This window comes from Myxococcus sp. CA040A (genome assembly GCF_013336725.1).
Classification (GTDB): Bacteria; Myxococcota; Myxococcia; order Myxococcales; family Myxococcaceae; genus Myxococcus; species Myxococcus llanfairpwllgwyngyllgogerychwyrndrobwllllantysiliogogogochensis.
Genome location: NZ_JABUMR010000003.1, coordinates 803,771 through 861,441, shown reverse-complemented (window position 1 = coordinate 861,441; position 57,671 = coordinate 803,771). Strand labels below are relative to the sequence as shown.

The 57,671-nt window shown below is 69.9% G+C and carries 41 protein-coding genes and 2 riboswitches (2 of these 43 running past the window's edge); of the genes, 16 read left to right on the top strand and 25 right to left on the bottom strand.

The features are described 5' to 3' along the window. The 16 genes from HUA75_RS15620 to HUA75_RS15545 all read right to left on the bottom strand — a co-directional run. Positions 1-51 carry the 5' end (the start) of a spermidine synthase gene (locus HUA75_RS15620; RefSeq protein WP_174486840.1) on the bottom strand. The gene continues 2,379 nt to the left of window position 1, outside the view, so only the first 51 of its 2,430 coding nucleotides appear in the window; it begins with the start codon at positions 49-51; its stop codon lies beyond the left edge, outside the window. 19 nt (positions 52-70) lie between these two features. After that, positions 71-1,762 carry a carbon starvation protein A gene (locus tag HUA75_RS15615; RefSeq protein WP_174454235.1) on the bottom strand — a complete coding sequence of 564 codons (1,692 nt, stop codon included), beginning with the start codon at positions 1,760-1,762 and terminating at the stop codon, positions 71-73. 75 nt (positions 1,763-1,837) lie between these two features. Beyond that, entirely contained in the window at positions 1,838-5,110 is a 3,273-nt protein-coding gene (locus tag HUA75_RS15610; RefSeq protein WP_174486839.1) for a serine/threonine-protein kinase, read from the bottom strand. Between the two features lie 83 nt (positions 5,111-5,193). Continuing rightward, positions 5,194-6,876: an FHA domain-containing protein gene (locus HUA75_RS15605; RefSeq protein ID WP_141649394.1), complete on the bottom strand. Its 1,683-nt coding sequence runs from the start codon at positions 6,874-6,876 to the stop codon at positions 5,194-5,196. 161 nt (positions 6,877-7,037) lie between these two features. Beyond that, the gene (locus tag HUA75_RS15600) at positions 7,038-7,529 is read right to left on the bottom strand and encodes a ubiquinol-cytochrome c reductase iron-sulfur subunit (RefSeq protein WP_174454232.1); all 492 of its coding nucleotides are present in this window, start codon (positions 7,527-7,529) and stop codon (positions 7,038-7,040) included. After that, positions 7,526-8,248 (bottom strand): cell surface protein, encoded by a 723-nt coding sequence (locus HUA75_RS15595; RefSeq protein WP_174486838.1) that lies wholly within the window; start codon positions 8,246-8,248, stop codon positions 7,526-7,528. The genes HUA75_RS15600 and HUA75_RS15595 overlap by 4 nt, the downstream gene beginning before the upstream one ends. 8 nt (positions 8,249-8,256) lie before the next feature. Continuing rightward, entirely contained in the window at positions 8,257-9,705 is a 1,449-nt protein-coding gene (locus HUA75_RS15590) for a hypothetical protein (protein ID WP_254627576.1), read from the bottom strand. 147 nt (positions 9,706-9,852) lie between these two features. After that, positions 9,853-10,067, bottom strand: a riboswitch (cobalamin riboswitch). A gap of 20 nt (positions 10,068-10,087) precedes the next feature. Then, complete coding sequence (locus HUA75_RS15585) at positions 10,088-11,701, bottom strand: MXAN_6577-like cysteine-rich protein (RefSeq protein ID WP_174486837.1); 1,614 nt, start codon at positions 11,699-11,701, stop codon at positions 10,088-10,090. Next, entirely contained in the window at positions 11,676-13,691 is a 2,016-nt protein-coding gene (locus tag HUA75_RS15580; RefSeq protein WP_174486836.1) for a TonB-dependent siderophore receptor, read from the bottom strand. The genes HUA75_RS15585 and HUA75_RS15580 overlap by 26 nt, the downstream gene beginning before the upstream one ends. Before the next feature lie 58 nt (positions 13,692-13,749). Then, a riboswitch (cobalamin riboswitch) is annotated at positions 13,750-13,997 on the bottom strand. 6 nt (positions 13,998-14,003) lie between these two features. Continuing rightward, positions 14,004-14,528 (bottom strand): FHA domain-containing protein, encoded by a 525-nt coding sequence (locus HUA75_RS15575; protein ID WP_141648015.1) that lies wholly within the window; start codon positions 14,526-14,528, stop codon positions 14,004-14,006. Between the two features lie 157 nt (positions 14,529-14,685). Beyond that, positions 14,686-15,957, bottom strand: coding sequence for a hypothetical protein (locus tag HUA75_RS15570; protein WP_174486835.1), 1,272 nt, complete (start codon positions 15,955-15,957; stop codon positions 14,686-14,688). Next, positions 15,954-16,940, bottom strand: a complete 987-nt coding sequence (locus tag HUA75_RS15565) for a tol-pal system YbgF family protein (RefSeq protein WP_174486834.1) — start codon at positions 16,938-16,940, stop codon at positions 15,954-15,956. The genes HUA75_RS15570 and HUA75_RS15565 overlap by 4 nt, the downstream gene beginning before the upstream one ends. Beyond that, the gene (locus HUA75_RS15560) at positions 16,937-17,533 is read right to left on the bottom strand and encodes an RNA polymerase sigma factor (protein WP_174454381.1); all 597 of its coding nucleotides are present in this window, start codon (positions 17,531-17,533) and stop codon (positions 16,937-16,939) included. The genes HUA75_RS15565 and HUA75_RS15560 overlap by 4 nt, the downstream gene beginning before the upstream one ends. Before the next feature lie 44 nt (positions 17,534-17,577). Further along, positions 17,578-18,684 (bottom strand): hypothetical protein, encoded by a 1,107-nt coding sequence (locus HUA75_RS15555; RefSeq protein WP_174486833.1) that lies wholly within the window; start codon positions 18,682-18,684, stop codon positions 17,578-17,580. Positions 18,685-18,862: 178 nt separating this feature from the next. Next, a complete protein-coding gene (locus HUA75_RS15550; protein WP_174486832.1) occupies positions 18,863-20,122 on the bottom strand; it encodes a dipeptidase in 1,260 nt (419 codons plus the stop codon). A gap of 82 nt (positions 20,123-20,204) precedes the next feature. Beyond that, entirely contained in the window at positions 20,205-21,101 is an 897-nt protein-coding gene (locus HUA75_RS15545; RefSeq protein ID WP_174486831.1) for an MBL fold metallo-hydrolase, read from the bottom strand. Between the two features lie 564 nt (positions 21,102-21,665). On the opposite strand from HUA75_RS15545, the gene HUA75_RS15540 reads away from it, so the two are divergent. The 8 genes from HUA75_RS15540 (at position 21,666) to HUA75_RS15505 (ending at position 31,479) form a co-directional block, all read left to right on the top strand. After that, the gene (locus HUA75_RS15540; RefSeq protein WP_163863983.1) at positions 21,666-21,914 is read left to right on the top strand and encodes a hypothetical protein; all 249 of its coding nucleotides are present in this window, start codon (positions 21,666-21,668) and stop codon (positions 21,912-21,914) included. Continuing rightward, positions 21,911-22,264, top strand: a complete 354-nt coding sequence (locus tag HUA75_RS15535) for a helix-hairpin-helix domain-containing protein (RefSeq protein ID WP_141649416.1) — start codon at positions 21,911-21,913, stop codon at positions 22,262-22,264. Before HUA75_RS15540 ends, HUA75_RS15535 begins: the two co-directional genes overlap by 4 nt. A gap of 169 nt (positions 22,265-22,433) precedes the next feature. Then, positions 22,434-24,146, top strand: a complete 1,713-nt coding sequence (locus HUA75_RS15530; protein ID WP_174486830.1) for a dipeptidase — start codon at positions 22,434-22,436, stop codon at positions 24,144-24,146. 312 nt (positions 24,147-24,458) lie between these two features. Continuing rightward, positions 24,459-25,001: a MarR family winged helix-turn-helix transcriptional regulator gene (locus HUA75_RS15525; RefSeq protein WP_141649414.1), complete on the top strand. Its 543-nt coding sequence runs from the start codon at positions 24,459-24,461 to the stop codon at positions 24,999-25,001. A gap of 660 nt (positions 25,002-25,661) precedes the next feature. Continuing rightward, a complete protein-coding gene (locus tag HUA75_RS15520; protein WP_174486829.1) occupies positions 25,662-28,805 on the top strand; it encodes a DUF4175 family protein in 3,144 nt (1,047 codons plus the stop codon). A gap of 11 nt (positions 28,806-28,816) precedes the next feature. Further along, positions 28,817-30,571, top strand: coding sequence for a peptidase MA family metallohydrolase (locus HUA75_RS15515; protein ID WP_141649291.1), 1,755 nt, complete (start codon positions 28,817-28,819; stop codon positions 30,569-30,571). A 134-nt stretch (positions 30,572-30,705) separates the two neighbouring features. Further along, complete coding sequence (locus HUA75_RS15510) at positions 30,706-31,149, top strand: DUF1622 domain-containing protein (RefSeq protein ID WP_174486828.1); 444 nt, start codon at positions 30,706-30,708, stop codon at positions 31,147-31,149. A 51-nt stretch (positions 31,150-31,200) separates the two neighbouring features. Next, positions 31,201-31,479 (top strand): hypothetical protein, encoded by a 279-nt coding sequence (locus HUA75_RS15505; protein WP_141649158.1) that lies wholly within the window; start codon positions 31,201-31,203, stop codon positions 31,477-31,479. Between the two features lie 54 nt (positions 31,480-31,533). On the opposite strand, the gene HUA75_RS15500 is transcribed toward HUA75_RS15505, so the two are convergent. Continuing rightward, the gene (locus tag HUA75_RS15500) at positions 31,534-33,567 is read right to left on the bottom strand and encodes a S9 family peptidase (RefSeq protein WP_174486827.1); all 2,034 of its coding nucleotides are present in this window, start codon (positions 33,565-33,567) and stop codon (positions 31,534-31,536) included. A 157-nt stretch (positions 33,568-33,724) separates the two neighbouring features. On the opposite strand from HUA75_RS15500, the gene HUA75_RS15495 reads away from it, so the two are divergent. Then, positions 33,725-34,345, top strand: coding sequence for a DsbA family protein (locus tag HUA75_RS15495; RefSeq protein ID WP_141649156.1), 621 nt, complete (start codon positions 33,725-33,727; stop codon positions 34,343-34,345). A gap of 12 nt (positions 34,346-34,357) precedes the next feature. Here the strand turns inward: HUA75_RS15495 and fliB are convergent, their stop codons facing one another. From fliB to HUA75_RS15480, 3 genes are read right to left on the bottom strand one after another with little or no spacing between them, the layout of a single operon-like run. Then, a complete protein-coding gene (gene fliB, locus HUA75_RS15490) occupies positions 34,358-35,632 on the bottom strand; it encodes a flagellin lysine-N-methylase (protein ID WP_174486826.1) in 1,275 nt (424 codons plus the stop codon). Positions 35,633-35,645: 13 nt separating this feature from the next. Continuing rightward, complete coding sequence (locus HUA75_RS15485; protein WP_174454219.1) at positions 35,646-35,858, bottom strand: ClpX C4-type zinc finger protein; 213 nt, start codon at positions 35,856-35,858, stop codon at positions 35,646-35,648. Between the two features lie 33 nt (positions 35,859-35,891). Then, positions 35,892-39,251, bottom strand: coding sequence for a TIGR02266 family protein (locus HUA75_RS15480; protein ID WP_174486825.1), 3,360 nt, complete (start codon positions 39,249-39,251; stop codon positions 35,892-35,894). A gap of 142 nt (positions 39,252-39,393) precedes the next feature. Between HUA75_RS15480 and HUA75_RS15475 the strand changes: the two genes are divergently transcribed. After that, positions 39,394-40,560, top strand: coding sequence for a hypothetical protein (locus HUA75_RS15475; RefSeq protein WP_174486824.1), 1,167 nt, complete (start codon positions 39,394-39,396; stop codon positions 40,558-40,560). Here the strand turns inward: HUA75_RS15475 and HUA75_RS15470 are convergent. Beyond that, positions 40,529-41,050 (bottom strand): RNA polymerase sigma factor, encoded by a 522-nt coding sequence (locus tag HUA75_RS15470; RefSeq protein ID WP_174454216.1) that lies wholly within the window; start codon positions 41,048-41,050, stop codon positions 40,529-40,531. The genes HUA75_RS15475 and HUA75_RS15470 overlap by 32 nt on opposite strands. A 390-nt stretch (positions 41,051-41,440) precedes the next feature. On the opposite strand from HUA75_RS15470, the gene HUA75_RS15465 reads away from it, so the two are divergent. From HUA75_RS15465 to HUA75_RS47930, 3 genes are all read left to right on the top strand, one after another. Beyond that, the gene (locus tag HUA75_RS15465; protein ID WP_217446081.1) at positions 41,441-45,604 is read left to right on the top strand and encodes a MopE-related protein; all 4,164 of its coding nucleotides are present in this window, start codon (positions 41,441-41,443) and stop codon (positions 45,602-45,604) included. Positions 45,605-45,873: 269 nt separating this feature from the next. Further along, complete coding sequence (locus HUA75_RS15460) at positions 45,874-46,227, top strand: hypothetical protein (protein ID WP_174486821.1); 354 nt, start codon at positions 45,874-45,876, stop codon at positions 46,225-46,227. After that, positions 46,131-46,346, top strand: coding sequence for a hypothetical protein (locus tag HUA75_RS47930; protein ID WP_174486820.1), 216 nt, complete (start codon positions 46,131-46,133; stop codon positions 46,344-46,346). Before HUA75_RS15460 ends, HUA75_RS47930 begins: the two co-directional genes overlap by 97 nt. 93 nt (positions 46,347-46,439) lie before the next feature. Here HUA75_RS47930 and HUA75_RS15450 read toward each other — a convergent pair whose 3' ends face one another. From HUA75_RS15450 to HUA75_RS47530, 3 genes are all read right to left on the bottom strand, one after another. Then, positions 46,440-46,994: a hypothetical protein gene (locus HUA75_RS15450; protein WP_174486819.1), complete on the bottom strand. Its 555-nt coding sequence runs from the start codon at positions 46,992-46,994 to the stop codon at positions 46,440-46,442. 123 nt (positions 46,995-47,117) lie between these two features. Next, positions 47,118-48,572 carry a metallophosphoesterase gene (locus HUA75_RS15445; RefSeq protein WP_174486818.1) on the bottom strand — a complete coding sequence of 485 codons (1,455 nt, stop codon included), beginning with the start codon at positions 48,570-48,572 and terminating at the stop codon, positions 47,118-47,120. Positions 48,573-48,860: 288 nt separating this feature from the next. Beyond that, positions 48,861-50,234: a hypothetical protein gene (locus HUA75_RS47530; RefSeq protein WP_174486817.1), complete on the bottom strand. Its 1,374-nt coding sequence runs from the start codon at positions 50,232-50,234 to the stop codon at positions 48,861-48,863. 279 nt (positions 50,235-50,513) lie between these two features. Here HUA75_RS47530 and HUA75_RS15435 point away from each other — a divergent pair, with 279 nt between their 5' ends. From HUA75_RS15435 to HUA75_RS15425, 3 genes are read left to right on the top strand one after another with little or no spacing between them, the layout of a single operon-like run. Then, entirely contained in the window at positions 50,514-51,542 is a 1,029-nt protein-coding gene (locus HUA75_RS15435; RefSeq protein ID WP_141641671.1) for a MoxR family ATPase, read from the top strand. 6 nt (positions 51,543-51,548) lie between these two features. Next, the gene (locus HUA75_RS15430) at positions 51,549-52,427 is read left to right on the top strand and encodes a DUF58 domain-containing protein (RefSeq protein ID WP_141641670.1); all 879 of its coding nucleotides are present in this window, start codon (positions 51,549-51,551) and stop codon (positions 52,425-52,427) included. Next, positions 52,424-54,526 carry a BatA domain-containing protein gene (locus HUA75_RS15425; RefSeq protein ID WP_141641669.1) on the top strand — a complete coding sequence of 701 codons (2,103 nt, stop codon included), beginning with the start codon at positions 52,424-52,426 and terminating at the stop codon, positions 54,524-54,526. The genes HUA75_RS15430 and HUA75_RS15425 overlap by 4 nt, the downstream gene beginning before the upstream one ends. Before the next feature lie 250 nt (positions 54,527-54,776). Here HUA75_RS15425 and HUA75_RS15420 read toward each other — a convergent pair whose 3' ends face one another. Further along, on the bottom strand, positions 54,777-57,671 hold the 3' portion of the coding sequence (locus tag HUA75_RS15420; RefSeq protein WP_174486816.1) for a non-ribosomal peptide synthetase. It continues 1,653 nt past the right edge of the window; only the last 2,895 of its 4,548 coding nucleotides appear in the window; the start codon falls outside the window, past its right edge — the gene reads right to left on this strand; its stop codon occupies positions 54,777-54,779.

Below are 57,671 nucleotides of genomic sequence, written 5' to 3'. Positions count from 1 at the left end.
ACCAAACAGAAGGAAGGCACTGGTGAAGATGGCGACGGCGTAGCGGAGCATGGCGAACCTGGAGGCTGAATCAGACCGCGGGCGCGGTGGCCGGAGGTGCTCGCCGGGAGCGCAGCGCACGCGCCCCCGCGGTGAAGAGAGACAGGGCCAACGCCAGCAACACCACCGCCACCACCCCGTTCACCCGGGAGACGGCGGAGCTGGCCGGCTGCAGCGCCTCGCGCACCAGGAGCACCAGGCTGGTGAGCGTCACGGCCCCCACGAACAACATGGGCACCAGCGCGTACACATACGGCCGGCTCGTGCTCTTGAGCCACACACAGACGCCCAGCAGGGACAGCGAGGCGAGCAACTGATTGGACGTGCCGAACAACGTCCAGAACGAGCGCCACGCCCCCGTGCCCGCCAGCAGCACGAAGGCCAGCGGCACCCCACACGTCACCGCCGTGGCCACCATCGCCGACACCCGCCCCTTCCGCCCCGTCAACTCCTGGAGGATGTAGCGCCCCAGCCGCGTGGACACATCCAGCGTGTCGAACACGAACGTGGAGAAGGCCATGGCGCCGAACGTCGTGGCGAAGACGAGGTGCTCCTTGCCCAGCACCGTGACGAGTAGGCGTCCCAGCCCCGCGCCGTACACCGCGCCCGGCGCCTTGCCCGTCAGCTCCCCCTTCGTGGCAATCATCACCGTCGCCAGCGCGATGACCGCCACGAAGCCCTCCAGCAACATCGCCCCGTAGCCCACCGGCTTGCAGTGCGGCTCCTTGTCTATCTGCTTCGACGTGGTGCCCGAGCACACCAGCCCGTGGAACCCCGAACACGCCCCGCAGGCGATGGTGACGAAGAGGAAGGGAAACAGCGCGCCTCCCGCCCCCGGCACGTTGAAGCCCGCGAAGGCCGGCTGCTGAATCGACAGCTCCCCGCTCAGCCCACCGTAGAAGATGCCCACCACGCCCACCGCCAGCGCCGCGTAGAGCACGAAGCCGCCCAGATAACCGCGCGGCTGCAGGAGCACCCACACCGGCGTGAGCGACGCGACGAAGCAGTACGCGAGGATGAGCGCCGCCCAGCCCCGCGCATCCAGCACCAGCAGCGTGGAGAAGCGCGTGCCCAGGTACACGACCCCCAGCGTCGCCGGCACGAAGATGAGCGTCTGCAGCCACAGCGGCGGCTTCAGGTACCGGTCCACCAACCCCATCACCACCGCCAGCGCCAGGTATGCAATCGACGCGAAGGCCACCGCGCCGCCCGGGTTGAAGCGGAAGGTGAGCCCCTCCAGCTCCGCGTCGCCGCTGACAAACGTCGCGGCCGTGGCGTCCGTGAAGGCGACGATGACGTAGACGAGCGCCACCCAGATGAAGGCCAGCATCGCCAACCCCGCCGTTGCCCCCAGGTGGGTGCGCACCACCTCCGCGATGGAGACGGCCCCGTGGCGCACGCTGGCCACCAGCGTGGCGAAGTCATGCATCGCCCCGATGAACACCGCGCCCACCGCAATCCACAACAGCGCCGGCAACCAGCCGAACTGCTGCGCCGCGAGGATGGGGCCCGCGATGGGACCCGCCGCGGCAATCGCGCTGAAGTGCTGACCCAACAGGTAGAAGGGCTTCGTCGGCACGAAGTCCACGCCGTCGTTCTTCGCGTGCGCGGGCGTCTGGGCCTCACCGTCCAACCGGAACTGCCGGGCGATGAAGCCACCGTAGAAACGATAGCCGAGGGCCAGCACCACCAGGAACACGCCGGCAATCAGGGGGAGGCTCATCCCTGAAGGCTTTCCCGCCCGGGACTTCCGGTCAACTCCATGACTCCTGGACGCTCGGGGAACGAATCAGCGTCCTCACTGCCCCACTTTGTCCAGCTGTCGCTGCGCGGCCTTCTTGAGCCGCTTCACCTTCCCGAGGAGCTCGGGGTCCACCTCTCCCTCGGAGGCCTCCACCAGTTCCTTCAGGTCGTCCCGCTGCTGGCACAGGAAGCCCAGGTCGTCGCAGGAGCGGAACTCCTGGAGCGTCTTGAACACCGCAACGGACTCCTTCCACTCCTTCTTGAGCTCGGCCTGGGACTTGTTCGTGCTGCCGGAGATGATTCGCACGCGCGGGGCCGCCGCGCGCTTCGGAGGGGCGGACTTCGGGGGCGCGGACTTCGGGGGGCTGTTCAGCGGGGCCAGGAGCAGGTCCTCGGACAGCTTTTCGTCCGACGGCTTCGGAGGAGGCGCGGGGGGGGTGTCGACAGCGGCCTGTGGGCTGTTCACGGCGGCCACGTCACCCGTGGGTGGAGGCGCCGAGGCCCCTTCGCCCGGCGCGGCCTCTGGAAGCGCGGGCTCCCCGCGCGCCACGGCGCTCTCGGAGGGCAGCGGCGGGGTCCGCTCGATGGGCCTGGAAGGCGGCGGGCCCTCCAGGACCTGGGTGAGCCCCAGTTGCTGCGTCAGGCGCCTGCGCAGCACGGGGTCCAGGGTGAGCGCGGCGGCTCCCGCCAGCAGCGCACCCAGTCCGCCCAGCACCACCACCCACGCCACGACGGACCTGCGCTGGGAGCGCCTGGGGATGGTCGTCCGACGGGTGTCCTCTCCCGGGCGGCGCGCGGCGGGCTGCGCATTCGGACGGACGGGCACCGCCGTGCGGCGCGTCTCGTCATGCGAGGGCATGGACACGCGCACGTCCACGTCCTCCTCCTCGTCCTCGACAGGCGCGGGCGCCGGGGCGGGCGCCGGGCGGATGACGGAGGCGGACCCCGTGCGCCGGCCTGAGACGGGCGCCATGCCAGGAGACGAGGGGCGAACGCGGCGTGAGCCTGTCTTCGGACGCGACGGGCCGGACCTCTCCTCCTGCTCCCGCGCGGCGCCTTCCGCGTCGCGAAGGAAGCTCTCGTCCAGCACCACGCGAGGCTGGGTGTCCTCATGAAGGCCGGCGGCGGCACGGGGCTGCGTGTCGGCCGCGCGAGGCCCCCGAGGGTCCGTGTCCGCGTCGCGAGGTCCACGCGGCTGCGTGTCGTCGGAGCGCTCCCCGCGCGGCGGCCGGGACGCGCGCGGATTCGTGTCCATCTCCTCCACCCGCGCCGCCTGCTCGTCGTGCCCCATCTGCTCGGGCGTGAGCACCGGCAGCTCGGCGCTCTCCGGCTCGGAGCCCGTGTCCGAGACGACCACGCCCGGCTCGGCACTTCTAGAGGGAGGCACACCGCCCGGGTTCGTGCGCACCGGGATGGAGATGGCCGGCATCACCATCGCTCCCGAGCGCGTCGGGGCGCTCGGAGGCGGCGAGGAGAACGGTCCGCTCGTCGCGGAGACAGCGGGCATCACCAACGCCCCCGAGCGCGCGGGAGCCCCGGTCGGAGGCGAGCCCGCGGGAGCGCTCAGCGCCTGCCGCTGCGGCATCACCGCGGAGGCAGGAGGCACCGGCGCGGCGGGCGGCGGCTGGGACGCGGGAGGCGGAAACCCACCGGGACGAAGACCCGACGCGGGCACCGGGGGCCGGGACATCGGCGCGCCGGGACGAGGCTCGCCCCCCATCACGCGCAGCGGCTCCGCGCGGGGCTCCGTCGGCTCCACCGGCCACGGAGAGGGCTCCGAGTCGGCGGGGCCGACCACGGCGCCAATGGGCAGCAACTCCAGCTCCGTGGGCCGCATGTCCGGACGCGCGGGCATCGGGGGCGGCGGCGCGGGCGGGGACCAGGGGGCGGGTGGAATGGCCTCCGGCGGCACGGTGGCCAGCGGCACCTCCCGCGTCTGTGAGGGCGGGCGCATCACGGGAGCAACGGCGGGCGGCGGCGTGGGAGGAGGACGGTTGAAGGCCTCCGGCTCCACCTCCACCGAGGGCGACGTGTCCGGATTCAGCCGGCTCGCCCGGGCGCGGGCCTCTTCCTCCAAGGCCTCCAGCGGGAAGGCGGGCCGCGTGGCCTCGTCCATGGGAATGCCCGGACGCGTCTCGCCGTCATTCACCGGCCCGCCGGCCTCGCGGCTGCGCGGCGTGGGGTGGAAGGAGAGCGCCTCCACCGGGCCATCCAACCGGATGGTCTTCGCGGGGAGGATGGCCCCCGCCGGCAGCGTCGCGCGGGGCGCGGTGCCGCCGTCGTCCTGCTCCTGCGCCGCGGCCCGTGGCTCGGGGACACCTCCGCGCGGCACGTCCTTGAGGCTGGCCAACAGGCGCCGCTCGGACTGGAAGTCCGCCGTGAAGAGCTCCCGCATGAAGCGGCTGACGCTCTCCGGGCCCGCGCTGGCGTCAATCTCCATCAGGCACGTCTGCAGCCGGCCACGGAACTCCTCCGCCGTCTGGAAGCGCTGCGTGGGGTCCACCTCCAACGCCTTGGCCACCAGCGCCGTCACCGAGCGCGGTGTGAGCGGCTCCACGTCGTCCAGGGGGGCGACCTTGGGGTTGGCCACCACGGACATCAGCTCGCCGGGGTGGATGCCGTCGAAGGGGTTCTTGCCGGCGATGAGCTCGTAGAGCGTGAGGCCCACCGCGTACAAGTCACTGCGACGGTCCACCGGCTGGTGCCGCGCCTGCTCCGGGGACATGTAGAGGAACTTGCCCAGGATGATGCTCGGGTTCGTCTTCGCCGCGGACAGCCGGCTCTTGGCGAGCCCGAAGTCGACGACCTTCACCTCCCCCTCGTAGGAGATGAGGATGTTCTGCGGAGAGATGTCCCGGTGGACCAGCTTCAGGTCCTCGCCGTCGTCATCCTTCTTGCGGTGCGCATAGGCGAGCGCGTCCAGCACCCGGCCCATGATGTAGAGGATGAAGGTGAGCGGCAGCGGCACCTGCCTGTCCCGCACCCGAGCGGCCACCTTGCGCAGGTCCTTGCCGTCCACGTACTCGAGGGCCATGTAGGCCTCGCCCTCGTGCAGCCCCATGTCCAGCACCTGGGCGATGGAGCCGTGGCTCAGCCGGACCAGGGTGCGCGCCTCGCCCACGAAGCGCTCGACGAAGTCGCTGTCCTCCGCGAGCTGCGGGAGGATTTTCTTGATGACGCACAGCTTCTCGAAGCCCTGCGCGCCCTCCAAGCGGGCGAGATAGATCTCTCCCATGCCGCCCGTCGCCAGATGGGACAGGAGGGTGTACCGGCCAAAGGGCTGGGGCCGGAACGGACGCAGCCGGGCGGAAGGGTTATGGGCGTTCATGGAGGCGGGGGTCCACCACTCGGGCCCCATTGAACCCCGTCCAGGGCCACGGCATCAACCCGTCAACCTGCCGCGAGGGGTTTTCACCGCAGTCCCGGGTTGGTGAGCGTGCCGACATCCTCGTCGAGCACCTCGAAGACGGCCACCTTCTCCCGGGGGGCGCGCACCATCCGCTCCCCCAGGGGCATCACATCGAAGCGGGCCCCCACGGAGGCCAGCATCTTGCCGGTCATCAGCACCTGGCCGGGGTTGCCCGTGGCGGCCAGCCATCCGGCCACGGCCATGCCCTCGCCCACCGCCGTATAGTCCGAGCGCACCTCGTTGCCGATCATCCCCACCAGCGCGCGCGTGGTGTGCAGGGCCAGCCGCAGCTCGCAGCGCTCGTCCAGGGGACGGCGGCTCATGGCCCGCTCCCAGTCCGCGCGCAGGGACAGGGCGGCGCGCACGGCCCGCACGGAGTCCTCGCCCTTGACGTAGGGCACGCCAAACAGCGCCCGCATGGAGTCGCCCTGGAAGCCCTCCACCGTGGCCTCGAAGCTGAACACGATGCCGGTGGCCCGCGAGTGGAATTCGTTGAGCAACTGGGTGGCCTTGGCCGCGCCGATGCGCGGAGCCAGCGCGCCAAAGCCCACCAGCTCCACGTGCAGCACGGTGAGGGTGCGCTCCTCCAGCCCCGGCAGCCGTCCCCCCTGACGCAGGGCCTCCGACGCGCGGCGCTCCGCGATATCCGGCGGGTGGAAGCGCTCCAGCATCCGGCGCATCCGCTCCAGCGTGGCGCCGCCCTCCTTCGGGGAGAACTTCTGCACGCCCGTGGCCACCAGGTGCGCCACCGCCGAGCACGCATCCAGCATCGGCTCCAGCCCATCCCCCTTCGCGGAGGTGTTGACGTAGAGCACGCCCGCGTACGGGGGCTCGGCGCCAATGGGGATGCACAGCACGCTGTCCACGCCGTAGAGGATGACGCTCTCGCGGGCGGCGAAGCGGCGGTCGTCGCGCACGTCACCCACGGCGAGCGCGCGGCCCTGCTTCAGCGCCTCGTCGACGATGGCGTCGGACACGGGCACCTCGCCCTTGGCCAGCTTGCCCCGGTGACGCACCGCCGCCGGCACCAGCGCGCCCGTGGGGTGCTTGAGCAGCACGACGGCCGTCGTGGCGTCCGTGCGCTCCAGCAGCCGGTCCATCGTCATGTCCAGGAAGGTGGACAGCGTGGTGGCGGTGGAGAGCGCCTCCGCGGTGCGGAACATCAGCACCAGCGTCTCCTGGCCGACGCGGGGACTGGCGGGCGCAATCGGCGTGGACGCGCTGCTGAAGTCCTCGAAGGGCATGGGCCCCACGTTGTCCAACAGGCGCAGCACGTCCGCGTCCCGCACGCTCTTGGCCAGCAGCACGGAGGGGCCCACGTCCTGCCCATGGCCGAAGCGCACGACGCCGCCCGCGCCCAGGTCCACCATCTCCGTGGCCGCGTTCTCCACCGTGTTGGGCTGGCGGACCGCGAGCGTGTTCTCGCCCAGCGCGACGGTGTCCCCAGGGGACAGCTGTCGTGAGCCCTGCAAGGGCGCGCCGTTGACGCGGCTGCCGTTACGGCTGCCCAGGTCCTCGATGCGGAGGATGTCCGCCTCGACGTACAGGCGCGCGTGACGGCGCGAAACGAGGTCGCCACCCAGGACGATATCGTTCTCGTCCGCGCGGCCGAGGCTCGTCACGCCCTCGGGCAAATCGTAGGACGTATCGAAGTAGCCGGGCCCGTTGATGATGATCTGCCACATCGAATGCCCGACATTACACGACTCTCCCGTCTCATGAGAGAAGGAGACACCGCTTCGAGAGGGGGGACAGGAGTGACCCGGACTGCCGGCGCAAGTGCTTCGCGCCGCGTCAAGACTGACAGTGCTCCGGGCGACTCGCAAGTGCCCGCCAGGGCGAGTCCTCAGCGCGGCCGGTGGATGAAGACGGACTGTCCGTGGCGCACCGCGGTGAAGGCCGTCAGCGCTCTTTGGGCGGGGCCTTGAAGCACCGCGCCATCCAGCGCGAAGCGGGAGCCGTGACAGGGACACTCCATGACGCCCTCGGCCGGGAGCCAGTCCACGGCGCAGTCCCCGTGCGTGCAGATGCGCCACAGCGCCACGAAGCAGCCGGGCCGCGTGTGCACGAGCACCACGTCCAGGAGCGCTTCGGGCACGCGCACCTCGGCGTGGCCTCCTGGTGACTGCAGCGCCGGGTGGTCCGCGAGCCGCACTTCCACCCAGCCCTCTTCGGCCGTGCCCGGCACCGGCGCCCCGGGACAGGCGGCGCCGTCGGGCGGGAGGTCCAGGACGATGGCCTCCCGCCACTCCCCGCCGCACCCCACCCCCAGCGCGGCCAGGGCACAGCCACCCTGGGCCAGCGTGAGGAGCGCGGCGCGGCGGTCCAGCTTCGTCATGGCGCGGCCGTGAGCGACACGCCGTTCACCACGGCGACGCCGTCCAAATCGAACCCGGCGGACGTGCCGGCGGAGCCGCTGGTGCCGGAGTCCTGGATGCGCACGTAGCGCGCCCGGCTCAGGCCCACGGTGGCCAGGTCGAACCCGTCTCCGCCCGCGACAGCGGGGTCCGTGGCGCTGATGCCGGCGGCGGGGTTGGCCGTCACGGGACGTACGCCCGCGCAGCCCGGGTAGTTGTTCGCCGCGTCCGAGGGGGCGCAGGGGAACTCGAACCACTGCACGCCATCGTCGCTCACGGACACCTTCGCCCGCTCGGTGAAGGCGCGAGGGCCTCCGGCGATGAGGAAGGCGTTCTCGAAGACGAGCAGGTCCACGCCCGGCCCGTCCATCACCGCGAGGTCCGTGAAGCGAAGGGTGATGGAGCCCGACTTGCCCAGCGAGAGGACGTCGAGCGAGCCGCTGTCCAACCCCGAGCCCACCGGCGGGCCCAGGACGATGGACGGGAAGCGGTCCTGTCCGAAGCCCGCGCCGGGGCCCGGAAGGAACTCGACGACCTCGTCCGCGTACGGGTCCGCGGGCACGGCGACACTCGCGTCTTCAGGCGAGCCCGGGTCCCCCGGCCCCGCGTCCTCCGAGGGCGAGGACGGGTCCTCACCACCGCAGGCCGACAGGCTCAGGAGCAGCGCGAGCGCCGCTCCCCGCCGTTGCGGCCAGGACACGCGGCGACTCACGGGGCCACCTGGAGGCGGACCAGTCGCTGGCCGTTCTTGTCGGCGACGCCCACCAGCACGTCCGAGCCAAGCGGCTCCAGCATCGTGACGGTGGTGCACTGGTCCACGTAGTCGAGCACGGCGGCGCGCGCGCCCACCGTGACAGTGTCGCTCCCCGTGCTGGTGGACAGCGCGAAGCGGGACACATCCGTGCTCACGAAGCTGAAGTTCTCGTCATACCCGCCGCGGTTGACGACGACACCCGCGCCGAAGGAGGACGCGCTGTCGAAGTCGCTGCCCACCTCGATGGGCGACTGGCTGCCCAGCTCCAGCGGCGTCCCGCTGGTGATGGCCTGGGCGACGACCGACGGCGCCACGCCGTAGATGACGTTGACGAAGTCGCCGTTGAAGAAGCCCAGCGCCGCGACGCCGTTGTCCGCCACGGCGGTGAAGCCGCTGGCGACCACGCCTTCGGCCGGGAAGTTGGCCACGCGCACCGTGCCCAGGGGATTCGCGGACGTCACCACGCCGTAGATGCCGAGCCCCGTGGGCAGGGTGCCCAGGCCGCCACCGTTGATGAGCACCGCGCTCGTGTCCCCGTTCGAGAAGGCCGCCGCGGAGTAGTTCTTCGGCGCGGTGAGGAAGGACGACGAGGCCGGCGTGGCGATGTCGTAGAGCGAGAGGGAGCCCGGAGACCCGGAGGCACCCGTGGTGTAGCCGGTGAAGACGCGCTGCCCGTCGTTGATGAGGTAGCCGCCCGCGTAGACCGCGACGCTGCCAGCGCGGTCCTCCGGGGTGACGACGTCATAGAGCTTGGTGGGGGACAGCTGGAGGTCGGGCCACGTGCCCATCGAATACAGCGCGGCGTCCTTGCCGCCCCCCTGCACCGCGTAGAACGAGTACGTCGGACCCGGCGACGAGCCCAGGGCGGAGATGCCATCCGGCAGCGGGGCCGTCTCGGTGGCGACGAAGCCCGCCTGGAGCTGGAGCGTGCCCAGCTTCGCGTCGTGCGGCGTCGTCTCACAGGTGACAGGGCCGGCGTCCGGCGTACCCGCATCCGGCGTGGGGTCCACGGGGCCGGCGTCCGGCGTGCCCGAGTCCACGGGGCCCGCGTCCGGCGTGGGGTCCACCGGGCCTGAATCCGGCGTGCCCGAGTCCACGGGACCGGCGTCCGGCGTGCCCGAGTCCACCGGACCTGAATCCGGCGTGCCCGAGTCCACGGGACCCGCGTCCGGCGTGCCCGCGTCAGGCACCGGGGGCTGGCCAATCGGCTCCGTCTCGCACTTCTCGTCGATGCAGACCCACTGCTGGCCCGCGGGGGGCTCGCCGTTGTCGGCGCGGCAGTCGAATGTGTCCACGCACTCGGGGTTGCAACCCGTGCCGAGCAGCGCCACCGCGAAGGTGGTCACTGCCAGCGAAACAGACTTCGTCCAGGGAGCTACGCGCTTCCAGTCAGCGGTCTTCATCTGCGTCCTCAGTCCCTCTCCGCCCCCACGGGCGGGTGGGCATCCAGGAGGACGCGGTCGAAGGCGGGCCCGGGCACACCCACGTGCACGGAAGAAAGGCTGACGCCTCCGCCGCCTCCCCTCGGAGGCCTCGGTGATGTCCGTGCCCGAAGGGCACGGGTCCTTGGCAGGTTTTCGGACTCGCAGGCGCGGATGCCCCGGGGGCACCCACCTAGTGGCCGTCGCTTCCCAGCCCCATGGAGGGACCAGTGCTTCGTGACGGCGGTCGTTCCTGCACACCGCTGCGGGGCAGTCCCGGATTCACACCGGGTTCCCTAGAGCCGCCGTGTTTCCACGTCAGCACCGAGGACGCCGGCGGGGATATGGCGGGTGACCGGCATTGTCAATGGAGCGCGGTGACGTCGATGGCATTGGACACGGGGCGACGCGGGTCCAACGGGCACGCCTCCAGCGCGGGGCCCTTCGCCTCGGGCGTGGAGTAGCCACGACGCTCGGTGAGGCGGCCATCCCCCACCTCCACCACAAAGACGCGGCCGGCGTTGGTATCCGCCAGGTACACCGCGCCCTTCGCCACCGCGAAGCGACTGGCCACGGAGAGCACACACCCGGGCGCGCCCGGCTGACAGCCAGGGTTGAGCGCGTAGGAGGCCACGACGGTGTCGTCCTTTACCAGTACCAGGCCCGTGGAGCGCACGGACGTCGCGATGTAGCCATTCTCCGGGTCATAGAGCGCCTCGCCGATACAGGCGACCACCAGTTGGTCTCCCACCGCTTCCACGTAGCCCGCGTTGAGGCAGCGCTCCGCGCCCAGGTCGATGGCGCTCACCGCGCCGGTGGAAGGGTCGATTCGCGCGAGCATGCCCGGCCCGTTGGGACGGTAGTCATTGGCGGGATTCAGATTGGTGAGCGCCACGTATACGGCGGAGCGCGTCGCCGTCACCGAGTACGGCAGCGGCATCACCGGGCCTCCGCCAAAGGGCTTCAGGTCCAGTCCCGTGAGCGACAGCGTGTCCACCTTGCGCGGCTGCTCGGGGTTGGAGATGTCCACCCGCGCCACGGCGTTGCCGTGCTGGAAGCCGGAGCTCGCGGTGCCGAACAGCGGAATGAAGAGCGTATCGCCGAAGCGCGCGAGCGCCTGCGGACTGGTGTTCGCGCCCAGGTTCACCTGGCCCACCGTGCGCAGGCCCAGACCGTTGCCCTGCGCCGGGCCCTCGCGCTTGAGCACCTGGAGCGTGTTGTTCACCGAGTCGACGACGTACACGTAGGGCGGGTCCACGAGGATGTCGTTGGGCGAGCCGGACACCACGCCCAGCGAGTCCTCCTCGACGAGGGTCCCCAGGTTGCCTCCCGCCGCCTGGAGCAGCTTGCCGTTCGTCATGTCCGCCGCGAGCACGAAGCCGTCCCATGACGCGAGCGACTGCACACCCGCGCCGAACTCGCGCCGGGGCCCGAGCTGGTCCGTCCCCGCCTGGATGCCCACGAGCTGTCCGTTCGTGAAGCACGCCGTCACCACGTCGTATGCGCACCGTCCCGAGTGACACGACTGCACGTCCGGACACGCGACGCCGCACGCGCCGCAGTTCAGCACGTCCGTCCGCGCATCCACGCACGCGCCGCCGCAGCGCAGCAGCCCCTCCGAGCAACCTTCGCGACACGCGCCCGCCTCGCACACCTGACCTGTGGCGCAGGCCGTGCCGCAGGCACCGCAGTGGGCCACGTCCGTCGCGGTGTCGACACAGGCGCCGTCACAGGACTCGGTGCCAGCGCGACAGCCGCAGACGCTGTCCTGACAGACTTCGCCCGTGGAGCAGGTGTTGCCACAAGCGCCGCAGTGGGCGGTGTCGCCGCGCAGGTCCACGCAGGTGCCCTCGCAGACCGTGAGGCCGGCGGTGCACACCACGCCTTCATCCGGGCAGCCGGTGAGCACGAGGGCCAGGAGAGAGACTGACAGCAACGCCAGCGGCGTGGACTCAAGGGGACGGGGCGCGCGGGGCATGGGAGTCCTCGGAGGAGGGAGGCGACGGGGGGTTCGGCTCGAGCGACACCGCGAGGGTCGCGTAGGCCGCGCGCCCTGGCAGTGGGAAGCCGGTGAAGTCCTGGGCCCGCGAGTCGAGGAGGTTCTTCACCTCGACCGACAGGGTGACGTCCGGAGCGTGCAGGAAGGTGCTGGAGGCGCCCACGCTCCACAGGGTGCGTGACGGCAGGCCGCGCGTGCCGGTGCGGTTGACGAGCTGCGAGGCCTGGTACAGCACCTCCGTGCGGGCGTTGAGCCAGTCGGGCCCGGCGCGCACGCGGCCCACCCACTTGTGGCGAGGGCGGTAGGGCAGGTCCTGATTGTAGAAGCGTGGGTCGCCCAGGCGGTTCTGCGTGCGCAGCCACGTGTAGCTGCCGCTGGCGGACAGCCAGGAGAAGGGCCGGGCATCGCCCTCCAGCTCCACGCCCCACACTCGGGCGGCGTCGAAGTTGTAGGGCCGCGCCATCATCGGGGGATACAGCTCGTAGGCGATGAGGTTCTCGTACAACGCCGCGAAGCCGCCCGCCGTCGCGCTCCAACGGGGCGCACCCGAGACACGCTCTTCGGAGTCCCAGACCAGGGCCGCGTCCGCGTACAGGGCGCGCTCGGGCTTCAAGCCGGGGTTGGGCAGGAGCGTGCCCTGGCGGATGTACAGCTCCAGGAACGAGGGCGCGCGGTGGGACTGGCCCGCGTTGGCGCGCAGCCCGAAACCACCGCCAAGGGACACCGCCGCGCCGAGCTTCGGAGAGAAGAGCCAGTAGGGCCCCACGCGCTCCAGCCGCAACGAAGGCACCACCTCCAGCACGCCGCCGAACAGGGCCCACTCGTCCATGACCATGACGCTTCCGCGCCACCAGCCCGCGGACTGCGCGCCCCGGGCCTCGGTGACCTGCTCGCCGGAGGAAGCCACGGTGGTGGTCAGCGTGTGAGCGCCGCCCAGCGGAGTACGCCCCTCCAGTTCGACACCGCCGACGAGGTGGCGCTGCGGGCCTCCCGCGCCGAGGAGGCCGCCCGTGACCTCCAGGCCATCGCGTCGAAAGAAGCCTCGCGCGCTGCCTTGCGTGCCCGTGCCACCGAGCGCTCCCGACCAGCGCACCCCGAGCGAGAGCCGGTCCAGGTCCTGTCGCCCGGCGGACTGGGGATTCTGCACCGTGCCGGGAATGGCACGGTCCTCCAGGGCCAGCTCGGAGAGCACATCCAGACGCGAGCCTCCGGGCAGTCGACGTCGGTAGCGCAGCAGCACGCCGCCGCCCTTCGCGTCGTTGCGGGCACGGGCCTCGGCGGTGACGGGGTTGTCGTCCACCGCTGGCAGCTCGTCGAGTTCGTAGGCGAAGTCTCCATCCGAGCGCCCCGCATGGAGCAGCACCAGTCCATGTCCGTCGAGCAGCGGGCCCGTCACCGCGACGTGTCCCAGCGCCGTGTTCCAGCTTCCGTAGGTGACCTCACCACTGCCGCGCGTGTGCGAGGAGGGCGCGCGCGTGACGATGTTCACCGCACCGCCCAGGCCTCCCGAGCCATAGCGGGCGCCCGCGCCACCGCGCAGCACCTCGAAGCGCTCCACCAGCGCGGCGGGAACCTGGGACAGGTCCGCCATGCCGCCCGCGCCGTTGAGAGGGATTCCATCGAGGAACACCAGCACGCCGTTCGACGCGGCGCCTCGGACGACGAGGCTCTTGCTCTGGCCATAGCCCCCCGAGTCCTGCACCGCGAGGCCCACCGAGCCGACGAGCAGCTCCGCCGTGTCGCGCGCTTCACCCGCGTGAGCGGTGGCATCGATGACGGTGATGGCGCCCGTCGGGTCCCTGCGCTCGGGCGAGTCCGGCGGTGGCGGCGACTTGCCGCGAACCACGGTGGAGCGCGCACGGGAGCTGTCCGGCTCCGCGGCGGCATCGTCCGGCACCTGGGCGCGGACTTCGACAGGGAGGCTGAGCGCCAGGCACACCAGGTGCCCGACAAGGAAGGTGCGCCGCATGCTCCGCCTTCCGCTCTCTCCATCGAAGAGAGAAGGCCGTCCGCACGTGTCGCCACGCGACACGTTCGCACCCCTGGGCAGGTCTCCTGGCTGATGGGCTCCGGCCTCAGGCGCACGGCGCGTCTGGCTGGAAGGGGGCTTCCGCCTTCCCCCGGAGCGCCTCAAGGCCGCTGCCGAAGTGGCGACTGTCCGAAGTCCCCGGCCCTGTCCTCAGGGCTGCCCAATCACAGTGGCGGGACCGCACCGGATTCGCACCGGCTTCCCTCTTGAAAGCCCGACATGGGCACCCAAGGGCGCACCCCTTCTAGGGGGTCACCTCCGTCGCGTCAAGCGCACCCGGGACAGCGCGGCACACGAGCGCACGTACTGCTCGAAAGCACTCGCTTGGAGGAACACCACCTCCGCGCCACCCAGTCGCAACGACGCGCGGCTGAACAGCGGCGAGGAGCGCCCCGGCACTATCAACACGCCTTCCTGATACGTGCCGCCGTGGCTCTCCAGGTCCGTCACGCTCCACACCTCCGTGTGCGGCTCCGGACGAAACCGCGCGTGCTGACGCGACACAGTGGGTTCGGGCAGGACGATGTCGCACTCGGGGCTGCGTCCCACCGTCACCTCGGGACCACTTCCCCGAAGGCGCGGCCGCAGCTCGAACACGACGGGCTCCACGACACGCGAGGGCGATGGGCCCATCAAGGTCGGCGCATCCACCGGAGACACCGGGCGCGGGCGACTCGGCATCGAGTCCCACACCAGCACGGGCCACCCGACATCGCGCAGCAGCGCCTCGCGGTCCTCCCGGAGCTGAGCCATCAGCGCGGACAAACGGTGGAGCACGAGGGTCCTCCAGGCCGGAAGGAAGGTGCGCTCACTAACCTGTGCACGCCCCTTCCGTCTGTCCACCCCCACACGTCCACGAGGACGCCTTCGCGGGGGGAACCTCGAGGGTCGCACACGCGACCCCATCGCCAGCCCCAGTGAAACAATCCGGGCCTCACTTCTCGGGGCCGCAAGCGCTCCCCAGCGTGGCCACGTCCGCGTCGTAGTGCAGCGCCAACGCGCCGGAGGACTCGATGTGGCGCACGAAGAGGGAGCCGTACACCTCCGCGTTGCCACTGAGTGTCATCGTGGCGCCAGGCGCGTAGAAGTTCCCCGCGAGCACGCTGCCCGCGGAGATGCCCAGCGTCCCCGTGCCCGCCGAATAGACACGGACGCGAGCCGGCGCGTCGATGGAGCCCAGGAGGAACTGCCCGGCCACCGTCACGTCGCCGCCGATGAACAGGTCCAGCTCTCCGGGTGGCACCACTTCCACCGAGAGCCGCTCGCCAATGACGACGTCGTCCCGCACGAACAGCGCGGTGCGCTCTCGCACGACGAGGTTCAACCGCCCCTGTCCCTCGATGCGCGTCAGGAAGAAGCGTCCGCACGGCAGCTCCAGCGTGCGCTCCCCGTTGAAGCCCTCCAGCGACGAGGCATCCAGGCCGATGGCCTCGTTGTGGTTGTTGTCGGCGTGACTGCTGATGAGGCCGCGAATGTCCACCCGCGAGGCGTCATCACACGCGCACGGAGCCACCGAGTCCACCGGCTCTCGCAGCACCTCCGAGGCCGTCACCGTGCCGGACATGATGCGCTCGGCGGGCACGGCCAGCTTGCCCTCCACCGTCAGCGACGCCAGCCCCACGTCACCGCGCACCCACGCATCCCCCGTCACCTGGGCGGACACGTTTCCCGTGAGCGGACCTCCGCTGTACAGGCCACCGCCCACAGACAGGCCGCGCCCCAGGGAGATTCCATCCGCGCCGCCCGCGCTCAGCCCACCGCCGACCTTCAGCGTGTCGTTCGCCGCGACGCCGCCGTTCGTCGCCACCGCGCCGCCCTGCCCTCCCGGCACGTACTTGCCCATGGAGCCGCGGAACGCATCCGTGGTGAGCGTCGCGCTGAACGCGAGCCTGTCGCACGAGCACAGCGCGTAACGGAAGGCGCGCTCCGCGAGGTGACCGCTGCACACCTTGGCGCCCGTGACGCTGTCACCCACCAGCAGCAGCGGGCCCGTGGAGGCACAGAAGGCCGCGGGGTCATCAGAGGGGTTCTCGCCCTCCCCCGTCGTCCCGCTGTCCGACGAGGCCACCGGGCCCGCGTCGCTGTGCGGCGTGTTGATGAAGGCCACCGGGTCCCTCACCGTGCACGCGGCCCCCACCACGAGCCAACCCAGCAGGACGAACCTGCCCGGAGAACGCTTCCACCGCGATGCGAAGGCGCGAGTCATCGACCTGAAATCTCCCTCAGTCGGGCCCGAGCCGCCACTCCATGGGGCGAATCGGGGTGGCGCGCGAGAAAGGACTCCAGCGCCCGCGCCTCGCCGTCCCTGTCGCCCAGGGCCCGCAGGGCCTCCGTGACGCCGTGGCTCGCTTCTTCTTCCAGCACGCCCCCGGGCCAGCCCCGCTGGGCCTCCTGGTACTGACGCAGCGCCCCTCGCGCATCACCCAGGTGCTCCAGCCGCAGCGAGCCCGAGGCCACGCGCGCGACATACGCGGACATGGCCTGTGGGTCGGTCCGGATGACGCGCAGATAGAGCGCCTCCGCGGCCTTCCACTGTCCCGTGGCGCGGTGACCATTGGCCCGGCGCAACAAGTCCTCCGGAGCGGGCGCGCTGGGGAGCATCTCCGTCCCACGGGGCTTCGCGGACGGCGAAGGGACCGCGACGTCCGGAGTGGTCCGCGGCACGCCGACCTCCGTCCCTCCGGTCGCGGTCTGCTTCATGCCAACGCCAGCCACGTCGGGTTCGGCCCGTGCCACGCCGACCTCCGCGCCGGTCCGCATGACTCCAACGCCGGCAACCTCGGCCCGCTCCACGTCGCCGCCGGCCTCCGCTCCGGTCCGCATGACGCCGGCAACCTCGGCCCGCTCCGAGTCGACCGCCGGAACCACCGGCTCGGGGCGCACGGGTTCGACGACGGCGGGCACCGCCACGACAGGCGTCTCGACGGGCGCCAGCGAATCGCTCCGGCGGGACAGGTGCCATGTCGCGACAGCCGCCGCGCCCACCACGAGCAGCGCCCCTCCCATCAACCACTCGTGCCGGCGACGGGAACGCAGAGGCGGTGAAGGCGCGTCCAGGGCGGCGAGCACCGCGGCCTGCACCAGCGCCGCGGACTTCTGCCGAGACAGTCGACGAGCAGGCCCCGGGTCCTCGTCCAGCGGCGCGAGCATCCCCGGAGGCAGCCCTTCTTCATCCAGGAGCCGACTCATTCCGCGCCTCCATCCGGAACGCCGCCGTCCTCGGTCGCCAGTGCGCGGAGCGCCGCGCGCCCCAGCCGCAGACGACTCCGAATCGTCTCGAAGGGAATTCCCAGCTCGTCCGACACCTCCGGCACACTCATGCCGAGCACATGATGCAACACCATCGCATGTCGCTGCTCGTCGGGGATACGGTCCAACAACATCACCATGCGACGGCGATGCACGTATTCATCCGGGGGCGCATCCTCGGAAGGCACCGCCATCAACTCCGCGGACTCATCGACGCGCCGCGCCTCGTTGCCCCGGGCGCGCTTCAGCCATGCGAACGTCGTGCGCGCCACCACCCGGTCCACCCAGGACTGGAACTGCCCCTCGCCCCGGTACGTGGAGAGCCCCCGCAACAAGGCGATGAGCGCCTCCTGGGCGATGTCCTCCACCTCCCCGTCCCCGTGCACCAGATAGCGGACGAGGTTGCGCACCCGAGGCAACAGCTCCATCAACAAGGACTCGGCGGCCTCCCTGCGCCCCTGGATGGCCGCCTGGATGCGGGGGTCCGCTCCAGGACGTGCTCTGCCGATGGCTTCCCGTCCCGTGCTCGTCATCGACCCCATGGAGGAAGGTCGAGCCGAAAACGGGTCATCCCCACTCACGGCAGCAGCACCAGCGCCAGGGCGAACCTTGGCCGCACCGCCCAGCCTTCGTTGCGTGGCACGAAGTTTCCGTCCTCGGAGTAACCGAGCCGGGGCCGCCCCAGGACGCCATCGGCGGCGACGGTGGCCTCCACGCCCATCCACTGGGAGAAGCGCCAGCGCAGGGAGGTGTCGGGCCCCGCCAGCAGCGCGGGGATGAAGCGCGGCTTGGCGGCTTCGATGCCCAGGAAATACGACTCCGTGCTGCGACCGAAGATGAGCAGGCCCACTCCCGCGCCCACGCCCCAGCGCAGGCTCCCCACTTCGAGGAGCGGGGTGTCCACCCACAGCCCTCCGGCGTACTGCTCCAGCTTCACGTCCGTGCGGCCATCCGGCAGCTTCGCCTCCAGTCCCGCGAGGACCTGAAGGCGAAGGCGCACCCTGCGGAACTCCCAGCCGGAGGCGAGCAGCAGGCCCCGATGGCCGGACCGCTCATACCCATCCAGCGTCACCATCCCGCCCACCATCACCTGCCAGCGCAGCGGCACCGAGTCCAGGGCAGCCGGCGGCATGGCCCAGAGCTCTGGCGGCATGGGCGTGGGCTCACGCTCGGGCTCGGGAGTGGCGGGCGCGGACAGCGGGGCGGCGACCTCGACGACCTCCCCCAGGGGCGTGCCGGCCTCCACCGCGCGCAGGGCGGAGCGCACGACGAGCGCCACGGCCTCGGCGCCCGCGGACCACTCGAGCGCGCCCGGCTGACCTTCCAGCCGCGCGGTGCGCACGAAGAGGTGACGGCTGCCGGGTTCGGCGAAGTGGACGCGCAGCTCGGAGCCCGAGCGCTGGAACCAGAGGACGGCGCGGGCCTGGTGGACATCCGCCAGCTCGACGACGGAGCGCCACTGCGCCTGGGGCGAGCCTTCCATGGACGGGCCCGGCATGGCGCGCAGCTCGACGGGCAGGTCGCTGCTCTGGCCGCGCACGCGTTCGAGCAGGGCGCCATCCTCCTCGGAGGCCACACGCGCCACGGCGAGCCACGAGCCGCCGCGGTCCGCCGCGCGCGCCTCCCCGCCCAGGCACAGGGCGGCGACGAGCCCCAGCCGAATCAACACGACGCCCGATGCCATGATTTGAAGGCTAGCGTCTCGTGTGTGCGCGCGGGAAGCCCCGGGGACAAACACACCTCACCGCACTGACGCACTCTGGCAGGCGCACCGGAAAAGACGCGCTGCGCCTGCAATCCTCCGGCGGACGGGCGACATGGGCCTTGGACTCCAGTCTGCCCTCGCGCCCGTCGCGGATGACTCAGCGCTGGACGCTCGGGGGGGCGCGCAGCTCACGGCTGACGCGCTCCGCGTCGCGGAAGACGCGCAGCAGGTTGCCGCCCAGAATCTTGTGGAGCTGCTCGCGGGTGTAGCCCCGGGCCACCAGCGCCTCGGTGATGCGCGGCAGGTCCGCCACCGAGTCGATGCCCTGCGGCGAGGAGTTGATGCCATCGAAGTCCGAACCCAGGCCCACGTGGTCCACGCCCGCGACCTTGGCGATGTGGTCGATGTGGTTGATGAGGGATTCGAGCGGAGGGCGCTGCACCTTCGCGGCCCACTCCCAGCTCGCCTGGGAGTTCGCGCGGTAGCGGGTGACGGGGTCCGAGGCCTTGTGCTTCGCCTCCACCGCGTCCTGGGCGGCCTTCCGCTCGGTGGCCATGGCGGCGTAGGACGTGCGGTAGGTGTCGTCGATGAAGGCGGAGAAGAAGTTCACCATCACCACGCCGCCGTTGGTGGCGACGGCCTTGAGCATCTCGTCGGTCATGTTGCGCGGGTGGTTGGTGAGCGCGCGGGCGGACGAGTGCGACGCGATGACGGGCGCGCGCGTCACCTTCAGCGTGTCGAAGAACGTCTTGTCGGACACGTGGGAGATGTCCACGAGCATGCCCAGCCGGTTCATCTCGCGGACGACGTCGCGGCCGAAGTCGGTGAGGCCGTCGTGGTGCTTCACCGACGCGTCACTGATATCGCCCGACGAGTCCGCCCACTCGTTCGTGTTGGACCAGGTGAGCGTCATGTAGCGCACGCCCAGCCGGTAGAAGTCGCGCAGCACGCCCAGGTCATTCTGGATGGAGTGGCCGCCCTCGACGCCCATGAGCGTGGCGAGCCTCTTCTGCTTGCCGGCGCGCGCGGCGACGATGTCCTTCGAGGACAGGGCGAGCACCATCTGGTCCGGGTGCTTCTCCACGGCGCTGAGCACCGAGTCGATGATGCGCAGCGACTGGTGGGTGTATTGGCCGGCGAACTCCTTGGGCTCCACCCAGATGGAGAAGAAGGCCGCGCCCAGGTTGCCGGCGCGGGCGCGGGACAGGTCCAGGTGCCCCTGACCATTGGGCGGCTGGGAGCCCAAATCGAAGCCCTCTCCGAGCATGCGCAGGGGCGTGTCCACGTGCGTGTCGATGATGAGCGCCGACTCGTGGATGGCGCGAGCCTTCGCGGAGCTGGGCGATGGCGCGGCGGGAGCGGCGGCGAGGGAGGGCGCGCCCAGGAGGAGCAGGGCGGCGAGGACGGAGCGGTTCACGCGGACACCTCGGAACGACGGGACGCGGGGGACTCTCCCACGGAGCCAGGGCGGGATGAAGTCGCGACGGTCCCCCTTGGACTCAGGGGCGCTTGCCCTGCCCCACCAACCCCAGGCCCGTGTAGACGACCTCCAGCCACTTCTCCGTCTTGACATGGCCCTCGCCGAAGCTCCGGTACTGCTCCGGCAGGCCCTCGGCCTTCACCTGGTCGAGCGTCAGGCCCGCCACCTTCTTGCGACGCACGAGCGCCGTCGTCTCCCGCAGCATGGCGACGAAGCGCTCCAGCTCCTCGCGCCCCGCGAGCGCGCCGTGGCCCGGGATGATGCGCACGCCGGAGGGCAGGCTCGCGAGCACACCTTCCGCGTTGCGCACGTAGCCCTCCACGCTGCCGCCCGCCTCCAGGTCGATGACGGGGAAGCGGTCCGTGAAGAACTGGTCGCCCAGATGCAGCACGTTGCTGCCCACGAACAGCACCGCGCTGTCGCCATCCGTATGGCCCGACGGCAGGTGTGTCATCCGCACCTCCTCGCCGTTGAACCAGAGGCTGAGCCCCTGCTGGAAGGTGAGCACGGGGCGCGCGTGCTCCGGCGCGGGAGGCAGCGTCTCACCCCGGCGGACCCTCGGCTTCGACATCCGCGCGCGAACGGCGTCATGCGCCACCAGCGTCGCCTCGCGCCCGAGCACCGCGTTGCCTCCCGTGTGGTCGCTGTGCACGTGCGTGTTGAGGACATAGACGAGCTTCTGCTTGCTCAACGTCTTCAGCGCCGCGCGCACCTTGTCGATGACCGGGGCGAAGTCGTCATCCACGAGGAGCACACCGTCGGGCCCCACCGACACGGCCATGTTGCCGCCGGCCCCCTGGAGCAGGTGGATGTTGCCCGCCACCGGCGTGGCGCGCACCTCCACCTGGGAGAAGTCACGCTCCTGCGCGAGCGCGAGACAGGGAAGCAGGACGAGCACGGCGGCGACGGCCTTCATGCGACCTCCAGACGACGGGGGATGCGTCGGCGGGCGTCTTAGCAAACCGGGAGCCCATTCATTCCCGACGCATGTGCACTTCTCTCACGCCACCCCTGCCGTCGAGCGGAATCCCCCGAACCTCCACGCCAAAGCGCGTGCACCGTTCGTTAGCCCCATGCCGTCGCGGAGTGGTGCCGGGTGCCAACGAGCGGAATCCCCCAACCTGCACGCCGACACGCGTGCACGGTTCGCGGGCCCCCGCCCCTGATGCGTGGAGCCGGGTGCCGACGAGCGGAATCCCCCCAACCTCCACGCCGACGCGCGTGCACGGTTCGCGTGCCCCGCCCTCGATGCGTGGTGGTGCCGGGTGCCGACGCGCTCTTGCCTCGTGAGAAGCCACTGGAGCCTCTTCGCCCGTCCTCGCGGTGGGACACCTCGCGGATGCTTGCACGGGGGCCAGAACGCTCCTCCGAGGGAGACGGCCCTGGCACGGAGACTGCTCAAGCAGGTGTCGACCTCAGGCGGTCGAGCCGGCGAGGCGGTCGCGCCGTGGTGGCGCGGTGTGGAGTGTGGAGGCGGAAGATGCTGATGGCGGGGAAGCGACTGGCGGTGTTCTCCATTCGCGAGGGCAAGGGCGGGAGCATCTGGGTGCGGGCGGGAAGCGCGTTCGTGAACAAGGACGGCTCGCTGAACGTGTTGCTGGATGTGCTGCCGCTGGACGGCAAGCTGCACGTGCGAGAGGCGGCGGAGAAGCGGGACACGCCGGGGGTGGGCGGACGGTACGCGCCCGAAGTGGGGCTGGACGCGGCGCCGGTGGGGGGCCACTCGTGAGAGCCGCGTGGGGACTGCTGGCGCTGGTGCTCCTGGTGGGGAAGCCCGGCGTGGCGGACGCGGCGCGGCTGCGCACCCAGTACTCGGGCGTGGTGAACCTCAACGAAGCGACGGCCGCGGAACTCGACTTGCTGCCGGGGGTCGGTGACTCGGCGGCGCAGCGCATCATCCAGCACCGGGGCAAGCGCCCCTTCCAGCGCGTGGAGGAGCTGGTGCGGGTGAAGGGCTTCGGGCGCAAGAAGTTCCTCAAGCTCAAGCCGCACCTGACGCTGAGCGGGCCCACCACCTTGAAGGTCGAGCAGGTGCCTCCGCCTCCCGAAGGAAAGGAGGTGGTCGCCACGAACAACTGACACGACGCATCCATTCACTGGGGAGTGGGGTCGCCGCCCGGGTCTACCTCGTGGCCCGGGCGGTGGCCCTGTCGAGGAAGGCGAGTCCCGGCTTCGCGCCGGGGGAGCGGCCAGGCGCGGTGCACGTGAGGTTTGTATCTGGAACCCGGCTGGTAGAGCATCCGCCGCCATGAACCGACGACTGCCCCGACTGCTCACCGCGCTGCCCGTCTCGGCCGCGCTGGTTGCTCCGCCCGTGCTCGCGTGTACCAGCATGCTGGTCAACAAGGGTGCCACGGCGGACGGCGCCACCCTGATGACCTACGCCGCGGACGCGCACGAGCTGTACGGCGAGCTGTACTACACGCCCGCGCGCCGCCACGCCGCGGGCGCCATGCGCGACATCATCGAGTGGGACACCGGCAAGCACCTGGGGCGCATCCCCGAGGCGCCGGTGACGTACTCCGTCGTCGGCAACATGAACGAGCACCAGCTGTCCATCGGCGAGTCCACCTTCTCCGGCCGCAAGGAGCTGGAGGGGCCGGCGGGCATCGTCGACTACGGCTCGCTCATCTACATCGCGCTGGAGCGCTCCAAGACGGCCCGCGAGGCCATCACGGTGATGACGAAGCTGGTGGCCGAGCACGGCTACGCGTCCACCGGTGAGTCCTTCTCCATCGCCGACCCGAAGGAGGCGTGGCTGCTGGAGCTGATTGGCAAGGGCGCCGGTCAGAAGGGCGCGGTGTGGGTGGCCCGTCGGCTGCCGGAGGGGCACATCACCGCGCACGCCAACCAGGCGCGCATCGAGCAGTTCCCGATGAACGACCCGGACAACGTGCTGTTCTCGCCGGACGTCGTCTCCTTCGCGCGCGAGAAGGGCTGGTTCAAGGGCGCGGACAAGGACTTCAGCTTCGCGCAGACGTACAACCCGCTCGACTTCGGCGGGCAGCGCTTCTCCGAGGCGCGGGTGTGGAGCATCTTCCGGCGCGCGGCGCCGTCGAAGAACTACGGTCCGGAGTACGCGGATGGCTCCGCGCCGGCCAAGCGGCTGCCCCTGTGGGTCAAGCCGGACAAGAAGCTGTCCGTGCAGGACGTGATGTCGCTGATGCGGGACCACTTCGACAACACGCCGCTCGACATGACGAAGGACGTGGGCGCGGGCCCCTACGCGGCGCCCTACCGCTGGCGGCCGATGACGTGGGAGGTGGACGGCAAGAAGTACGTCCACGAGCGCGCCATCTCCACGCAGCAGACGGGCTTCTCCTTCGTCGCGCAGATGCGCGCCTCCATGCCGGCGCCCATCGGCGGGGTGCTCTGGTTCGGCGTGGATGACACGTCCATGACGGTCTACACGCCGATGTACGCGGGCATCCGGCAGGTGCCGAGGAACTTCTCCCAGGGCGTGGCCAGCCGTGGGGCGTTCTCCTGGGACTCGTCCTTCTGGGTCTTCAACTGGGTGTCCAACCAGGCGTATGCGCGCTGGAGCGACATCTCCGTGGACGTGCACAAGGAGCAGGGCGCGCTGGAGGGGCAGTTCCTCGCGGACCAGGCCGACATCGAGAAGACGGCGCTGGAGCACTACAAGCGCAGCCCGGAAGAGGCGCGGCAGTACCTCACCACCTACTCGGTGCAGCAGGGCGAGAAGGTCCACGCGCGCTGGAAGAAGCTCGGGGAGACGCTGCTGGTGAAGTACATCGACGGCAACGTCCGCGACGAGCAGGGCAAGGTGAACCACCCCAAGTACCCGGACAGCTGGTACCGGCGCATCGCCCAGGAGCGCGGAAAGAGCGTGGAGATGCCTCCCGAGCCCGAGGAGCCCAAGCCCGTCGCGGCTCCGGCCCCCGCCCCCGCACAGAAGGCGCCGGCGCCCGCGTCGAAGCCCACGGTGGCGCCCGCCCCGTAGGCCCGCTGGCCCCTTTCCCGGATCCGGGTCCGGGAGGGGCGCCCAGGGTTGTTCCACCGAGCGGGGGCGCTCGGGCAGGGCGCCCCCGCCTCCCACCCCACGAGGTGGGCAGACGGGCGCCCCCTTCGAGGGCTTCCGGGCGTGGGCTTTGGAAGGCAGACCTGGCGGGCGCTGAATGCCTCACCCACGTCTTGCCGGTGACTGATACACAACGAAATCTACACGGCAGGGGGGACCGCGAAGAGATAGACCTCCTGCGACTCAAAAGACTTGGCAGAGACAGGGAGGCGGCAGGTGAGGGAAGATGAAGTCATGAAGGACACGGCCAGTGGGGAGCCTGAACCCCAGGAAGGTGAGCGGCCCAAGGGCCCGCCGCTCGGAGAAGTGCTCGAGTTCATGCGCCTGCTGTGGGCCGTGGACCACGGGCTTCAATCCACCTCGAAGCGAATGGAGTCGACGCTGGGCCTCACGGGTCCGCAGCGGCTCGTCATCCGCCTGGTGGGTCGCTTCCCGGGCATCACCGCCGGCACGCTCGCCCAGATTCTCCACGTCCACCCGAGCACCCTGACGGGCGTGCTCAAGCGGCTGGAGAAGCGCGGCCTGCTGGAGCGCAAGTCGGACCCGCTGGACGGACGCAAGGCGCTGTTCGCCCTCACGGAGACTGGACGCGGGCTGGACGTTCCCTCCGAGGGCACCGTCGAGTCGGCCGTGGCGCGCGTCCTCTCCCGGATGTCGCGCAACCGCATCCTCTGCACCCAGGACGTGCTCACCGCGCTCGCCCAGGAGCTGGGTGGCGTACCGCCTCCGGAAGAAGACCTCGCCGACCCGACCGCGAAGAAGTCGGACGCTCGCTGAACAGGCGTGTCACGGCCCGCCCTTTCGGCGGGCCTCCGCTCGGTCGCTTCAAACTCCACGAGCGTCGACCGGTGCCGCCTCCGCGCAGGCCCTCGACGCTCCCGGCCCCCTCCCCGCCTCTCCACGAACCCCTGGCCCATCAGGGCGGCGTTCAAAGTGGGCGACGCGCGCCATCCCCTGGCCCCCCACCGTCAGGGGGCGTTCAGCTCGGGCCGGCGACGCTCCCGCCCCCTCCCCGCCTCTCCACGAACCCCCGGGCCCGTCAGGGCGGCGTTCAACGTGGGCGACGCTCGCCATCCCCTGGCCCCCACCGTCAGGGGGGCATTCAGCTCGGGCCCTCGACGCTCCCGCCCCCCTCTCCCGCCTCGCCACGAACTCCCGGACCCGTCAGGGCGGACCCTCGACGTCATCCCCTCCCCTCGTCCCCCACTTGCGAGTCATGACGGGCACTTGGCGGACTCGGACGGGACGAACGGGGGCATTTGCCGCGTTGCCTCCCGGACCCTCCGCTGGTCGCGTGCTTCCGGCGGCGGACAGCCCCGCCCATCCTGGGTGAAATCCGTGGGCCCAAGCACCTCGCGGCCCGTCGGACGTTGCTAGAGAATCGGGAAATAGGCACCTCCGCCGGGAGTTGCCTCGCCACTGAGCGGACAGGACAGCGTGAACCTCGACACCCCGCAGAGCCCAGGCCCCGAGCTGCCGCCCCCGCCACCTCCGCCTCCGGCCTCGCCCACCCTGGTGGGCAGGCCCTCGCGGGGCCGTGGCGTGGAAGCCCTGCTCTCCGCCGTGCGCACCCGGCAGCGCCGGTACCTGTGGCTCCAGGGGCTCGCGCTGGGCTTCATGGCCGCCTGCCTCCTGTGGGTGGGGGGCGGCCTGCTGGGACTCGTGGCCCCTCGCCTGGGCGGGTCTCTGCTCGGCATGGCCGTGCCCGTGGGCGCCGCCGTGGCGTGTGTCTTCGGCCTGTGGCTCGCGCGGCGACGGGTGGGCGACGACCTGCTCACCGCCCGACTGGTGGGCCAGCGCCGGCCGGAGCTGTCGCTGGACGTGCTGGCCGCGGTGGAGCTGCGGCGCGAGCAGGGCGGACACGCCAACGGCTCGCCGGAGCTGGCGGAGGCCTTCCTCGCGCAGATGGACACGCGGGTGCGCACCGTGGACGTGCGCTCCATCGTCGACGGACGCCCCGTGCAGCGCAGCGCCCTGGCCGCGTGCGGCGTGCTGCTGGTGCTCGCGCTGGTGTTGGGGCTGTTCGGTGAGAAGTGGGCCGCGGGCCTGAAGCGCATCCTCGAGGTGGCGCGCGCTCCGGAGGCCCCGACGCAGGTCGAACCCATCACCGGCGACATCGAGCTGACGTACCGCTACCCCGCGTACACCGGCCTGTCCCAGCGCACCGTGCCCGGCACCGACGGCGCCGTGAGCGCCCCGGCTGGCACCGAGATTCTCATCAAGACGCGCTCGGACCGCCCCGTGGAGCGCGCGGAGCTGGTCATCAACACCGAGTCGGTGCCGCTCAAGGTCACTGGCAACCGCGACCTGGAAGGCACCTTCATCGCGAAGCAGACCGGCCACTACCACTTCGTCTTCTACGCCCGGCGCGAGAAGCCCCTGGCGGTGGGCCCCGACATCCCCCTCACCGTGGAGGCGGACAAGGCACCCCAGGTGACGTTGATGACGCCCGCCGCGGAGCTGGAGGTCGACCCCAACCAGAAGGTGACGCTCAAGTACGAGGCCACCGACGACTACGGCCTCTCCGGCCTGTCGCTCGTCTTCCGCACGCCCGGCGCGCAGAAGGACACGCGCGTGCCGCTGCGCCGCGAGGACGGCCGGCGCAGCCGCGACACGTACACCTGGGATTTGGGCTCGCTCAAGATGGACGCCGGCGACCGGATTACCTACTTCGTGGAGGCGCAGGACAACGACGCGGTGGACGGCCCCAAGAAGGGCGTCAGCCGCACGCAGGTGCTGCGCATCTACTCCGCCGCCGAGCACCACCGCGCCGCGCTGGAGAAGGCCGAGCAGCTGTGGGGCCGCATGGTGGACCACCTGGCGGACCGGCTGGAGGGCCCGGACCGCGACAAGCAGAAGGACGCCCAGGCCATCGCCACCGCCGCGTCCGTGGACACCAGTGGCCAGCAGCTCATCACCGACATGCGCACCCTGGCGCAGACGCTGTCGCGCGAGCGCGACGTGCCCACCGAGCTGGTCTCCGCGCTCGCCAACATCTCCGAGTCCCTGGGCAGCCACATCAACGGCACCGCGGACTTCCGCCGCCTCTACCTGCGCACCCAGCGCGCGCGGGGCGAGGACTGGGGCACCGGCAACCGCCTGTCCGGCGTGGTGACGGAGGAAATCGCGGAGCTGGAGAAGGACATCCTCTACCTGGAGGCGCTGCTGGACCGGCAGAAGCTGGAGGCGCTCCAGGAGATGGGCAAGCAGTTGGCCGGCGAGCGCCGAGAGCTGTCGCGCCTGATTGAGCAGTTCAAGGCCAACCCCGACGAGGCCGCGCGCCAGGCGGTGATGGAGCAGATTCAGCAGCTCAAGGCGCGCATCCAGGAGCTGATGCAGCGCATGGCGGAGATGCGCAAGGGCATCCGCGACGAGCACCTCAACGCCGAGGCCCTGTCCGAGATGATGAAGGACCAGGACATGCAGAGCGCCCTGGACGAGGTGGAGAAGCTGATGCGCGAGGGCAAGACGGACGAGGCGCTCGCGAAGCTTCAAGAGCTGGGCATGCAGATGGACGAGATGCTCAAGGGCCTGGACGAAGCCAACGAGGAGTTCGGCGGCGAGCAGTACCCGGAGCTCGCGGAGAAGTTCGGCAAGTTCATGGAGGACCTCAAGGGCACCGTGGACGAGCAGCAGCGCGTGGCCGAGCAGACGCGACAACTGCGAGACCAGGCCCGCGCGCAGAACAAGGAGCGGCTCTCCGAGCGCGGCGAGTCCATCAAGAACGACCTGATGCGCAAGGTGCAGCAGGCCCAGCAGAGCTACGACAAGCTCAACCCGGAGCACCTCAACAGCCGCGCCGCCCGGCCGCTGGAAGAGGCCCAGTCGGAGCTGCGCAACGTGGAGAGCGCGCTGAAGGTGAACGACTTCGACCTGGCCGCGGAGGCTGCCGCCCGGGCCGAGGACGCGGCCCGGCAGCTGGCCGGCATGGGTGAGCAGCAGAAGCAGCTCGACGAGATGTTCGGCAACCCGCCCGAGGTGCGGCAGCAGTCCTCGGAGCTGGCCCAGCGCCTGGACCGTGACGCGCGCAACGTGCAGGACGTGAACAAGCAGCTCCAGTCGCTCTTCCCTCCCCCCGGCTCGCAGCTCTCCCAGCAGGAGAAGCAGCAGCTCCAGCAGCTCTCCGAGCAGCAGCAGCAGTTGGAGCAGCGCGCGCAGAACCTGCGCCAGCAGATGGAGGAGATGGAGCAGACGGCGCCGCTGTTCGGCGAGGAGGCCGCGCAGCAGATGGAGGGCGTGGGCCAGCGCATGGGCGAGGCCGCGCAGCGGATGCAGGGCAAGGACCCGGGCCGGGGCTACGGCGAGCAGCAGGCCGCGCTGGAGGGCCTGCGCCAGTTCCAGCAGCAGATGCAGCAGGGCCAGAAGGGCCGCAAGGGCGGGCTGCCGCTTCCCGGTGGGATGAGCGGGCGCAAGCAGGGCAACTCCGGCAGGGACCCGAAGGACGAGGTGGAGCTGCCCGACGAGGACGCGTTCCAGGCCCCCAAGGAGTTCCGCAAGGACTTGCTGGACGCGATGAAGCAGGGCGCGCCGGAGAAGTACCGCGAGCAGGTGAAGCGCTACTACGAGGAGCTGGTGAAGTGAGAGACCGCCGGATGAATCGCTGGGTGGCCCTCGCGCTGGCCCTGGGACTGGGCGTGGCCACGCCCGCCGTCGCGCAGGACGCGTCCTCCCTCAAGGACGAGGTGAAGACGCGCCTGGGCCAGGTGGAGCAGGGCCTGGACGACTGGGACGTGCCCGGGGCGAAGCGCGAGCTGGCCGCGGTGGAGCAGCTGATTCCCTCCGACGTGGAGCCCTTGAAGTACTACCAGGGCCGCGTGGCCTTCGAGGAGGGCCGCTACGACGACGCGGTGGGGCTCCTGGAAGGTGCCAACATCGAGGACAAGCCGGGCAGCTACCTGCGGCTGGCCAAGGACACGCGCGACATCGTCAAGAGCCACGAGCGCGCGGAGAGCGAGCACTTCATCTTCTTCTACCCGAAGGGCAAGGAAGCGGTGCTGGTGCCCTACGCGCTGGAGACGCTGGAGGCCATCCACCGGGCCATGGCGGAGGACCTGGGCTGGACGCCGCCGGGCGGGAAGATTCGCGTCGAGGTGGTGAACAACGCGCGCGAGCTGTCCAAGGTGAGCACACTCACCGAGAAGCAGATTCGCACCACCGGCACCATCGCCATCTGCAAGTTCAACAAGCTGATGGTGACCAGTCCCAAGGCCGTGGCGCAGGGCTACGACTGGCAGGACACGCTGGCGCACGAGTACATCCACCTGGTCGTCAGTCAGATGAGCCGCAACACGGTGCCCATCTGGCTGCACGAGGGCCTGGCCAAGTTCCTGGAGTCGCGCTGGCGCGGCAAGGCGGGCCTGGCGATGACGCCGTCCACGCAGGCGCTCCTGGGCAAGCGCGTGAAGGCGGACACGCTCATCCCGTTCGAGAAGATGCACCCGTCCATCGCGCTGTTGCCCACCGCGGAGGACGCGGCCACCGCGTTCGCGGAGGTGTTCTACGCCATCGACTACGTGCACCAGTCCAAGGGCGCGGCCGGGCTGCGCGCCGTCGTCCACGAGCTGAAGGCCGGGCAGACGGACAAGAAGGCGGTGGAGGCGGCCATGGGCATGCCCTTCGCCCTCTTCGAGAAGACGTGGCTTTCGCACATCAAGAAGCAGCCCTTCCCCTCGGAGCTGGTGCCGCGCGACGACCGCGTGGTGCTGAAGGAGGACGCGAAGAACAAGTCGAAGGAGGACGGCGAGAAGAAGGGCCGTGAAATCTCCTTCGGCGACTTCAACGAGGTGGCGGAGGTGCCGGCGCGCAAGTTCGCGCACCTGGGTGAACTCTTGCGCGAGCGCAACCGCGTGAAGGCCGCCGCCGAGGAGTACGCCAAGGCGCACAAGCTGGTGGGCGACAAGTACGAGTCCGTCTCCAACAAGTACGCGCTGGCGCTCCTGGAGTTGAAGCGGCTGGATGAAGCGGAGTCCGTGCTGCGCGGCAGCCTGCGCGTACACCCGGGCTCTCCCGCCACCAACGTGCACCTGGGCCGCATCCTCCTGCACCGCAAGGACTACCCGAAGTCGAAGACGGCCTATCTGGAGGCGCTCGCCTCGGACCCGTTCGACCCCGAAATCCACGTGGCGCTGACGCGCATCCACGGCGCGCTGGGCGAGACGGCGCTGGCGACCCGCGCGAAGGCGGCGACGGTGGTGCTCACCGGCCTGGAGCCCGCCGAGGTCGACCAGTTGGCGCAGCAGTTCCTGCGCGAAGAGGGCGTGCTGTCGGAGACCAACGTCCCCGCCACCGGAGGCGCCCCGAGCAAGCCCGCCGCGCCCGCCACGGGACCGACGGACGCGGGGCGCTGAGGCGCGACACGGAAAGCAGGGCGCGCGCCCGTCCTCACCGTGGAGCCTGGAGCGAGCGAGCCGACAGGCAGGGGCCTGCCCGCCACTGAAGGCCCGCCCTCGCAGTGTCCAGGTTCAGCCGGGGAGGCGTCGTCATGGACATCCGGCCGCTGGTCTCGCTGTCCGCCCGGTTGATGGAAGCCGCGGGCGTCGGCGCCATGGTCCTGGGCGCGTTGATCGCCCTCTTCGCGATGATGTTCCGGCACCGGGGGCTCCCGCCCGCCGAGGCCTATCGCCTCTTCCGGCTGAACCTGGGCCGCGCCATCCTGCTCGGCCTCGAGTTCCTGGTCGCCGCCGACATCCTGCGCACCGTGAGCAACGAGCCCACCTTGCGCGATGTCCTGGTGCTGGGCCTCATCGTCCTGGTGCGGACGTTCCTCAGCTTCACCCTGACGGTGGAGCTCGAGGGCCGCTGGCCCTGGCAGCCCGAGCGCGAACACGCGCGTCCCACCGCCTCCCCTCCCCGCCCACCACCGCCTCCTCCGCGTCCCGTCAAGGTCGTCCGACCTCAGCCCCCACGGCAGGCCGCTCGACACTGAGCAAGAAGGGCTATTTCCCGAAGATGACTGGGTGCGCTAGGACACCGCCCCATGTCCATCCGAAACCTCGCAGTGACGACCCTCCTGGCGCTCAGCGCGGTGCTCACCGGCTGCTCCAGCAACGCCGACACCATCTGTGACCATCGCAAGGAGTGCTTCGACTCCAAACTCGACACGGGAAAGTGCGCGGACACCATCAACGACTGGGTGGATGACCGCGACTCCGACGACCGGAAGGACGCCGTGGCGGAGTGTGCCGACTGCGCCGCCGACAAGAGCTGCTCCGAGTACCTGGAGCGCTGCATCGACGACTGCTTCGTCGTTCCCTAAAGAAGAGGCCACCGGGGCCCGCTCGCCTGACGCGGGCCCCGGGGTGTCACGCGCCTAGTTGCGCGTCCACTGGTCCAGCCAGGCCAGCACCTCGTCGTGCCACTGGATGCTGTTGGCGGGACGCAGGACCCAGTGGTTCTCCTCCGGGAAGTAGAGCAGCTTGGAGGGGATGCCCTTGCGCTGGAGCGCGGTGAAGGTGCCCAGGCCCTGAGTCTCCACGACGCGGAAGTCCTGACCGCCGTGCACCACCATCATCGGCGTCTTCCACTTCGCCACGTGGTTGATGGGGCTGTGCTTGCCGTAGCCCTCCGGGTTCTCCCACGGCGTGCCCTTGTGCTCCCACTCCGGGAACCACAGCTCCTCGGTGTCGAAGTAGCCCATGCGCTCGTCGAGGATGCCGTCGTGGTTGACCAGGCACTTGAAGCCGTCCGGCCAGTTGCCGGCAATCCAGTTGATCATGTACCCGCCGTAGCTGGCACCGAGCGCGCACTTCTTCTCCTTGGAGATGAAGGGGTAGCGCTGCAGCGCGGCGGCCAGGCCCTTCTGCAAATCCTCCAGCGGCTTGCCGCCCCAGTCGTCACGGATGGAGTCGGTGAACGCCTGCCCGTAGCCGGTGGAGCCATGGAAGTCGACCATGACCGCCACGTAGCCCCGGCCCGCGTAGACCTGGGGGTTCCACCGGTAATGGAAGTGATTGCCGAAGGAGCCCTGCGGGCCGCCGTGGATGAGGAAGGCCAGCGGGTACTGGCGCTTCGGGTCGAAGTCCACCGGCTTCACGACGTAGGCGCGCACCGTCTCGTTGTTCCAGCCGGGGAACTCGAACTGCTCGAAGCCGCCGAAGCGGATGCGCGCGAGCGCGTCCTGGTTCACCTGGGTGATTTGCTTGGAGGTGCCGTCCGCGTTGAGGACGTGCAGGTCCGCGGGCGAGTCCAGGTCGTCATGCACGTAGACCAGGCTGCCGTTGGCCGCGGGCTGGGGTGAGTCGTCGGTGCCGTCCTTGGTGAGCTGGCGCACCTGGTTGCTTGCCACGTCCAGCGCGAACAGGGGCACCAGGCCGATGTGGCCCGCGGACGCGTACAGCGTCTTGCTGTCCGGGCTCCACGCGAGCGAGCCGGCGGAGCGGTCCCAGTCCTCGGCGAGCACGCGCTCCTGGCCACCCGGCCACGTGCGCAGGATGACGCGGTAGCGGTCCGCCTCGAAGCCCGGGCGGGCCATGGCGAGGTACGCGAGCGTCTTGCCGTCGGGGCTGAAGACGGGGCTGGTGTCGGTGGCGCGGTTCTTCTCGGTGAGCTTGCGCGGCTTCGCCTTGCCGTCGACCGGGGACACGAAGAGGTCCAAATCCGTGGACCAGGACTCGGTGCGACCCACGTCGCGCGCGGTGAAGACCACGCTCTTGCTGTCGGGAGTGAAGGTGTACTCCTCCGGGCCGCCGAAGGGCTTGGTGGGGCCGTCCGCGTCCATGCCCTTCATCACGTCCACGGGCGTGCCGCCGGCGACGGGGACGACGAACACGTGCGAGCGCTTTCCGTCCTTCCACGTGTCCCAGTGACGGGCGAAGAGCTTGTCGTAGGTGCGGCCAGTGGACTTGCGCTTGGAGCGCTCCGTCTCGCGCTGGGTGTTGCACTCCAGCCCGGAGGTGCAGTCGGGGAACACGTCCAGGGACACGGCGAGCCGCGTGCCGTCGGGGGACAGGCGGAAGCTGCCCACGTCCAGGGGGAGCTTCGTCACGGCGAGGGGCTCGCCGCCGTCCACGGGCAGGCGCCACACCTGCGAAGAGCCGCCGCGCGAGGAGAGGAAGAAGAGGCTCTTGCCGTCCGGGGCCCAGGTGGGGTCCGAGTCCGAGTCGGGATGCGAGGTGAGCTGGCGCGAGCCGCTCCCGTCGATGTTGACGAGCCACAAGTCATTGCGGCCCCGGTTGGCTTCCAGGTCGGTGGAGCGCAGGACGTAGGCGACCTGTTTGCCGTCCGGGGAGACGCGCGGGTTGCTCAGCCGGCGCATCGAAATCATGTCGTGGTGGGTGAACGGCTGGGGCCGGGCGGGCGCCGGAGAGGCGGCGATGGCCAGGGCCGCGACAAGCGACAGCGACAAGGTGTCCTCCTGGGGTGGACCCAGGCGCTGGCCTCCAGGCGAGCGCTCGGGTTGGGGGCATACGGGGGTGGACCGTGCCCGCTCCTCTGGACGCTGTCCACCCTGGGGCCTCGGAACATGCGAGCGGCCCGTGTATGCCCGGGTTAATGAGAGGGCCATGAGCGAACCCGTCACCGTCCGCGTCTGGTCCGATTTCGTCTGTCCCTGGTGTTACGTCGGCCTGCAGGAAGTCAAAAAGCTGAGCCAGGAGTACGACCTCCAGGTGGACTGGCGTCCGTTCTTCCTGCGCCCGGAGACGCCGCCCGAGGGGCTGCCCCTTCCCGCCCACATCCGCGAGAAGATGAAGGACCCCAACAACCCGCTGAAGCTGCGCGCGGCGCAGGCGGGGTTGAAGATGGTGGACCGGGACGTCATTCCGTCCACGAAGCGGGCGCACCAGGCCACCGAGTACGCGCGAACCCAGGGCAAACTGGAGCCGTACCATGCGGCCCTGCTGCGTCGGTACTGGAGTGAGGGACAGGACCTCTGGCAGTGGGAGACGCTGCGCGGCGCGGCGGAGGAAGTGGGCCTGGAGCCGGACGCGCTCCAGCAGGCCGTGGAGGGCGGGCACTTCGAGAAGGTGGTGGACGACGCGGTGCGCGAGGCGCGGGAGATGGGCGTCAGCGCGGTGCCCACGTTCGTGCTCGGAGACCGCTTCGGCATCCAGGGCGCGCAGGACTACGCCGTGTTCCGTCAGGCGATGGAGCGGCTGGGCGCGAAGCCGCGCTCGGCGACCTGAGCGCGCGGAGACTCAGAGTCCCTGGAGGAGCACGAGCATCCGGGGCAGCGAGTCCGGCCCCGCGCCGCCCGAGAGTCCCTGGGCGAGCGTGTGCAACTCGGAAGACTGTTCGAGGTGCTTCGCGCTCAACTGGAAGCACTCCACCGCCGCCGCGTCGAGCTGGGCGCGGACCTCTGGCGTGGCCGCGAGGTCGTCGCGCTCGCACAGCGCCACCACCGTCGGGTGGCCGAGCAGCACCCAGCGCAACACCGCCGCCCGCAGCGCCAGCTTGAAGACATAGTCGAGCACCGACGGCGCATCGGTGAACGGATGGCGCAGCCAGTGGTTCACCGCGTGATGCCGGAAGTACTGCTCCACGCGCGCGCCCAGCACGGGCTCCAGTCGAGCCCTGCGCGCCGCATAACGGGCCCAGACGTCATCCGGCGCCGCCTGCGGCCCTCCATAGGACGCCAGCACCGCGCGAGCCCAGCCACTGAATCGCTCGCTGCCCACGGCCCCCACGCGCGACCTCAGCACCATGCCGCAGATGCCCGCCCACGGTCCTCCAGGCAGCGACACCTGGGAGACCGCCGCATGCAACACGGCCAGCGTCTCCGCGTCCTCGAACGTCGCGAGCGTCTGGGTCAACAGCGCCTCCGCACCCTCCTCCCGGAACACCTCGGTGCCCCGGAAGTAGAAGGGCCCCAGCCGCCGCGCCAGCTCTCCCAGCATGAACAGCCGCGAGGCGAACGGATGCTCACGCCGCTCCAGGATGCGCAGCGCCACGGCGCGCACCCGCTCCGAGTGCACCGACCACGCGTCCTCGTCCCCCAGCACCCGGGCAATCTCCGGCCGCGCCGCGAGCGAGGCGTCCACGGGCACCTGCTCCAGCGCATCCTCCGCGAGCAGACACAGCCGCACCACCTCGGGACAGCCGAACGAGCCCGTCACCTCCAGCCGCCCTGCCCTGCGAGTCGCCACGCGCGGAAACATCGCGCACGCATCCGGCAGCGCGACCTCGCCATACTTCCGGTGCAGCGCGCACAGCTTGCGCTCATCGAGGAACGAGCAGTTCCCGTCCTCGCGCTTGGTGATGTACGCGGCCTCCGCGCCCGAGCCGCTGCCCGGGTCCGGCAGCACGAGCGCTTCGACCCGGGCCGCATCGGCCCCACCGGCCACCACGTCGCGAAGGATGCGCCAACGCGCATCACTCACCGGCACGACGAGCCCCGCGCAGCAGGTGTCCTCGCACGCGTCCGCGAGGCACTGGAAGCGCGTCAGGTACCGGGGCGCTGAGACGGACGACATGGAGCTCCCGAGGTCAGGCGTCGTCCGAGCCACTGTGGAGCGTGGCGGTGTTCCCCTTCGGATTCGGGCTGGGGGCGAAGGCTTGCCGGTCCAGCTCGGCGAACAGACGCACCACGCACGCATCGCAGATGGTGGCGCCGCCGGTGCCCTGTCGCAGCGGGCCCGCCTGATGCTCGGGGGCGCCGCAGAAGGAGCAGCGCCGACGGGAGGGAGTGTGCTGGCTCAAGACGTACGGTCCTTTCGTCCCTCGGCGTGCCCGCTACTTGCGGCCCAGCGCTTTCTTCACGAAGCCCCAGAAGCCACCGGCGCGCTCCTTCAGGTCCGCGCCACGGCGCTCCTCGGCGGCCTTCACCGATTCCTTGCTCACCTGGAGCTGCTTCTGGAGCTCCTCGGGTGAGTAACGCGTGGCCAGCGTGGCCTTCACTTCCTTGCGCGTGGAGTACTCGCGAGCCTCGACATGCAGCACGCACTCCGAATCGAGCTTGATGGTGACGGCGACTCGCACCGAGCCCTTCGGCCCCCGAGGCAGGCCCTCGATGCGCACCGTGCCCAGGTACTCGTTGGCGGAGATGTGGTTGTCCTCGCCCTGGAAGATGGACAGCTCCAGGAACTCCTCGTTGTCCTTCGTCGTGTTGAGGGCGAAGGAGCGCTGCGCGGGCAGCGGGCTGTTGCGCTCGATGACGCGCTTGAAGACGCCACCGGGCATCGCCACGCCGACCGTCATGGGCAACACGTCGATGAGCACCACGCTGCTCACCTTGTCCACCGAGCCCGAGTAGAGCGCCGCGCCCAGGGCGACGGCCTCGTCCGCGTTGACGCTCGCCTGAGGGCCCTTGCCGAACAGGCCCTTGAGCTTTTCGCGCACCAGGGGCATGCGGCTCATACCGCCCACGAGGATGATGTCGTCCACCTCGCTGGCCTTCAGCTTCGCGTCCAGCAGCACGTCGCGCACCACGTCCACGGTGCGGCTGAGCAGCGGGTCGCAAATCTTCTCCAGCTCCTGCCGCGTCATCACGACGCGCAAGTCACGAGGGCGGCCCGCATCGTCCATCATCAACATGGGGATGTGGACCTCGAAGCTGGCGCGCTCGGAGAGGGCCATCTTCGCGCGCTCGGCGGCGTCGCTGACGCGCGACAGGGCGATGCCGTCGCCGTTGAAGGCCATGCCCTCCTTCTCCTGGAAGCGCTGGAGGAGGAAGTCGACGATGAGGTTGTCGAAGTCGATGCCGCCCAGGAAGATGTCGCCGCCGGTGCCGAGCACCTCGAAGACGTTCTTCTCGATTTTGAGGATGGTGGCGTCGAAGGTACCGCCGCCCAAATCGTAGACGAGGACCTTCTTGTTCAGCTCGCGGTTGAGGCCATACGCGAGCGCCGCGGAGGTGGGCTCGTTGAGGATGCGCTCCACCTTGAGGCCCGCGAGGATGCCAGACTTGCGCACCGCTTCACGCTGCGGCTCGGAGTAGTACGCGGGCACCGTCACCACCGCGCGCTCCACCTTCTGGTTGAGGTGGGCCTCCGCCATCTCCTTGCACTCGCGGAGGATGATGGCCTGCACCTCCTCCAGCGAGAGCACGCTGTCCGCCAGTCGCACGGCGGCGCGGCCGGCGGCATCGGGGACGATTTCGTAGTGGAAGCGCTCGCGGACCTGGTTCACCACGGCGCTGTCGTAGGGACGACCCACCAGTCGCTTCGCGCCGTAGATGGTGTGCTGCGGGCGCAACACGAGCTGGTTCTTCGCGCGGTGGCTGACGAGCAGCTTGTTCTGCGCGTTGAGCGAGATGACCGACGGAATCGTGTTGTAGCCCTCGCGCGAGCGAAGGACCATCGGGCGCCCGTTGGACAAGAGCGCCACGCACGAGTTGGTGGTGCCCAGGTCGATGCCGATGACGGGCCCCGTGCCCACGATTTGCGGAGGCGGCGGGAGGAAGACCGTCTTCGGCAGGCCCCGCTCATCCAGCGCGGGCGCGGCGAGCGGAGTCGCGGGCTTCGCTGACGCCGGCGAGAGCAGCGTGGGAGTCCCCACCGGCTCGGGAGCCCGAGGGGCCTCGCGGCGCACGTTGGGCAGCGACGCGGCCGCCACGGGCGACGGAGGCGGCGGCTGAAACGCGGGCGGCGGCGGTGGAGGCTGGAACGCGGCGGGCGGAGGCGGCGGACGGGCCGCGGCGGGAGGCGGCGCGGGCATCCGAGGCGCCGCGACTCCGGGAGAGGGACTCGTGCCCATCCCCGACAGGTCCAGGTCGAACTCGCGGCCGCCACCAGCGGGGCGAGTGGCGGACGGAGGCGGAGGAGGCGAGGTCCGCGTCGGAGGCGGCGCCGCCGGAGGGAGTTCCTCCACGGCATCGCTGAAATCCAGCTCGAACTCGAGGCTCCCACCGCTCGGCTTGGACGCCGGAGGAGGCGGCGGCGCGGCCGGGCGCGGAGGCGCTGCGCGAGGGGACTCCTCCACGGCCTCACTGAAGTCCAGGTCGAACTCGAAGGCTCCACCGCTCGGCCTGGCGGCCACGGCGGGCGGCGGGGCGGCGGGGCGCGCGGGAGGGGACTCCTCCACGGCCTCGCTGAAATCCAGCTCGAACTCGAAGCTCCCACCGCTCGGCTTGGAAGCCGGCGGCGGCGCGGCGGGACGCGCGGGAGGCGGGGCCGGGCGCGAGGGCGGTGTGGGAGGGGACTCCTCCATCGCCTCGCTGAGGTCCAGGTCGAACTCGAGCGGCCCGCTGGCCCGCGAGGGCGCGGCGCGGGGAGCGGGAGGAGGCGGCGCGAGGGCCGCCTCGGACATATCCAGGTCGAACTCCAGCGGTCCGCTGGCGCGCGACGGCGAGGAAGAAGCCGACTCCTCTTCCACGGTGATGCCGACCTCGATGGGCGCCTCGTCGAGGCTTACCGGCTCATCGAGCACCTCCCCGAAAGCCAGAGGTGCGTCACCCGGTCCCGCCTCTATCTCGAATTCGAACCCGGGCAGCGGCTCGTCATCCGGAAGCGAGACGGGCGGCGGCGTGCTCGCGATGAGCTCCTCGAGCGGAATGTCCACGTCGTTCTCCGCGGAGGCGGGCGGAGAGAAGTCGAAGGGTTCATCCAGCGTGGGGGTGGGCGGGGCCTCGATGTCGTCGAAGAGCGAATCGAGCGCCACGCCTTCCGTCGCGCGAGGCGCGGGCTTCGCGGCGGGCGGCGAGACGGGACGGACCTGCACGGGCGCGACAGCCGGCGCCAGGGGCGCGATGGCGGGAGCCAGCGGGGCGACGGAGGGCGCGATGGCGGGCAGCGGCGAGACGACGGCGGCGGGGGCCTCCGGCCTGCGCTGCAGGAGCATCATGTCGACGAGGGCGCGGCTGGCCGGGTCCAGTTCGTGGAACTGGAGGCCCATGCCGGGAGGGCCCGAGGGGTCTCCCACTTCGCGGATCCACCGGACATCGGCGGTGCCGTGCAGCACGCGCACGCCGCCGGCGATCTGCACCTCGAATTTGACGGGTGTCCCCACGGGCTGGGGGGTGCGCGAACGGATGAACATCCCGCCCGGGCTCAGGTTGGTGGCGAACTCCTCCGCGAAGCTCCCCACGCTTTCATGCTTGAGCTTCACCAACAGACCGACTGCCTTCCGGTCCGTGGTGCGCCTGCCTTGATCCATAACGCACCACCATCGCGGTACGCAGCGCCCGGCTCAAGAGGGTTTTGGGCCCTTGGTCGGTCGACCGGCCAATGGACGGCGACAGGTGGGCCTGCGGCCTACCTGCACCTTCCTGTATCTTGTGGAGTCCCCGAGGAGCCTCATGAGCACTCTGCCTCTCACCGCCTCCGAGGCGCCACGCGCGGGCTGGCTCGTCGACCGCCGGCACGACCTGATTTCCACGGTGGGCGGTGCCTGCGCGAGCCTCGCTCTTTTCGGGCTTCACGTCTGGGGTGGCGTGAGCAGCCTGGCGTTGTGGTGGGCGTGGGTGCTGGTGCTGGACGGGCCGCACCTGTTCGCGACGGTGTCGCGCACGTACCTGGACGCGAGGGAGTGGAAGACGCGGCGCGGGTTGCTCTTGGGGAGCCTGGGGTGGTTCGCGCTGGGGCCCCTGTGCTTCGCGGTGTCGACGGTGGTGGGCAGCAAGCTGCCTTTCCTGTTGTTCCTCACGTTCGCCGCGCTGTGGGCGTACTGGCACGTGGTGCGACAGCACTACGGGCTGATGTCGCTGTACCAGCGCAAGGGGGGCGAGACGTCGCTCGTGGACCGGCGGCTCGACAGCGTGACGTTGTACGTGGGGTTGCTGGCGCCCTTCGTCGCGTTCGCGGTGACGCATCCGGGAGCGCGCAAGCAGTTGGGGCTGACGGGGACGCCCACCTGGGAGCCGGTGGTCGCGGCGGCGTGCTTCTCGCTGGTGCTCGCGGTGGGGGTGCTGAGCGCGGGGCGGCAGGTGTGGCGGTGGAGGACAGGTCAGCGGGTGAACGGGCCCAAGCTGTTGATGATGGGAGCGGCGGTGGGGCTGTCGGCGGTGGTGTTCTGGCCGTCGGTGTCGGCGCGGATGGACTTCATCATGTTCGCCGTGGCGGTGACGGCGTTCCACAACGTGCAGTACCACGGCGTCGTCTGGTTCTATCACCGCAATCGCTATCACTCACCGGGCGCGGATGCGGCGTCTTTCGGTTGGGCACCGAAGGTGAGTCAGCGCTTCCTCATCTACGCGGTGTGCGGCGTGGTCTTCACGTTGGTGTACCGGGGCGTGGGGTGTGGCTTTGGCGCGCATCCGGGCTGTGGCGGGTTCGACGCGAAGCTCGCGCTGGGAGCGGGCCTGACGCTGAAAGACTTCATGGCCGGCGTCATCTGGGGCTTCGCGCTGCACCACTACTACCTGGACCAGAAAATCTGGCGCGTGAGTCGCGACGCGGGGCTGCACAAGGACTTGAAGCTGGGCAGCGCGCCGCTCAGCAGCGGGCCTGGACCCACAGTCGCTTGAGCAGGCGCACCACCGTCTTTCGAGACACGCCGAGCACCTCGGCGACCTCGCCTTGCGTGTGTCCCTCGACGAAGTGCAGGCGGGCGGCGGTGAGGACCTGGGCAGGCGTGGAACGGACCATCCAACGCAAATCCCTGGCTGCCTCGACGCGCTGAAGGCTCTCGCCCCCATCATCGGAGCGGGCCTCACTTCCCAGTCGGGCGTGCCAGACCAGACGGCGCGCTCGCGCCCGGTACCGGTCCAGGGCCTTGTGCGTCACCATCTGGGACAGCAGCGTGAAGACCGACGCCTCTCCCCGATGCAGCTCCGGGCTGGCCAGCATGGCCAGGAAGACGTCCTGGAGCACGTCTTCGGATTCGTCCACGCCTCCGAGCAACGCCCGCGCCCGCTGACGCAAGGCCCGCCCATGTCGAAGATAGAGCTCACTCAACTCCAGACATGGGGGATATGCCCCCGCTGGGATTCGCCGCCGCGCTGGCGGAAAGGACATGGCTGACCACCCGGGTCGTCGGCGCACGGTTCGGAAACATGAAGCGTCACGACCGCATCGCGACCGGAGTCCACCTTCCACCAGCCAGTCGACGAAGACCTCTCTTCATAATCCAGACTGCAAGACATTGGCAAGACAGCCAGTCCCATGGATGACGGGCCCGTTGTCCCAGGAAATCCATCTCGGGCGACAAAGTCTCCGCCTCCCGCTCCCTCCGGCTCGCAACCATATCCGGGGTATCTCAGACACCCCGAAGGACCTGTCTGACTCAGGCCGTATCCGGCGGGACTCCCCAGCAAAAACATCCATGACCCGAGGGAGGCCGGGTCTGGGTTGGCCCTCAGGAGCCGTGCCTTGAAAAGTCCATGTTCTGAAGCGTCACGAGTCCGCGTGTTGTGCGCGGTCCTCGTCGTCGTCGCATCCGTGAGCTGCGGGGAAGAGCCGCTGCTCGCCCCGAAGGTCTCCGAGGAGACAAGCCTCACCACGAAGCGACAAGGGCTCTCCTCCGTGCGAGTGCCTCGCATGGTGGCGACAGGCGCCTATCACTCCCTGTTCTTGAAGAAGGACGGAGAGGTCTGGGCCTGGGGACAGAACTCGTTCGGACAGGTGGGGACGGGCAGCATCACCCCCGCGGCCCTGCCGCAGCCCACCCGGGTGTACGGGCTTCCCCCCATCAAGGCCGTCGCCGCCGGCACGGCCCACTCCCTGGCGCTGGATGTGGATGGACATGTCTGGACCTGGGGCCAGAATGCCTCAGGCCAGGCAGGGCTCGGGAACACGGGCGGCCTCGTGTTGGTGCCCACCCAGGTGCCCGGGCTGTCCAACATCCAGGCCATCGCGGCCAATGGCAGCTTCTGCCTGGCCCTGTCGCTGGACGGACAAGTCTGGGCCTGGGGACAGAACGCCTCGGGACAGCTGGGCACGGGGGCCACGAGCGCATCGGTGCCCTCGCCCTTCCAGGTGACGCGACTGCCGACCATTCGCGCCATCGCCGCGGGCTTGAATCACACCCTCGCACTGGACGCGGATGGGCAGGTCTGGGCCTGGGGCTTCAATAGCGCCGGGCAGGTGGGCACCGGAAGCACCTCGCCCTCGATGGTGCTGACGCCCACGCGGGTGGCGGGAATTCCGCGCGCCAGGGCGATGGCCGCGGGAGCGGGCCACTCGCTCATCATCGACGAGCAGTTCGGCAATGTGTGGGCCTGGGGCCAGAACACCTTCGGGCAGACAGGGACCGGCAGCACCACGCCCGTGCTGTCGCCCTCGCCGGTAGGAGGCGTGTTCGCGGCCACGGCCATCGCGGCGGGCCACAACACGTCCACCGTCATCATGGGCAACGGCTTCGTGAAGGTGTGGGGCCACAACGCCTCGGGGCAGCTCGGCAATGGCACCACGGTAAACAGCGCCACGCCGGTGGACGCGACAGGGCTCACCGACGCCACCTCCATCTCCGCGGGAGCCCAGCATGTGGTGGCGGTGAGACCGGGATGCCCCGTGTGGGCCTGGGGCAACAACATCCATGGACAGCTCGGCACCAGCACCAGCACGTCCACCACGCCGACGACGACGCCCACGTCCACGCTGCTCACCAACACGTTCTATTTCGACGGGGACATGGATGGCTTCGGAGATGAGTTCTTCTTCGAGTCCGCCTGCACACCGTCTCCCGGTTTCGTCGAGGAGATCGACTGCGACGACTACATGCCCACCACCTATCCAGGCGCACCGGAGCAGTGCAACGGCGTGGATGACAGCTGTGACGGACAGGCGGACGACGGCAACCCGAGCGGCGGCGAGGGCTGCGCCACGGGACTGCCCGGCGTGTGCGCGGCGGGCACCACGGCCTGCACTCAAGGAAGCGTGGTCTGCACACAAAACCAGGCTGCGTCCACGGAGGCGTGCGACAGCCTGGACAATGACTGTGACGGACAGGCGGACGAGGAGAACCCTGGCGGCCTGGTGGCGTGCCCCACGGGTGCCCAGGGCGTCTGTGGTGACGGCGTGACGCACTGCTCCCATGGTGCCATCGAGTGCGTGCAGAAGCAGGCCGCCTCGTCGGAGACATGCGATGGCCTGGACAATGACTGCGACGGTCAGTCGGACGAGGAGCTCACCTTCCAGGCGTGGTACCGGGACCAGGACGGCGATAACTACGGCGTGACGTCCCAGTCGACGCAGGCGTGTGCTCGGCCCCTGGGCCATGCGCCGAACGCGGGTGACTGCGACGATGTCCAGCCGAGCCTGCACCCCGGCGCCACGGAGGTGTGCGACGCCGTGGACAACAACTGCGATGGACAGGCGGACGAAGGGCTGGCCACGCAGGCGTGGTATCGCGACCAGGACGGAGACGGCTTCGGCGCTGTCGGGCAGGCCGTCCAGGGTTGCCGCCAACCTCCCGGCCACGTGTCGAACGCGGTCGACTGCAACGACGGCGACGCGGCCATCAAGCCCGGTGGCAGCGAGGTCTGCGACAGCGTGGACAACGACTGCGACACCCAGGTCGACGAAGGCCTGATGAGCGCGTGGTACCGCGACGCGGATGGGGACGGTTACGGCAGCGCGGCGGAGTCGACGCAGGCCTGTGCGCGACCTTCCGGCTACGTGTCGAACGCCAGCGACTGCAACGACGGCAACGCGAGCATCCAGCCGGGCGCGACGGAGGTCTGTGACGGCGCCGACAACAATTGCAACGGCTCCGCTGACGAGGGCCTCGCCACCCAGACGTGGTACCGCGACGCCGATGGCGACGGGTACGGCATGACCTCCAGCACCTCGCAGAAGTGCGACCAGCCCACGGGGCACGTGTCGATTGCCGGTGACTGCAATGACACCAGCGCCAGCATCAGGCCGGGTGCGACGGAGACGTGCGACGCCGTGGACAACAACTGCGACGGCTCCACGGATGAAGGGGTGACGTCGACGTTCTATCGGGACGCGGATGGGGACGGTCACGGCAACGCGGGTCTGCCCACCCAGGCGTGCTCGCGGCCCGCTGGATACGTGACGGACACCACTGACTGCAACGACGCCAGCGCGAGCGTCCGTCCTGGTGCCTCGGAGGTCTGCGACTCGGTGGACAACAACTGCGACGGCGTCACTGACGAAGGCGTGACGTCGACGTTCTACCGGGACGCGGATGGTGACGGGTACGGCAACGCAAGCCAGCCGACACACGCTTGCGCCCAGCCCGGTGGGTACGCGGCGAACGCCAGCGACTGCAACGACACCAGCGCGAGCATCCGCCCCGGGGGCACGGAGGTCTGTGACGGTGCGGACAACAACTGCAACGGCGCCACCGACGAGGGCGTGCAGTCCACCTTCTACCGTGACGCCGACGGTGACGGAGCTGGCAACGCGGGCCTGCCCACCCAGGCCTGCTCGCGGCCCGGTGGTTATGTCGCGGATGCCACCGACTGCAACGACGCCAGCGCGAGCATTCGTCCCGGCGCCACGGAGGTCTGCGACTCGGTGGACAACAACTGCAACGGCGCCGCGGACGAGGGGGTGCAGTCCACCTTCTATCGTGACGCCGACGCTGATGGGTATGGCAACGCGGGCCTGCCCACCCAGGCCTGCTCCCGGCCCGGTGGCTATGTCTCGGATGCCACCGACTGCAACGACAGCAGCGCGAGCATCCGTCCCAGCGCCTCGGAGGTCTGCGACTCCTTGGACAACAACTGCAATGGGCAGGCGGATGAAGGCGTGATTCCCACGTGGTACCGCGATGCGGATGGCGATGGATACGGCACCTCGAGCCTCTCCGCGTCCACCTGTGCCCGGCCCGGCGGCTACGTCGCCAACAGCTCCGACTGCGACGACGCCCGCTCCAATGTCTCTCCCGGGAGGACGGAGAGCTGCGACGGCTTGGACAACAACTGCAACGGCTCCGCGGACGAAGGCGTGCTGCTCACCTTCTATCGGGATGCGGATGCGGACGGCTACGGCAACCCCACCCTACCGACCGCCTCTTGCACCCAGCCTGGCGGCTATGTGGCGAACGCCGATGACTGCAGCGACTCCTCGGCGAGCCGGAACCCCGGAGCCGCGGAGATATGCGACTTCGCCGACAACAACTGCAATGGGGAGGTGGATGAAGGAGCCCTGCGCAGGCTCTATCCGGACGCGGACCACGACGGCTACGGCTCCGCCAGCCATCCAGGCACGATGGGCTGCCTCATCCAGTTCCACACCACTCAAACCGGGGACTGCCATGACGGCAACCCCAACATCCACCCCAACGCGACGGAGACATGTGACTCCATGGACAACGACTGCGACAGCGCCGTGGATGAGGGGCTTGCCACCCAGACCTGGTACCGGGATGCCGATGGGGACGGCAATGGCAATTACAACATCTCCATCCAGGCCTGCGGCCAACCTTCTGGCTATGTCGACCTTGACTCTGACTGCGATGACTCGAACGGGGGCGTCTTCCCTGGCTCGATGGACATCTGCTACGACGGCCTCGACAACGATTGCAGCGGCATCGTGGACCAGTGGTGCGCGGAGTGTCCCTACATGCATGAGTGCGCACCCCAGATCCCCCCCTATTGATAGCCAATCACCAGGGGACCTTCCTGAACCGGGCTCAACTCCACGCCCCGTGATGCACGGATGAAATGAAGGGGCCGGCCTGTCCCGCCGGCCCCTTTTGGACTGAGCTGGCCACTCGACTCTCAAGAATCGGGCATACGCCTCACGCTCATTCAATGACTCACGGAAACCCCGTCCCCGGGTGCTGGCCAGTTGAATCCTCGCAGCGGAGGCCTAGCTTGGCTGCCCAAGCGGGTCTCGGTACGCCCGCGCCCACCCCCGGAGTTTCCATGTCGCGACGCACCAGCCTCTCCTTCCTGGCCATGCTCTCTGTCTTCACGTGTCTGTATGCGGGCGAGAGCTTCGCGCAGAACGCGCGCACCGGAACGGCCTCCGACGGCAACTACATCACCGTCCCCTCCGGCTCGGTGAATGACTGGGTCATCCACGTGTCCCCTCGGGACATGGGGTTCGAGGAGCCCGGCTCCGAGGGCGACAACGCACTCCTGAAGTTTGAGTGCTACGTGGTGCAGATCAACCAGTACACGTGGCAGGTCGTCGCCCGGTACAAGCTGCGCCCCTGGAGCAACCGGGACGGCATCTGGCACAGCGGCACCGCCAACTATCTCCTCGTCCACAAGTAGGCCGGCGCCTGCTCACGAGCCACATCGAACTCCATTTGCAATCAAGGTTGCAGTGCGATGACGGCAACCTCCGGAGCCTCGACGGCTGCGGCGCCACCTGCCAGCTCGAACTTCCCTGAGCCATGAGCGTCGCGTGAGCGGGCCGGTGTCACCCGACTCGACGGGCCCGCTCACCTCGCAGGTGCTTCGACGCCACGAACACCGGTGCGGCTTCAGTCAGGCGAGAAGGACAGCTCAGCCACCCGGCCCGCTTCGAAGCGCACGATTCCCCAGTCAGAGTCGCCCCATCCCTGGTGGGTGTGCCGGTAGACCACGCTGTCCTTGAGCGCCAAGGCGCCACCCGGGCTCTGTCCGACATCTCTCGCGAGCTCGCTCCCCATCGCCTGAGGCGCTTCTGGCCGCACGTAGGGATTCGCGGGCCATCCCGTTCCTTCGATGTAGCGGCCCATCACGGCTTCGACTTCACCGCGCGTCATGCCAATCCGAAGCAAGGAGAAGTCTCGGAGGAAGGGCTTGCGGGAGTTCCACTCGGTGAGGCGGATGCCCACCACGCCGCCGACGAAGGCCACCAGGAGCCCCGCACGAACCACCCGGGGGGCCGACCTGGAGCCATAGGCCCCGAGCCCCAATCCCAGGCAGAGGATGACGGCATTCCAGGACGGCAGATACGACACCGCATCCACGGAGTCGCACACCGCGAAGAAGCCAAGAAGGCCTCCCAGCAGCACGAGGGTGAGGAGCAGCGGCAGATGTCGCCTCGGCATCATCAGCGAAGCTTACGGCGCCACCGATGCGGTGTCTTGCCCCTCGGGTGAGCCTCTCCCGGGAGGACAGACAGGTCACGTCGGAGGAAGGGGCCGGCCTGCGGTCGTGCCGGCCCCTTCGCTTCGTCAGCGCACCCAGTTCACGTTGGAGATGGTGAACTTCGTTCCATCCTGCTTCTCCACGTTGGTGTACGGCAGGTACACCCGCGAGGAGAACGTGTTCGCCGCGGTGTCGATTTCGATGAGCCGCGTCGGGTTCGACGTCCCGTCATGGTACGTGGTCAGCATCTGGTAGATTTTGTTCCCCTGCGTACCGGTGACTTCGCTGTACGCCGCCGTGCCCACGTGCCCGGAGAAGATGAACCGCACGTTGGCGTACGGTTTGAGCGCGTTGTCGAACACGTACTGCGGGCTGTTGTTTCCATACCCGCCATTGCCCTGCTCGATGCCGCCCCCACTCGTCTGGTGCGAGTGCGTCAGCACGATGACGTTGTGACGCGGGTGCTGCTCCACGACGCTCTTCACCCAGTTGACCGCATTCGTCCGCGCCCAGAGCTCCACGTTGATGACCAGCCAGTTCAGTCCGCCCGCCGTGAAGGTGTGATAGGCATTGTCGCACTTGCCCGCCTCGAACACGCCCGCCAGCGCGCGGAACCGCGTCGTCGGAAAGTACGTGTTGAAGGTGGTGGTGTTGCGGAGGTTCGCGTTCACATTGCCAGGGCACGCGCTGCCACCGGGGCACGTCGCCGCGGTGTCATGGTTGCCAATGGCGATGGCATAGGGAATCTGCGCGGCATCCAGCTTCTGGAACGCGTTGCTCGCCCGGACGTACTGGATGTGGTCCGCCGTGTCCCAGTTCGCCATGTCGCCCGTGTGGCCCACGAAGCGGATGTCGAGCGCGTCCTTGTTATCCGCCAGCCACTGCATCCGGTGGTCAATCAGCGTGGACTGCGAGATGAGCTCGTTCTGCGTATCCGGGATGATGACCAGGGTGAACTTCGTATCCACGGGCTGCGCCGTCGTGGGCGCCGCGTGGAACTTGATGCCCTCGTCCACCCACCCCGCCGCGCTCAGCGCCGAGCGCTCCGCCGCCGTCGTCGCGAAGCGGTGCTTGCGCAGCGTGTCGTTCGCATAGCGATAGACAGGGACCAGGCACGGCTCCGCCGTCGTCGACGCGAAGAAGCCCGTCCCCTCGTCCGTGGTGAACCCGCCCTGCGTCGCGAGCTGCTGCTTCTCCGCCGCGTCGATGGTCCAGAAGTGCTCGTTCCGGCTCGGGCTGTACAACCGATAGACCGTGGACAGGCCCGGGCCCGCGACGGCGGCGGCGCGGAAGGCCACGCCCCGGTCATCGGTGTAGCCGTAGTTCGTCGCGGCGCTGGCCGCCTCGTTCGCGTTGAGCGTGTAGAGGCTGTCGCCGTTGCTCGCCCGGATGCGGTGATACACCGGCGCGCTCATGGCGGCGCAGTCCAGCGCGGCCTTGCTGGAAGCTGTCTCGGATACCTCGTCGGGTGACGTGCCGCCGCCACAGGCTGACAGCACGCCCCACAGCGACAGGGATGCAACGACTCTCAAGGGACTCATGGTGTCTCTTTCCAGGATGGGATGAATACAGGGCTCGTCGGCTTCGACTCGGTGTTTACCGCGAAATACCGAATTCCGGCCTTGGCTATCGCTTGAGTTCCATCCCAGGAACTCCATGTGTCCGACTGCGAGCAACACACAACACCGTCACGACGGAGCAGTGAGCAATGTCTCTCGAATTTTATACAAACATCTAATCAACCCCGAGCGTGCGCATGGCACCTGAGGTCCGCTTCAGATTGATGCGGAGACGTGGAGGGACACTCGCGGGCGGACGTCCGGGCCCACTCACTCCGGCGTCACCACCCGCAGGAACGCGTCCTGGTTCCACCCGTCCCCGCCGCCATCGCGCTGCCAGCCCGCGACGGCCAGTCCGCGCCCGGGCACCATCGCGAGCCCCGTCACCGCGAGCGAGCACTCGCCGCTCGCGCAGCCTTCCACCGGCAGCTTCCGCTCGCCCTGCTGCGTCCCATCCGCCGCGTAGCGCGTGAGCACGTCACCGCACGCCACCATCACCGCGCCCGCGCCATCCACCGCCGCCGCGACACCTTCCGACGCCTGGTCGCCGCACTCCGGCTGCTTCAGCCAGCGCACCTCGCCCTCCGCGCCCACGCCGAACACGAACGGCCCTTGAGTCCCCAGCGACGTGCCGCCCCACACGAGCAGGCCCGTGAAGTCCCCCGCCACCGTCACCGCGCCATCCGGCCCCACCGCCACCGACGTCACCCGCCCCTTCGCGCCCGGCAGCTCCCGTCCCCACACCAACTTCCCCGCCTCGTCGAACGCGAGCACCACGAAGCCGCGCCGGCCCTTGGCGCCGAATGACTCGCCATCCACCTCCAGCGTGTCGGAGAGCTGCCCCGCGAGCACCGTCTGCCCCGACGGCGCCAGCGCCACCGCGTGCAGCGCCGTGCCCTCACCCGTCCCGGTGAGCCGCCGCGTCCAGCGCACCGAGCCGTCCTCCGCGTAGTGCGTCAGTACCGGGTCCTGCACCTCGCCTTCCCACTCCTCGCCCGCCACCACCACGCCCCCGGCCGGGTCCGCCGCCACCGCCCGCGCCTTCTGCCCCACGCGCTGCTGCCACGTCGCGCGCCCCTCCGCGTTGAAGCGCACCACGAAGCCGTCCTGCGCCGCGCCCAGCCCGAAGTTCGCCGGGTACAGGAACGCATTGCCGGTGAGGAACACCGCGCCGTCCGTGCCCGGCGAGGCCGCCACCCTCAGCTCCGAGAGCCGCTCCCGGGGAAAGTCCTGCACCCAGTGCGACGTCCCCTCCGGCGAATACCGCGCCAGCTCCACCGCCAGCAGCTCCCCCTCCACCGGCTCGCGGTCGGCGTCCTGCCGGGGTGTCTGCGACACCACCATCACCACGTCGCCGCCGCGTCCCACGGCGAGGCCGGACGGCGTGTCGTCCTGCGGCCCACCCACGCGGGTCTCCCAGAGGGTGCCCTCCGGCAGCGCGCCCGAGGGCGGCGAAGTGGACTCCGAGGGCGGCGTTTCCGGCCCGGACGGCGCCACCCCGTCGGCTCCGGGCGCGGCGGTCTCCCCGGGGGGCTCGGGAGCGTCCTGCTGGGAGCCACACGCCAGCCCGGCCCCCCAGAGGAGGGCCACGGGCCCCATCACCCGCCAGCCGTGGAACCAACGTCCCGCTCGCTCAAACCGCATGCGCGCACCCCGGAGACGGCCGCCGTCCGTCGGAGGCCGGTTCTCCGGAGACGGTAAGCAGCGTGTCCGCGAGGCGGCATTCCCCCTGCCCCTCGGGGGGCTGGCCCTGCTCGGGGGGCGTGCAGGCACGGAGGGGGCCCAGGCCCCTTTCGGGCCTGTTCCAGAGTGTATGGCAGCGGAATAGCCCCCCGCTCCAACGGTTGCCACCTCACGACTCGGCTGCTCGGAAGGAGGAAACCGTTGGTCCGGGCGCCGCCCGCGAATTAAGAGACTCCTTCCATGGAAAGCGCCGCCCCCGCCCCACGTCCCGTGCCCGACCCCTCGAGCGACGACCTCCGCGCAGTCGAGGAGCTCGCCGAGGCTCGAAACGCCATCGTCGGCCAGATTGAGAAGCGCGTCGTCGGCCAGCGGGAAGTCGTCGAGCACCTGCTCATCTCGCTCTTCAGCCGGGGCCACTGCCTCTTCGTCGGCGTGCCCGGCCTCGCCAAGACGCTGCTCATCTCCACCTTGGCGGACGTCCTCAACCTCTCCTTCAACCGCATCCAGTTCACTCCGGACCTGATGCCGTCGGACATCACCGGCACGGACATCCTGGAGGAGGACCGCACCACCGGCCGGCGCAACTTCCGCTTCGTGCAGGGGCCGCTGTTCGCCAACATCATCCTCGCGGATGAGGTGAACCGCACGCCGCCCAAGACGCAGGCCGCGCTGCTCCAGGCCATGCAGGAGTACCGCATCACCGCGGGCGGCCGGACGTATCCGTTGGACCTGCCCTTCCTCGTCTTCGCCACCCAGAACCCGATTGAGCAGGAAGGCACGTACCCGCTTCCGGAAGCGCAGTTGGACCGCTTCATGTTCCTCGTCGACGTGGGCTACCCCACGGCCGAGGAAGAGGTGCAGATCGTCAAGAGCACCACGGGCGGCGAGCAGCCGAAGCTGGAGAAGATTCTGTCGCCCGAGCGCATCCTCGCGCTGCAGGAGCTGGTGCGGCGCGTGCCGGTGCCGGACCACGTGGTGCGCTTCGCGGTGGAGCTGGTGCGCAACACCCGCCCCAAGGAGCCCGGCGTGCCGGACTTCGTGGCGAAGAACGTGTCCTGGGGCGCGGGCCCTCGCGCCAGCCAGTATCTGGTGCTCGCGGCGAAGGCGCGCGCGATTCTCCATGGCCGCTTCGTGGCCACGGTGGAGGACGTGCGGGCGCTGTCGCGGCCGGTGCTGCGTCACCGCGTGCTGCCCAACTTCACCGCGGAGAGCGAGGGCATCACCTCCGTGAAGCTCATCGACCAGCTCCTCACGGTGGTGAAGGGCTAGCGCCGCGTGCTGCTCGATGCCCAGACGCTGGCCCGCCTCAAGGGCGTGAAGCTGCGTGCCCGCGCGGTGATGGAGGGGGTGCTGTCCGGCCTCCACAAGAGCCCCCACCAGGGGCAGAGCGTGGAGTTCGCCGAGCACAAGGAATACGCCCCCGGCGACGAGCTGCGCCACCTGGACTGGAAGGCGTACGGCAAGTTCGACAAGTACTACGTCAAGCGCTTCGAGCACGAGACGAACCTGCGTTCGGTCATGGTGGTGGATGCGTCCGCCTCCATGGGCTACGGCAGCGGCGCGTTGAACAAGCTGGAGGTCGCCACCACGCTGGCGGGAGCGCTGTGCTACCTGCTGGTGCGTCAGCAGGACGCGGCGGGGCTGGCGCTGCTCACCGGCGGCAAGTGGAAGGACGTGCCGCCGCGCGCTTCGGCGGGCCACCTCAACGTGCTGCTGGAGACACTGGACGCCACGACGCCGGGCGGAGGCACCGACCTGGGCAGCGCGGCGGACCACCTGGCGGAGGTGCTGCCCCGGCGCTCCACCGTCATCGTCCTGTCGGATTTGCTCGACGAGAAGCAGGACGCGCTCAAGCGGGTGCTCGCGCTGCGGCAGCGCAAGAACGACGTGTCGCTGTTCCACGTCGTGGACCCGGCGGAGCTGACGTTCCCCTTCGATGACCCCACGCTCTTCCTGGACATGGAGGGTGAGGGCCGCATCGAGGTGAATCCGCGCGAAATCAAGGAGAGCTACCTGGAGGAGTTCCACGCCTTCCTGGCCAGCGTGAAGGCCTCGTGCGCGGAGGCGGACGTGGACTACGAGCTGGTGCGCACCGACGAGAAGCTGGACGACGTGCTGCTGCGCTACCTGGGGCGACGCGGGAGGCGCGGGTGACGTTTGGCAATCCGTGGATGCTGCTGGGCGCGCTGGGCGCGCTCATCCCCCTGCTGGTGCACCTGTTCGACCGACGTCGGCCGCGTCCCCATCCGTTCGGCCCGCTGGCCTTCGTGCTGCGCAGCCAGAAGCGCACCGCCAGCCGACTCAAGCTCAAGCGCCTGCTGTTGTACGCGCTGCGCACGCTCATCCTGCTGGCGATTCCCATCGCGCTCGCCCGGCCGGAGCTGAGCCGTGACGCGCACGCCGCGCAGGTGGTGAAGGGCCCGGCCGCCACGGCCATCATCCTGGACGCGTCGCTGTCCATGCGTTGGACGGACGGCACGTCGCTCTTCGAGCGAGGACGGGACGAGGCGCGCGACGCGCTCAAGGACCTGCTGCCCGAGGAGCCCGCCACGGTGCTGGTGTGCACCAGCTCCCCCGCCGCGCCTCCGCCTCCGGGGTTCGACCGGGCGCGGCTGCGCGGACTCGTGGATGAAGCAAAGCCGACCTACGGGGCGGCGGACCTGTCGAGGTGCATGGAGATGGCGTCGCGCTCGCTGGAGGAGAACCCCATGGCCGCCAAGCGGCTGGTGGTGGTCTCCGACATGGCGGCCTCGGCGTTCCGGCTGGAGGCGCCGCCGCCCACGGTGAAGGGCCCCACGGGGGCGCCGGTGAAGCCCGAAGTCGTGCTGCGCGATGTGGCCGAGGGACGCGAGGCCCTCAACAACCACGCGATTGTGGACCTGAAGGTGGAGCCCGCGCTCCAGGCGGGGCCGCGCTCGTTCCAGTTCACCTTCACGGTGCGCAACTTCGGGACGGAGGCGGCCAAGGATTTGGAGGCCGCGGTGCGCACGGGCGAGACGACGCTGGCCAAGGGCTTCGTCGACGTGCCTGCGGGTGGCACCACGCAGAAGGCGCTGACGGTGCGCTTCCCGCAAGGCGGCACGGTGGTGGGTCAGGTGACGCTGGCGTCGGACTCGCTGGCGGAGGATGACCGACGGGCGTTCGTGTTGCCGGTGCCCAAGGCGCTCAAGGCGCTGGTGGTGAATGGCGCGCCCCATGCGACGCGCTACCGCGACGAGGCGTTCTTCGTGGACGCGGCGCTGACGGCGCCCGGCTCTCCGGTGGAAGTCGCGGTGCGTGACTCGGAGGTGGGGCTGCGCGAGGACTTCGCCGCGTACGACCTGGTGCTGCTGTTGAACGTGCCGGCGCCCAGCCCGGAGGAGGCGGCTCGGCTGGCGGCCTTCGTGGAGAACGGCGGCGGGCTGTTCCTGAGCATGGGCGACCGGGTGAACACGGAGGACTACAACCAGCGGTTGGGGGCGGTGTTGCCCAGGCCGCTGCGCGTGGTGCGCACCAGCGCGGAGCGCGAGACGGACCCGGAAGCGGAGACGAAGGCGGCGCGGCTGGCGCAGGTGAAGCAGGAGCACGTGCTCTTCTCGCCCTTCACGGGGCGGGCGGAGGAGGGGCTCATCGGCGCGCGCTTCTACCGGTACGTGTTGCTCGAGGCGGACAATCCGGCGTCGCCCGGCGCGAGCCAGGTGCTGGCCACCTACGAGGACGGGGCGCCCGCGGTGGCGGTGATGCGCAAGGGCAAGGGCCGGGTGGCCATGTTCACCAGCACGGTGGACCGTGACTGGAGTGACTTCGCCATCCGCACCAGCTTCCTGCCGCTGATGCAGCGCTTCGCGGCGTACCTCACCGGCTCACTGGAGGAGCGCGAGGAGGTGCGCGTGCGCGTGGGTGAGCAGGTGACGCTGCGGCCGGAGGGCTCGCAGAAGGTGACGGCCGTGAAGGCGCCGGATGGGAGCGAGTTGCCGGTGAAGGAGCAGCCGGATGGCTCGGTGGTGGCGGGGCCGGTGCTGGAGCCGGGGGCGTACTCGGTGCTGGGCGCGGACGGGAAGATGCAGCCGGCGCTGTCCTTCGCGGCGATGCTCGACCCGGCGGAGAGCGACTTGACGCGCGTGCCACAGGACACCCTCACCGCGTACTTCGGTGAGGAGACGGTGAAGGCGTCCAGCGGTGACGAGGACCGGCCGACCGTGCCGCTGTGGACCTGGCTCATCCTGGCCGCGTGCGTCGCGTTCTTCTTCGAGGGGACGCTGCTGCGCAAGTAGCTCCCGACACGCGTGCCCACGCGGACTGTCGCGTGGGGTGCATGCCGCCGTGCTGAAAGCAGACGTGGTGTGACTGCGTGAATCCCTGGGCGCGACGTCGCGAGGCCCACGCGGAGCCGCCATCACGTCCTGTGTTGGCCTTGTGATTGGACGGTGTCACCGCCCTGCTCGGACGTCAGCTGGAGAAGACAGCCCCGGAGCCCAGGCGGTTCATCGCCCGGACTCCTGGCGCGCGTCACACAGGCGGGTGCTACCGCGTCTCGGGGGCAGCGAGGAAGCCGCGCTGCACCAGGGACGAGAGGTAGGTTGAAATCAGGGAGGCATCCACCGAGGGACAGGCGGTCCCCGTTCCTCCCAGGGCCTTCAACGTGTTCCCGCTGTCGCAGACCACCATCCGCGGCCCGCCCACGCTCCGGTCCTCCGGAGGCACCTGCTGGAGGAACATGAGCAGATCTCCCAGCTCGCTGTCGGACGGAGCCGCGACGCCCAGCTCGGCGAGCCATTCGTCATACGGGAGGACTCGCAACCCGTACCCAAAGGAGCGCATGTGGCTCCACATCTCATCGGCGCGCACGAACCGCGGGTTGACCAGGTGATACGTCTGTCCGAATGACGCCGGGCGCAGGGACAAGTCCACGATGGCGCTGCTGACGTAGTCCACGGGCGTCACGTCGAGCAGGGCCTCGACACGAGGGGCGCTGCCCATCCGCACGCAGCCCTTGAGGGTCCTGCACACCAGGTCATCCGTGTTCCAGGCCCCCGTGCGGCTGTGCCCCGTCACCCGTCCCGGTCGATGGAGCGTCACGGGGAGCCCACGACGCGAAGCCTCCCTCACGAGCTTCTCGGCGACCCACTTGCTCTGGGCATACCCGCCCACGAGGCTCTCCGCCCCCTCCAGGGGTTCGTCCTCCAGAATCGGTGTCTGGCGCCCCAGCGGCAACACGGAGACGGTGGAGACGTAGTGCAGGGGCTTGATGCGCGTGCGCATCGCCAGCCTGAGAATCTCCCGCGTGCCGAGCACATTGGCCGCGCGCATGGACTCGTAGGGGTAGAGGAAATTGACCAGCGCGCCGTTGTGGTAGACGGCGTCCACCTCCTCCGCGAGCCGCTGGAACTCCGCTTCGGACAGGCCCAGCAGCGGCAGTCCGATGTCCCCCTGGAGGGGAACGATGCGCGACGCCAGCGCCTCGCTCCACAGTGAGTAGCTCTCCAGATTCTTGCGAATCCGGTGCATGCCGTCCTGCGCTGACTTGGAGCGCACCAGGCAATAGATGCGCGCCTCCGTCTTGCGGCAGAGTTCCTCCAGCAGGAAGGCCCCGAGGAAGCCCGTGGCGCCGGTCAGCAGGAGGGTGCGCGCGGCGCCCGTCAGGGGCGGCAATGCGTCGCCTGGCTCCAGGGCCGCATCCAGCACGGCATCCGCTTCCATCTCCGCCACCACGTCATGGGTCGGCAGCGAGCCCGTCTTCGCGGCCTCAATGGTCCGTGCCATCTCCTCCAGCGTCGGAGCCTGCAACAAGGCCCGCAGCGGGATGTCCGCTCCAGACTCCGCCCGCGCGAGCACGAGCACCCGGTAGAGCAAGAGCGAGTGCCCGCCCAGTTCGAAGAAGTGGTCATGGACACCCACCTGCTCCACCCCCAGGACCTGGCGCCAGATGGCCGCCAGCGACACCTCCCCGGGAGTCCTGGGCGCGACGTGCTCCTTGCCGGCCCCCGAGCGCGGACGCTCCGGCGCCGGAAGCGCGGCACGGTCCACCTTTCCGTTCGGCGTGAGCGGCAACGCCTCCAGGCTCACGAACAGGAAGGGCACCATGTACTCCGGCAACCGGGACTTCAGGTGGTCGCGCAGCTCCGCCGGCTCGGGAGCCTTCTGCTCGCGTCCGACGACGTAGGCGACGAGCTGCTTGTCCGTCCCCAGTCCGTCGCGCACGACGACCACGGCGTCACGGACCTTCGGGTGCTCCATCAGGGCCGCGCCAATCTCGCCCAGCTCGATACGGAACCCCCGCAGCTTCACCTGGTGGTCCATCCGGCCCAGGTACTCGAGCTGTCCGTCCGGCAACCACCGCGCCAGGTCCCCCGTCCTGTACAGACGCTCGCTGGTGCCTCCGGCGAAGGGCGACGCGATGAACCGCTCCGCGGTCAGCTCCGGCCGGTCCAGATACCCTCGCGCCACACCGTGGCCGCCGATGAAGACCTCGCCCGGCACGCCCACGGGCATCGGCTCGCGGTGCGCATCCAGCACATACACCTGGGTGTTTCCGACAGGGCGCCCGATGGTCGGCGTCTGTCCACGACTCACGCGGGTGAACGTGGAGTAGGTCGTGGTCTCGCTCGGGCCATAGAGGTTGAACACGTCCCGCACATGGCCGAGCTGGTAGATGTGGTCGACCAGTGACGCCGCGAGGGCCTCACCCGCCAGGTTCACGATGACCACCGAGGACGGCACCGCGCCCGCTCGCAGCAGCGCGCCCATGGCCGAAGGCACGGTGTTGATGAGCGTCACCTCCCGCGCCGCGGGGAGCTCCGACACCTCCAGCGCGTTCTTCGCCACGATGACCTTCGCCCCCAGACACAGCGGCGCGAAAATCTCGAAGACCGACAGGTCGAAGCAGATGGACGTCGAGGCCAGCGTCCCCGCGAGCGCCTCCGGGGAGAAGACGCTCAGGGCCCAGGTCAGGAAGGCCACGGCGTTGCGGTGGTCAATCATCACGCCCTTGGGCTTGCCGGTGGAGCCCGAGGTGTAGATGAGATACGCGAGCGCGTCGGGTGACGTGACCTGCTCGGGGTTCGTGTCCGGCTCCGCGCCAATGGCCGGCGCGTCCGTATCCAGGCACACCACTCGCGCCTGGGTGGCGGGCAGCTCCGGGACGAGGCGCTGCTGCGTGAGCAGCACCGGCACCCGGGCATCCTCGAGAATCAGCGCCAGCCGCTCTTTCGGATAGGCGGGGTCCAACGGGACGTAGGCGCCTCCGGACTTGAGGATGGCCAGCAGGCCGATGACCAGGTCTTCGGTGCGCTCGACACAGAGGCCCACGCGGGCCTCGGGCTGGACACCGAGCCGTCGCAGATGATGCGCGAGCTGGTTCGCCCGGCGATTGAGCTCGGCATAGGTGAGCCGCGTGTGCCCGCTCACCACGGCCACGGA

Coding starts and splice junctions, on each gene's coding strand:
- HUA75_RS15615 (WP_174454235.1), bottom strand. CDS start 1,762: ATGAGCCTCCCCCTGATTGCCGGCGTGTTCCTGGTGGTGCTGGCCCTC.
- HUA75_RS15610 (WP_174486839.1), bottom strand. CDS start 5,110: ATGAACGCCCATAACCCTTCCGCCCGGCTGCGTCCGTTCCGGCCCCAG.
- HUA75_RS15605 (WP_141649394.1), bottom strand. CDS start 6,876: ATGTGGCAGATCATCATCAACGGGCCCGGCTACTTCGATACGTCCTAC.
- HUA75_RS15600 (WP_174454232.1), bottom strand. CDS start 7,529: ATGACGAAGCTGGACCGCCGCGCCGCGCTCCTCACGCTGGCCCAGGGT.
- HUA75_RS15590 (WP_254627576.1), bottom strand. CDS start 9,705: ATGAAGACCGCTGACTGGAAGCGCGTAGCTCCCTGGACGAAGTCTGTT.
- HUA75_RS15585 (WP_174486837.1), bottom strand. CDS start 11,701: ATGCCCCGCGCGCCCCGTCCCCTTGAGTCCACGCCGCTGGCGTTGCTG.
- HUA75_RS15580 (WP_174486836.1), bottom strand. CDS start 13,691: ATGCGGCGCACCTTCCTTGTCGGGCACCTGGTGTGCCTGGCGCTCAGC.
- HUA75_RS15570 (WP_174486835.1), bottom strand. CDS start 15,957: ATGACTCGCGCCTTCGCATCGCGGTGGAAGCGTTCTCCGGGCAGGTTC.
- HUA75_RS15565 (WP_174486834.1), bottom strand. CDS start 16,940: ATGAGTCGGCTCCTGGATGAAGAAGGGCTGCCTCCGGGGATGCTCGCG.
- HUA75_RS15560 (WP_174454381.1), bottom strand. CDS start 17,533: ATGACGAGCACGGGACGGGAAGCCATCGGCAGAGCACGTCCTGGAGCG.
- HUA75_RS15555 (WP_174486833.1), bottom strand. CDS start 18,684: ATGGCATCGGGCGTCGTGTTGATTCGGCTGGGGCTCGTCGCCGCCCTG.
- HUA75_RS15545 (WP_174486831.1), bottom strand. CDS start 21,101: ATGAAGGCCGTCGCCGCCGTGCTCGTCCTGCTTCCCTGTCTCGCGCTC.
- HUA75_RS15540 (WP_163863983.1), top strand. CDS start 21,666: ATGCTGATGGCGGGGAAGCGACTGGCGGTGTTCTCCATTCGCGAGGGC.
- HUA75_RS15530 (WP_174486830.1), top strand. CDS start 22,434: ATGAACCGACGACTGCCCCGACTGCTCACCGCGCTGCCCGTCTCGGCC.
- HUA75_RS15525 (WP_141649414.1), top strand. CDS start 24,459: ATGAAGGACACGGCCAGTGGGGAGCCTGAACCCCAGGAAGGTGAGCGG.
- HUA75_RS15515 (WP_141649291.1), top strand. CDS start 28,817: ATGAATCGCTGGGTGGCCCTCGCGCTGGCCCTGGGACTGGGCGTGGCC.
- HUA75_RS15510 (WP_174486828.1), top strand. CDS start 30,706: ATGGACATCCGGCCGCTGGTCTCGCTGTCCGCCCGGTTGATGGAAGCC.
- HUA75_RS15505 (WP_141649158.1), top strand. CDS start 31,201: ATGTCCATCCGAAACCTCGCAGTGACGACCCTCCTGGCGCTCAGCGCG.
- HUA75_RS15495 (WP_141649156.1), top strand. CDS start 33,725: ATGAGCGAACCCGTCACCGTCCGCGTCTGGTCCGATTTCGTCTGTCCC.
- fliB (WP_174486826.1), bottom strand. CDS start 35,632: ATGTCGTCCGTCTCAGCGCCCCGGTACCTGACGCGCTTCCAGTGCCTC.
- HUA75_RS15480 (WP_174486825.1), bottom strand. CDS start 39,251: ATGGATCAAGGCAGGCGCACCACGGACCGGAAGGCAGTCGGTCTGTTG.
- HUA75_RS15475 (WP_174486824.1), top strand. CDS start 39,394: ATGAGCACTCTGCCTCTCACCGCCTCCGAGGCGCCACGCGCGGGCTGG.
- HUA75_RS15470 (WP_174454216.1), bottom strand. CDS start 41,050: ATGTCCTTTCCGCCAGCGCGGCGGCGAATCCCAGCGGGGGCATATCCC.
- HUA75_RS15460 (WP_174486821.1), top strand. CDS start 45,874: ATGTCGCGACGCACCAGCCTCTCCTTCCTGGCCATGCTCTCTGTCTTC.
- HUA75_RS15450 (WP_174486819.1), bottom strand. CDS start 46,994: ATGATGCCGAGGCGACATCTGCCGCTGCTCCTCACCCTCGTGCTGCTG.
- HUA75_RS15445 (WP_174486818.1), bottom strand. CDS start 48,572: ATGAGTCCCTTGAGAGTCGTTGCATCCCTGTCGCTGTGGGGCGTGCTG.
- HUA75_RS47530 (WP_174486817.1), bottom strand. CDS start 50,234: ATGCGGTTTGAGCGAGCGGGACGTTGGTTCCACGGCTGGCGGGTGATG.
- HUA75_RS15435 (WP_141641671.1), top strand. CDS start 50,514: ATGGAAAGCGCCGCCCCCGCCCCACGTCCCGTGCCCGACCCCTCGAGC.